This window comes from Flavobacterium commune (assembly GCF_001857965.1).
Lineage (GTDB): Bacteria > Bacteroidota > Bacteroidia > Flavobacteriales > Flavobacteriaceae > Flavobacterium > Flavobacterium commune.
In genome coordinates this window covers 2306860-2364530 of the sequence record NZ_CP017774.1, presented here as the reverse complement: position 1 = coordinate 2364530, position 57671 = coordinate 2306860, and the positions used below count along the sequence as shown (strand labels likewise).

The window sequence follows — 57671 nt, the reverse complement described above, 5'->3', positions numbered from 1 at the left end:
AGGAACTAATACTGGGTTTACCTGATAATTGAAAATCATGTCTGTTGTTTTCTTGTCGTAAACATCAACCGAAGCCGTAATTACTCCTTTTAACAATGAAAAATCAAGACCAAAGTTTGTTGTTGTAGTTTTTTCCCATTTTAAATCCGGATTAGCAGCCTGTATTGGTCCATAAGCACCTATTTGTTGTCCATTATAATAGAATGTCCCGGCACTTCCTGAAATAAATTGAGCAGTATAAGCATTAAATCCTGAAGAGTTTCCTGTTACACCATAACTGGCACGAAGTTTCAAGTCGCTGAAAATATTTTGGTTTTGCATGAAGGTTTCTTTGTCAATTCTCCAAGCTCCTCCTACAGAAGGAAAATATCCCCATCTGTTGTTAGCCCCAAATACTGAACCTCCATCTCTTCTTACTGTACCTTGTAAAAGATATTTATCATTAAAATTATAATTCAAACGTGCAAATTGAGAAATCAAACGTGTTTTTTGATATGCCTGACTATCTCCAAAATTCACCACATAACCTCCTACTGAAGTATAATTACTTAAAGCTAAGTTATTGTAACCCACATTATCTACAGGAAAGTTAGTTGTTGTAGCCTGAAAACCATCTCCTAAAGTGTTTTCCTGCCATGAATAACCTAAAACAGCTTTAATTTTATGATTACCTATTTCTTTATCCCAATTTAAGAAACTCTCTATAATATTATTAGTATTTTCATAATAGTTTCTTAATGCCGAACCATTTACACCAAAATTAACCAAAGTTTTTGTAAATGGTGGATCTGGATTATTGTAAAAGTTAGCACTGTTGTATTGAGAATAATAACTATCATAAAACTCTCCATGAGAAGTACTCAACTTTTGGTGAGCAATGTTTAGGTTATAAGTAAATCCAAATGGCAACTTAACTTCTGTTGTGAAATTTCCAATAAGGTTGTTTGTTTTAGTTTCATCTGTTCCGTGCTCAATCAAAGCAACCGGGTTAAAATATCCTGTACTAACAAAATTTTCAAAGAAACTACCATCTTCATTTCTAACCGGAGAAACAGGAAGGTGATTAATTGATTGTAAAAGTACCGAGTTACGTTGTGGAACATTTACATAGTTACTAACAGAATTAGTTACATTCAAACCAAATTTCACTTTATCATCAAAAGCATATTGTTCAACTGCCAAACGGGCAATTACACGTCCAAAATCACTTTTCAAAAGAACACCTTCTCTTTTTATAGAAGTTAAACTAGCCGAATAATTACTTTTTTCTCCCCCGCCACTTATCGATAAGTTATGGCTGCTTGAAAGTGCTCCAGATCTCAAAATAGCTTTTTGCCAATTTGTATTAGCTCCCTTATCATTTTCAGGAGTAAAATTCAAATTATTTTTAGTTGTAAAAGCTCTTAATTGAGAAGCATTCATCATATCCAATTGATTAGAAACATTCTCTATACCAAAATAACTGTTATATGAAATTTGAGTTCTTTCTTTACTTCCTTTTTTAGTTGTTACCATAATAACCCCATTTGCGGCACGGTTACCATAAATAGCAGTTGCAGCAGCATCTTTAAGAACATCAATAGTTGCAATGTCATCTGGTGAAATCATCGAGATATCAACACCCGGAACTCCATCAACCACATAAAATGGACCTTGTGAACTATTTAAAGTAGAAACCCCACGCATTACAACAGAAGCTGATCTTGTAGGATCACCACTAGATGAAATATTCAAACCGGCAACTTTACCTTGCAACAATTGTCCTACATCACTAATAGCTCCTTTATTCATATCCTCTGCTTTAACAGAAGTAACAGAAGTAGTTAAATTTTTTCGAGAACCTTTACCGTACCCTACTACCACAACTTGCTCAAGGTTTTGAGCCCCCGATACTAATTTAACAGTCAAGTTAGATCTTGAACCGCTTAGCTTAACGCTTTGATCAGCAAAACCTACATAAGAAACAATAATAACAGCATTGGGATTTGAGACTTCGAGTCTGAATTTCCCATCTAAATCTGTCTCTACACCATTTTTCGTTCCGCTTTCTAAAATATTAGCACCCGGTAATGGTAAATTTTGATCATCTACCACCTTACCTGACACCTGTGTTTTTTGTGCCCACGAATTAATTGAAAACGCTATCAAGAAAAATAACGTCAATAATTTGAATTTGGTTTTTTTCATTTTTAATTAGTATTAGTTAATAATATTATGGTAAAATTAACAGTTCGACTCCAGCTTGAAATGGATAAATCGGTCAAAAACATATAAAATTCAATCAAATTCCCTTAAAAAAAGAGACCAAAAAATACATTTATCGTTTTTAAACTGTTATTTTTTTGTATTATCACTAACACTAAACCTTAAAAAACAGGACTTTAGCCGACTCTCTATCTTTGAAACACCAAAAACCATTTAAGTTAATTTTGAATGCTCTTTTTTAACATCTTCAACAGTCAACAACAGCTATTTTTTAACTCTAAACTGTTCTTTTAGAATTTCTCTAAGCAAATTCTACCTAAAAAAGACCTTTTCCCAATTGATTTTCACAAATCAATACCACAACAAAAAGACCTATTAAATACATATAACATTATTTAATTGATAAAAAATTGACACTATGAAAAATCCATCCATGTTTTTGGACCATTTATCCATTTTAGAAAAACACTATCTGCGTAATTTTGAAATTCACAATAAACTCAATAATTGGGGTTTTAAAAAAAAAGACAAAACATTTAGCAAAACATCATAAAAAACAACACCAATGGAAAAAGCGAACAACACCGACAAATTCAATAATCCGATGCACCAAATTGATGATTGGGAAGAAAACTTAATCGAACGCTATCCTGATCCTTCATTAGAAAAAAAAGAAAAAGAAGAATTCCGCAATTATGTGGATTCTGAAAGAGTAGAAACCGTAAGAGAGTTTTACCGAATTAACCATACTTATCAAACCTATGATTTTGTATGCGAAAAAGAAAAAGAGTTCCTAAAATTTGATCGCAAAGAAATGTCACTATGGGAAGCCGTGGATTTCCTGAATACTTTAGTAGATGATAGCGACCCTGATATTGACTTAGATCAATTCCAGCATTTATTGCAAACATCAGAGGCCATTCGTGCCGATGGTCACCCGGATTGGTTTGTACTAACAGGATTTTTACATGACATTGGAAAAGTATTATGTTTATTTGGCGAACCACAATGGGCTGTTGTAGGCGATACATTCCCTGTAGGATGTAAATTCTCAGATAAAATAGTTTATCCGGAGTTTTTTGCTGCCAATCCGGATAGTACTAATGAAAAATACAACACTAAATATGGTGTTTATTCTCCTAACTGCGGATTAGACAAGGTAAAAATGAGCTGGGGACATGATGAATATTTGTACCAAATCCTGAAAGATCACTTGCCTGAACCAGCTTTATACATGATTCGTTACCATTCATTCTATTCTCAACACAGGGAAAATGCTTATACACATTTAATGACCGAGCATGATATTGAAATGTTTGAATGGGTTAAAAAATTCAATCCTTACGATTTGTACACTAAAGCACCTGTAAAACCCGATTCGAAAGCTTTACGCCCTTATTACGAAGAATTAGTTGCTAAATATTTGCCTGCAACTTTAAAATTCTAAGCGAATTTAGCACGTAACTTAAACATCCATTTGACATGTTATATACCTATTTAGGCTTTTTTGGATTCACACTCCTGGTTATCTTTTACACGAGTTACAAACTCCGAAAAGACAATCTAAACACGTCAAATGGATATTTTTTTGCCGGAAAAAGTTTATCAGCACCTGTTATTGCAGGATCTATGTTGTTAACAAACATTTCCACCGAACATCTAATTGGGATGAATGGGAGTGCTTATAAAAACGGAATTATCGTCATTGCCTGGGAAGTAACCTCGGCAATAGCCTTAGTTATAGCCGCCATTTATATCATTCCTCGCTTTCTAAAACTAGAACTTACCACCATCCCTGAATTTCTGGAAAAACGATTCGATTCGAGTGTACGCTCCGTCGTTGCTGTTTTACTGGTTAGTTCATACGTGGTTACCTTATTACCAATCATTTTATACTCAGGAGCAATTAATATCGAAAGTATTTTTGATTTTGCAACTGTTTTCTCGATAACCAAAGAAGAATCCCTGGTCTATACAGTACTGGCTATTGGAATTATTGGTTCAGCCTACGCAATTTTTGGAGGGTTAAAAGCCGTCGCTTTTTCCGATTCTCTCAACGGAATAGGATTAATGCTTGGAGGTCTGTTAGTCACAATTATTGCCTTGTATCAAATTGGAAAAGGAAATATTTTTGAAGGAGTCAGTTCCATTTATAATTTTGCTCCAAAAAAGTTTGACATCATAGGAAAAGAGGATTCTGTTTTACCTTTTTCGACACTTTTTACAGGACTGATGATTAACCAAATTTATTTTTGGGGAATGAATCAAGCCATTATCCAAAGAGCTTTGGGAGCAAAAAATTTAATAGAAGCTCAAAAAGGCTTAATCTATACCGGCATTCTAAAACTATTAATGCCGCTCATCATTGTAGTTCCCGGATTAATTGGATTTTATTATTTCCAGGAGCAATATTATGACAAACCCGATTTGATTTATCCTCTTTTGGTTAAAAAAGTTTTACCCACTTATCTCTACGGTTTTTTTGCCGCAGTGATATTAGGAGCCGTACTAAGCACTTTTAACAGCATCTTAAATTCTGCTAGTACTATTTTTTGTATGGATATTTACAAAAAAAGCTTAAACAAAGATACCACCGAAGAAAAGCTGGTCTATTATGGAAAAATTACCTCTATCATACTCGCCGTAATAGCCATTTCGGTAGCACCATTAGTAGCTCATGCACCTTCCGGATTGTATCTTCTTTTACAGGAATTAAACGGAATCTTCTTCATCCCGGTTTCATCCATATTAGTTGCCGGTTTATTTTTTAAGCAAATTAATGCCGCCGGTGCAAAAGCGGGATTATTTTTTGGATTTGTATTCTACATCCTAACTTCATTTGTATTTAAAATCAACATCCATTTTGTGCACTTATGGGGAATCGAATTTGTACTGAATTTCATTATTATGTTACTCGTTTCAAAACGATTTAATACAACCAATACAGAATACGAGGAAGAACTTTCTAAAAATCATGAAAAATCATGGCCCGGAATGAACCTGGCAGGAACTATTTTAGTTTCATTAACCATTTTAATTTATATCATACTATCTTAGTAAAGCATTTCATTCATTTTCATAAAACAAAAACAACACTATGATAAAAAGCAATATTGACAAAGCTACAGGATTTGAAAAACGTTTCGAAAATATCAATACTGTTGTTTTCGAAAATTCAAAAACTGCCTCAATAGCTGTCGCTCATGAGATTGCGGCATTAATCCGATCCAAACAGGAACTGCAGGAATCCTGTGTTCTGGGACTAGCAACCGGATCTTCTCCAAAAGGTTTGTATGCCGAATTAGTGCGTATGCACAAAGAGGAAGGTCTTAGTTTTAAAAATGTTATCACTTTCAACCTGGACGAATATTATCCAATGGAACCAGATTCTATCAATAGCTACGTGCGATTTATGAAAGAATTACTATTGGATCAGGTAGATATTTTACCCGAAAATTACAATATTCCTGACGGTACTTTATCAAAAGAACAAATTCAGGATTACTGCGCTCAATACGAAGAAAAAATAGAAGCACTTGGCGGAATCGACTTGCAAATTTTGGGTATCGGTGGTAACGGACACATTGGTTTTAACGAATCAGGCTCTTTACAAAACTCGAAAACGAGATTAGTTGCTCTGGATCATATTACAAGAGTAGCGGCGAGTAAAGATTTCTCCGGATTAAATAACACGCCCAGAACAGCCATTACTTTAGGCGTAAAAAAAATAATGGAAGCCAAAAGAGTTATTCTACTGGCTTGGGGTGAAGGAAAATCAAACATCGTCAAAGCATCTGCCGAAGGAACTGTTACCAATCTTGTCCCTGCTTCTTTCTTACAGGAACACAATAATGCTATTTTTGTACTAGATCAGGAAGCTGCTTCAAAGCTAACCAGAATCAACAAGCCCTGGCTGGTTGAAAAAATTATATGGACAGACAAATTAACCCGAAAAGCTGTTCTGGGAATGGCATTGGAGCTTAAAAAGCCAATCTTGCGACTTACCGATGCCGATTATATAGAAAACGGAATGAGCGATTTATTGGCCGATCTAGGTCCGGCTTACAACATCAACATCAATATTTTTAACAAACTACAACACACTATTACCGGGTGGCCGGGTGGAAAACCCAATGCCGATGATTCCAACAGACCAGAACGCGCCGCACCAGCCAGAAAAAGAGTGTTGATTTTTAGTCCGCATCCTGATGATGATATTATTAGTATGGGAGGTACTTTTATGCGTTTACAGGAACAGGGGCATGAAGTTCATGTAGCTTATCAAACTTCAGGAAATATTGCTGTAGCTGATAGTGAAGCCGAAAGGTTTGCGCGATTTGTATGTGATTACAACGAAAAATTTGATATTAAAAGTCCTGAAGCCAACGCAATTTACGAGAAAGCTCAGGAATTTTTAAACAACAAAAAAACAAGCCAAATAGACACGCCCGAAGTAAGGCACATAAAAGGGCTTATTAGAAAAGGAGAAGCCCGTGCAACCAGCCATTTTGTGGGACTGACTGACGATCAAATTCACTTTATGGATCTTCCTTTTTATGAAACCGGAACTATCGAAAAGAAACCTTTAGGTAAGGCTGACATTCAATTGACAATGGATCTTATTGAAAAAATAAAACCACACCAAATATTTGCAGCAGGAGACCTTGCCGATCCGCACGGAACGCACAAAGTATGTTTGGATGCCATTCTCGATGCAGTAAAAAACCTAAAATCAAAAGATTTTATAAACGACTGCTGGTTGTGGCTGTATCGCGGTGCCTGGCAGGAATGGGGCATTGACGAAATAGAAATGGCAGTACCTATGAGTCCGGATCAGGTTTTAGCTAAAAGACACGGAATATTCAAACATCAATCTCAAAAAGACGGTGTGGTATTCCAAGGCACAGATGCCAGAGAATTTTGGCAAAGAGCCGAAGACCGTAACAAAGAAACCGCTGAATTGTATGACCAATTGGGCTTATCCAATTATGCTGCAATGGAAGCCTTTGTTAGGTGGAAATATTAAAACAAACCCTATTATTTTTTTTGAAAAAAGCTGTGTGAATTCTAAGCAATTCATGCAGCTTTTGTACTAAAAGAACAAAACAAAAACCTTAAAATTAAAAAATGAATTTATTTAACATTAAAAACAAAGTTGCCGTAATTACCGGAGGAACCGGTGTTTTAGGCAGCTCTATTGCCGGGCATTTAGCCGCTTCAGGCGCAAAAATTGTCATCATAGGCAGAAATCAGGAAACAATAGACAATAGCATCAGCACACTTACAAAAAATGGCTATGATGCCTTAGGAATTGCTGCCGATATTCTCAACAAAAAATCATTAGAGGAAGCCAGAGAAAAAATCGTAAACTATTACGGGAAAGTGGATGTTTTATTGAATGCCGCCGGAGGAAATATGCCGGGAGCAACCATCAGTGAAGACCAAACAATTTTTGATTTATCGATGGATGCTTTTCAAACTGTGACCGATTTAAACTTAAATGGTACTGTACTTCCTTCGATAATTTTTGGTGAACTGATGGCGAAACAAAAAGAAGGAGTTATCATTAATTTCTCATCAATGACTGTTGAAAGAGCCGTAACCCGTGTGGTAGGTTATTCGGCATCTAAGGCTGCGATGGAAAACTTTACCCGATGGATGGCAGTAGAAATGGCTACAAAGTTCAGTGATAAAATTCGGGTAAATGCAATTGCTCCGGGATTTTTTATTGGAAACCAAAACCGAAAACTGCTAACCAATGAAGACGGAAGCTATTCTCCAAGAGGAAACAGCATTATTAACAACACACCAATGAAGAGATTTGGAGAAGCCAATGAACTAGCAGGAGCAATTCACTTTTTATGCAGCGAGGCATCTCAATTCATCACCGGAATAGTACTTCCTGTAGATGGTGGATTTAGTGCTTTTAGCGGAGTTTAAAAAGTCCGAAACAAAAAAACCTGTGAGATTATCACAGGTTTTTACAAACACTAAACTTATTATAAAACTAACTTAATAAAAAAACCAATATTCTATAAAAACAACCAAACCAAATAATTATTAATCCTCAGCTACAATAGGTCTTTTTTCCATTTCTACAGCAACATTCATTAAATAAGCCACACCACTTTCATTAACCATAGTCATATTTAGTGTATCTAACATAGCCAATTTTTTAGTTACCAGACCATTAAATTTATTATAAGAAATATTCATCTCTTTCAATCCGTTTAATTTCTCAAGAGCTAAAGGCACCTGTCCTTGAAAATTATTTTCAAACAAACTTAAATTGGTCAATTGAGTCAAATTAGCAATATCAGCACTCAAACTACCACTCATTTTGTTACTGTTCAACAATACTGTTTTTAAAGATTTCATTTGGTAGAACGAAGCAGGAATAGCTCCTTCAATTTCGTTATTAAAAACTGCTAAAGTCTCTAAATTTTGCAAATTCCCAATACTAGCCGGTAACTGGCCTGAAAGTCTATTCATGTATAATTCTAAAGTTTTCAGATTAGTTAAATTACAAATGGATTCTGGAATAGCAGACGTTAAAGCATTAAAAGACAAGTCTAAAACTTTTAATTCTTTTAAATTTCCTAAACTCGCAGGAATACTTCCGGATAATTGATTTTTGTGTAAATTTAATTCTTGTAAACTCTTCAAATTACCCAATTCAGCCGGAATTAAACCTACCAAATTATTATTTTGCAAATCTAAAGCAATTACTTTATCATTCTGAACCTTAACACCTGACCAGCTAGTCATAGGTTGAGACAAATCCCATTTTACTTTCCATTGGCTACCGCTAGTAGCTTCATACAATTTTACAAGTATTTCTTTATCAGAAAGCGTCACATTAGCCATCATTGAAAATGAAGCTAAAAGCATTAAAAATAGAGTAAATATTTTTTTCATAATCCCCGCTTATTAAATTTCGATGATTAAATGTACAACAAAACATAGTTAAAATACCAAAAAAATCGACGAAATACATCATTATTTTTAATTCACAGTATTTAATCCTACAAAAAAAATCAAAAACCACTTTGCAAATATTTTATTTATATTTGAACCAACAACCTAAAAAACCAAACCTATGGAAATTAATTTCTTGGCATTATTTGTCGCTGCATTATCAACTTTAGTAATTGGATTCATTTGGTACAGTCCAAAAGTATTTGGAACAATCTGGATGAAAGAATCCGGATTGACCGAAGAAAAGATGAAAGGTGCTAATATGCCCGTTATCTTTATTATGGCAGTATTTTTTGCTTTATTGATTGCTATGATTCTACAGTTTTTAACCATTCATCAGTGGGGAGCCTTCGGAATGATTGGTGGCGGAGGCGCAGCAGACATCAAACCTTCATATGCCGCCTTTATGAACGATTATGGAACAGCTTACAGAACTTTCAAACACGGCGCTTTACATGGATTTCTGGCGGGACTTTTCCTGGCTTTCCCAATGATTGCAACCAACGCATTATTTGAACGAAAAAGCTGGAAATACACCTTTATCAATAGCGGCTATTGGATGCTATGTTTTATGATTATGGGCGGAATTATCTGCGTCTGGCAATAAAAAAAAGCTCCTCATTTTCACTAATTGTTATGAGGAGCTTTTTCTAAAACAATTTTTCAATTGCTTTAGCTAAATCAAAATCCTTATCGGTTACTCCATTAGCATCATGAGTTGATAATCGAATGTTAACTTTGTTGTAAACATTATACAATTCAGGATGATGATTTTTAGTTTCTGCCAATAATCCTACCTGAACGATAAAAGCAAGTGCCTGATTGAAATTTTTAAACTGAAATTTCTTTTCTATACCATTATTTACAAAAGTCCAGTTAGTCAATTCTGACAACATAGACTGAGCTGTATTTTCATTATAAACTTCCATAATCTTCTTCTTTTTCTATAAAATTAGTTAATTTCTGCTTGTAAACATTGTAATAAACTTAAAATAGTAACTTCGCTAAATAATTAATTTTTCAACTATTGAACCCATCCTATTCTTTTAAAATATACAATTCAGTCCAAGACCTGCCTGTGCATTGGGATGATTTGGCAACCAATACTATTTTTCTTAATCGAAAGTATTTAAGAATTCTGGAAACTTCTGCCCCGGGCAATATGAACTGTCATTTTATTGCATTATTTTACAACGAAGAAATTGTTGGTATTGCCGTTTCTCAATTTTTAGATTTAAGCCAAATCCCTTCTTTTGGAGAAAGAGACAGTTGTTTGAGAACCAAAATCAGGAATTTTGTTTTTAAAAGATTTGGTTCAAAAGTGCTAATCATTGGCAATAATATGCTAACAGGACAAAATGCTTTTTCTCTCCACCCAAAATTCCCAATCAAAGAACTTGTCAAACTACTTAAAAAAGCTACTGACAACTTAGAAAACACATTGGAAAAACAGGGAAACAAACCACATCTTAGCATTTTTAAAGATTTTTCGGCAACGGAGATTGACATTTTCAACATTCCGGAATACGATCCTTTTTATCGATTTTCTACCCAACCCAATATGATTTTTGACATTAAGAATTCCTGGCATATTTTTGACGATTACATCGCTAATAAAAACAAAAAATACCGAGATCAATACAAAAGAGCCCGAAAAAAATCGGAAGCCTTGATAAAACAAAAAATGAATCTCGAAGACATCCAAAAACATCGAAAACGAATTTATGAATTGTATTTGAATGTTGCCCAAAAAGCCGCTTTTAACACCTTTTACCTCAATGAAGATCACTTTGAAATATTCAAGAAAAACTTAAAAGAGCAATTTTTATTTTATGGTTATTTTGACAACAATCAATTAATTGGGTTCAACACCCTAATCAAAAATGGCTCCGACATTGACACTTATTTTCTGGGCTATGATGAGCATTGCCAAAAAGAAAAAATGCTGTATTTGAATATGCTGTATGATATGATAGGCTATTCGATTAATAAAAAATACAGCCGTATTATTTTTGCCAGAACTGCATTAGAAATCAAAAGTTCAGTAGGCGCAAAGGCGGTAAATATGTTTGGGCTTATCAAACATAACAATCCTTTTTTGAATTTATTTGTATCCAGAACCTTTGGTTATTTTGAACCTAAAATGGAATGGCAGGAGCGAAACCCATTCAAGTAAAGAATTTAAACTTTAAGCATCGCCACTTTTAATTTTCTTTTGGACATAGCAATATCCAGATTGGTTTCGGTACCACAGTATTCTCCATCTATTTGAAAACTTATAGGTTTATCAATACTAATCATAGCATTGTCAGTAGAAATCACGGTAATATCGCCAGAAGAAACGGTTATTTTTCCCATTATAATCTTAAAAAAAACACTGAAATCTAATTTTTTCAAAATAATCAATTCAAATTTACCGTCACTCATAATTCCGATAGGGTTAATCACTACTCCAGTTCCGTACTTTTGAGAATTGGCAATAACAATCATACGAGCTTTAGTTTCAACCAATTGTTGATTGGTTTTCACAATTACCTGAAACGATTTTTCAGCATGTAACAAAGTATTGAAAATTTGCAAAGCATAACCTAATTTTCCCCGAATGGCACTTTTATGATAATTTTTAATCAACTCGGCATTCAATCCTAAATCACTCAAATGCAAACACATTTTACCATTAATAATAATACAATCAATGGCTACAAAATGGTTTTGAAAAGCAATGGCAATATTTTCTTCTGATGATTTCACTAAACCCAAATCGGTGGCTAAACCATTTGACGAACCAACCGGTAAAATTCCAAAAATCACATCCTCAAGTTTCAAAGCTTCAGCAACAATTTTGATGGTTCCATCTCCTCCGGCTATCAACACCCGCGCGGGATTAAACTTTTTGTAATAAGTTCTTATATTATCTAAATCATTAACACCAGTGGTTTCAAAACACATTAAATTTAGATTTAACTGTTGAGCATAATGAGACACCTGATCGACCAAATAGCCTTTATCAAGTCCACCCGAAACAGGATTTACCACCATCATTACATTATTTTTCAACATTTGATTTCATTTTTACATTAAAATTAATTAATTTAGAATACACTACAAAAGAAACCTTATAAATGAAGCCCATCATAAAACTATATCGTGGTTATGCTAATGAACAGGAGCTAATTGTAATGGGACACGTTTTTTTACCCACAAGAAAAGTAGAATACGATTTTCAGGATAAAAATTTTAAAAATGCCAGTTCGATTATTGGAATGTATCGAATGAAAACCTGGTCTAACGCTGACATTTACTTAAGTCACAACCAAAAAACAATTCATACCCGAACATTAAAAGACGGTTATTTTAAATTTTGCATTCCGCTGGGACAAGAGCATTACGGATGGATAGACTATGAGGTAAGTTTGAATTACAATGGTGAGACCATAGCCGCAAAAGAAAGTTATATCCGCCCTAAAATAGACCATCTGGGCATCATATCGGATATTGACGATACTTTTTTAGTTTCTTATACTTTAAATCCTTTAAGAAAATTGTATCATCTATTATTTAGAAATGTAAATAGACGCAAAATTTTTGAAGATGTTACAGCGCATTATCAGGCACTGAGTCAATCAGGCAGAGAAAACAAAGAAGAGCTTAATATCTTTTTTTACGTTTCCAGCAGTGAGTGGAATCTCTACCGTTTTATTGTCAAGTTTACCGAAATTCACCAGCTACCCAAAGCAGTTTTACTATTGAAAGACATTAAAACCAGTTTGCGAAATTTTTTCTGGACTGGCAGAGGCGGACACAATCATAAATTTGAAAAAATCAAACACATATTAGAATTTTATCCCAACTTGAAATATGTTCTCATAGGCGATGATTCACAGGAAGACCCTTATTTATACGAAGCTATCAGCAAAATTTTTCCCTTAACTATTCAGGCTATTTATATCAGACAAACTGCCAAACACAAAAAAACAAAAGTGCTTAAAACACTTCAAAATCTCGAAAGTCTTTCTGTAGAAGTTTGTTATTTCAAAAAAAGTAAAGAAGCTATTGCTCATTCTAAAAAAATAGGCTTGATTAATTAATCAAGCCTATTTAATATTCTACTACAAATTATCTATTTCTTCCTGAACAACTTCCCAATCTAATAACAACTGATCTAAGTCAGCTTTCTTTTTATTATACGCTTTAAAAAAGGCTGCGTCTTCGATGTGTTTGTCATAATTAGATGCCAGCATTTTATCATCGTGCTGAATGTCTTTTTCTAACTGACTGATTTGGCTTTCTATCTTACTTAAACGGTTTTGCAAAGTCTTCCCTTTTTTCTGATCTTCGTAAGAGGTTTTCTTACTTTCTTTAGGTGTTGCAGTTTTAATCACATCTTTTTTCTCTACTTCACGCATATTCTCCATATTGCGTTGCTCTAAGAAAAAGTTAATATCACCTAAATATTCTCTGATTTTTTGATCTTTGAATTCATAAACAATATTTGACATCCCTTGAAGGAAATCCCTATCGTGAGAAACCAACAGTAAGGTTCCGCCAAATTTTTGCAAAGCCGCCTTTAAAACGTTCTTAGACTTAATATCAAGGTGGTTTGTAGGCTCATCCATCAACAAAACATTGATAGGCTGTAAAAGCAATTTACACAAGGCCAGACGGTTTCTCTCGCCTCCCGAAAGAACTTTTACCTTTTTCTCCACATCATCACCACGGAACAAAAACGAACCTAACATATCACGCACTTTTGAACGATTGCTATCTAATGCAGCATCTTCCATGGTTTGCAACAACGTAATTTCACCATCCAAATATTCAGCTTGATTTTGAGCAAAATAACCTAATTGTACATTGTGTCCTAATTTGATAGTTCCTTCGTATTCAAATTCGTTAACCAAGGCTTTGATAAAAGTCGATTTTCCCTGTCCATTTTGTCCCACAAAAGCAATCTTGCTTCCACGTTCCACTAACAACGAAATATCTTTTAAAATGGTTTTGTCACCATAAGCTTTGGTCACATTTTCGGCTTCTATTACCACTTTTCCAGGCTCTTTAGAAACCGGGAACGAAATATTCATCACCGAATTATCGTCTTCATCAACCTCGATTCGCTCTACTTTATCCAGTTTTTTAATTAAAGATTGTGCCATCGAAGATTTGGTAGCACTATATCGGAATCGATCAATTAGTTTCTGTGTTTCTTCAATTTTCTTGGCTTGGTTTTTTTGAGTTGCCAATTGTTTTTCGCGAAGTTCCTCACGCAATTCTAAATATTGCGAATAAGGTTTATTGAAATCGTATGCTTTTCCAAGAGAAATTTCGATAGTTCTATTGGTTACATTATCTAAAAACATTTTATCGTGCGAAACAATTACCACAACTCCCGGATAATTACGCAAGAAATTCTCTAACCAAATAATACTCTCAATATCCAGGTGGTTGGTAGGCTCATCCAACAACAAAACATCATTGTTCTGCAATAATAATTTAGCTAACTCGATACGCATTCTCCATCCACCTGAAAAAGTTTCCGTCTGATTATCGAAAACTTCTCTTTTGAATCCTAAACCTAAAAGAATTTTCTCGGTATCACCTACATAATTATAACCACCCAACAATTCAAAACGATGGGTATAATCAGATAAATCTTCAATAATTTTAGTGTATTCATCACTCTCATAATCGGTTCTGGTAACCAATTGATGATTGATTTCTTCCAGTTTTTTCTCAACAATTTTAATCTCGGTAAAAGCTTCATAAGCTTCTTCAAGAACCGTTCTTCCTCTTTCAAAATCAATATCCTGACGCAAGAATCCCATTCGAATGTCTTTCTCCTGAGAAATCACTCCAGAATCAGGCTTGAAATCGCCAGCAAGCATTTTAAGCATGGTAGATTTACCGGCACCATTTTTCCCTACAAGACCAACTCTATCTCCGGCTCCTAATCGAAAAGTTACTTCTTCAAACAAATAAGTACCCCCAAACGAAACCGATAAATTGTGTATATTAAGCATATTTTGTGACTAATGTTACATCGGTACTTTTTCAAAAAATGTACCTTTGATAAAAATTTTTGCAAATGTTAAAAAAAGGATCCAAACTAAATAGCATTTTAACAGGAACTTGTCCGAAATGTCAAAATGAAAGCATGTATGTGGATAAAAATCCGCTTAATCTGGCTAATGTTTTAAAAATGAACGAAAAATGCTCGCATTGTGGTTTGACTTATCAGATAGAACCATCCTTTTTTTATGGTGCTATGTATGTAAGCTACGGACTTAATGTAGGTATTGGAATAGCCTCTTTTATTGTTTCTTACCTGTTATTTCACACTTCGCTAAAAACTGCCTTCATAGCCATAATAGCCACTTTAATTATCTTATTTCCATTTGTACTTAGATGGTCGCGCAACATTTATATCAATATGTTTGTGAGTTACGACCCTGATTTTAAAGTCTGAAACTAAGAGCAAATACATTAATTCCAAAAATAAAAAAGCCACGAATTCCACGAAATAAGACAAATTTAGATGCCATAATTCCACGAATCTGTCAAAGGCAGATAAAAATTTGTGTAATTCATTTAAAAAATCAATACTATTTGTGCTAATTAGTGTAATTTGTGGCAAAAATAAAATCTCTTCGTTTACCAAGGCATAAACTAACTTTTATTTTTAGGCTTAAAGCGATCAATATTAATTTCTGTATCAAGCGGAATCCCTTTTTCTATACTATCAAATAAAGATTGAGCCATTGCCGGTCCCAGCATCACTCCTCTCGTTCCTAAACCATTTAAAATATGAATGGATTGATAGTCTTTGTGTGTTCCTACCAAGGGTCTGCGATCTTTTACTGTAGGCCGAACACCGGCAAAATGAGCTACTATTTCAAATTCGCAGTTTATAATTTCTTTAATTCTATCTGTCAATTCCTGTCTTCCCTCTTCGGTAGGCAAATCGGTTTTGTCTTTCCAATTATAAGTTGCCCCTACTTTGAACAATCCATCACCAAGCGGAAGAATAAACACCGAAGTATTAACAATAACGTCCAAATTCAATCCAGGTGCTTTAATAATAAAAAGTTCGCCCTTGGTTCCATCCAAAGGTAAATTATTAAAATAAGGATTTGCATGTAAACCAAAACCTTCTGCAAAAACGATATGTTTAGCTTCAATATTTTTATAACGAATACCTTTCGACAAAACTTCTAACTTTTCATAATCAAAAGATTCCTGAAGCAAAAGTTGTTCTTGCAAAAGATACTTTTTATAATGTTCCAATAAAGAAGCGGTATCTACATAACCGGTATGCAAAACCTCTCCATAATTAAATGGTGAATCGATTCCGGAGTATTTTTTTGTAATTATCGAAGTGGATAAAAATGGTGCTAAAGCTGGTTTATCAGAAGCTGCAAACCAGTTATTCTGTTCTTCGATAGAAAAAAACTTTCGCAAAATAGGCGTTTTAAAATCTACTTTAATCTTCAGTTTCTGCTCTAAATTAACATAAAACTGATTCATCAAAATCAATTGCTCCTTAGCCTGCCAAACTTCACTGAAACGTTTTAAAATAACCGGATTATATAAACCACCTGCAATCTTAGAAGAATTCTGCGATTCATTATCTACAACTAAAATGCTTTTATTATTTGCCAAAGCGATTTCAGAAAACGAAATCCCAGCCAGTCCACAACCCACAATTAAATAATCAATCATACCATTCAAATAAAACACAAAAATACAGAAAACAAAAAACTCTTACCATCAGGTAAGAGTTTTATAAAACTTATATTCAAAATTAATAATTCCACATATCGGATTCAAAATCACGAATCTTCTCTTTCACACGTTCGGCTTCCAGCAATTGGCTCTGTGCATTATCCTTCATGTACTCTTTGATTTCTCTGTCTCCATACACGTTTTCTTCTTTGTAAATTGTACTGTTAAAACGTCTTGAATTTAAGATTTGGTCAAAAGAAACCGGCATTGCCGAATTTTTATTATTGAATGATTTTGCTTCGTGTAACACCTCTCTGGCATCGGGGAAAAAGATCCAAAACAACTCGATATAATCTTTCTCCTCATTATTCATCGTATAAACATCTGGTGTAACCGGACAAATAGCCAACAAACGATATTTTAACTCACTCTGACGTTTGTCAAAATACCAAAAGCCTTTGATTTTGTATTGGGTTACATCCTGAGCAGTCAAATCAGATCTCATAACGTATTCATCAGAAACCTTTTGTCCTGCATTGATTTGCTCTCTACCTGCATCAGTAGTATCAATACGACTCAAAGAAGCCTGAATATCTTTGTATGTTTTTTTAGTATTAAAATAACTATCCGAATACACTTCTGATATTTCCCCACTTTTTATTGCTCTTGTTAAAACATCATATAAAGAACGTCTGTTTGAACCAATATTAGCGGTATCAATAGGAAAATAAAGCGGAAAATTAATTTTCTCACTCAAATCAATAATTTCCCATACCATCCTACCCATCAATACATCTCTATCATGAACATAACCATAAGCTAACGGTTTATCATTATCTGAAATCTGTTGAGCCTTAGTTTTCAAACCAATTTCTTCAGGAATCCTAGCATTCAGCAAATTAGACTGAGCATAAGAAGCCACTCCTCCAATTAAAGAGATTGCTATTATCAAAAAATTTCTCATATTCATCATAGTATCATTAATAAGAATGGATGTATTTACCTTAATGGTAAAAATGTATTATTGAATTTCAAAAATAACAGGAGCCGTTCTTGGCAATAAATAACCACCTGCACCAACTAATCTTGTCTTAATTTCAGAAATGGTAACCTGATCACCTCTCACTGCTTTAGAAAGAACAGATTTACATTGTGCGTTTAATTTATTACCCTGAACAACCACTGTAGGCTGACCGGTAACTTTTAAATTAAACCCAACAACATCTATATTAACATCAAAATCAAAATCAACTAATTTAGCACCAATAGTAGCAATTTCAAGGTTAGACTTAGGCCCTTTAACCACACCCATTTCTCCTCTAATTGTACCTGTTGGTCCCGGAATACCTTTGATTCTAAATACTTTTCTATCAGAAGCAACTTTACCATCAGCCATTTTACCTGACACGTTAATTACTACTTCATTACCACCTTGTGGATTCATCACATATTTTCCGTTACCAACCTTAGACAAACCAGGGGCAGAAGCGTTAACATTGTTATCAGCAATACCTGCAAATGAAATTGAGATAGGATTTGAAACACCTCTATACACTACATTCATTTTATCGGCAGAAATTGTAGCCGAATTAGGTCTTGGAACTACAACATATTTTCCTGAAAATTTTAATGGTATCGTTTTTCCGTCTTCAGCAAAAGTAAATTGACCTCCAATAGTTTGTTCTCCTACACCACCTGCTGTTAAAGAGATTACTGCCTGACCGTTTACAATTTTACCAGGACCTGAAAAAGAAGTTGGCTTTGTGTTTTCATCATAACGACCTAAAACTACTTTACCAGTTACTTGTTCCCCTTGGAAATAAGCATTTTTATCTAAAACTACAATTGCCTGGTAATTACTGTATGAAGCTGCTTCAACTGCTGCTTTACCTAATGCAATACTATAAACATCCGATTCCACTTTGTTGATATCATTTTGCCAAGAGGACAACTTAGCTATTGTTGCAATAGCCGGAAAACCTTTAAAATGGTAAGACAAATATTTATCTTTTAAACCTTCTTTGTTTTTTACATCAGAAAGATCAAATTTCTCTTCAACCTCTTTTATAATACCACTATATTTTTTTTCTGTACCTAAAGTAGCTTTAATATCCGCTTTGTACTTTTCTATAGTAGCGACAATTTCTTTACCTTTTTTAGAGTAACCCTCTCCTGTAAACCAATCATCAACATTATCTCCTTTATCCATATCTTCATATGGTAATTTTCCTGTTTCCGGATTGGTCTCAAAACCTTTAGTAGCCTGCTCTTTTAAAGAATTGATATAGTTATAAAAATTATCTGTAATTGTTTTAACCTTATGAGCTGTTGCTGATGCTACAGCAAATTCTCCTTTAGCCTCAGCGGCTTTTGTATCTAAAGCTAGAAGCATTTGATCATTAGTTTGTTTAGAACTTGCATTTGAACTTTCAAATTTTTCGTTCATCAATCCAAAACCTGATATTACTTCTTTCGAAACATTCATTGCCAACATAGCGATGAAAACCAGATACATTAGGTTAATCATCTTCTGTCTAGGGGTTAGTTTTCCTCCTGCCATATTTTCTAATAATTAGTTGTGGTAATTTTTTCTCAATACTTATTTAAAGACTAATTATTATCCTTTATTACTCATAGCAGTAAGCATACCTCCATAAACCTGATTCAATGAAGAAATGTTTGCTGTCATCGATTGCATTTGCTCTTTTAGCTTAGATGCGTTTTCAGCAATTTCTTTGTTAGCTTCAGCATTTCTGGAAGCACTTTCTAATTGTACTTTGTACAAACTATTCAAAGCTTCCATTTGAGCAGCAGCCATTGATAATTCGTCGCTGTATTTTTTTGTAGCAGCAATTCCGTCAGCAGCAGGAGCAATTCCTTTTGCAGCTGATTCAAAGTTTTTAATACTGTTTCCTAAGCTAGCCATCAACTCACCATCAATTTTAGCATCTTTAAGCATAGCGTCTAATTTTTGAGACAATAAACCTTGTGCCTCAGAAGGAGATTCAGCTTTAGGTTTTCGGTTTGCATTAGGCGTTCCATTAGCTAATTCAGGATAAACTAATGTCCAGTCTAACTCATTTTCTACAGGTTCAAAGGCAGAAAGAGCAAAGATAAATGCCTCTGTTATTAATCCGATTGAAAGCATCAAAGTACCTGTCAATGGTCCAATTTCGAAGTGCGTAATTTTAAAAAGAGCTCCAACAATTACAACTGCTGCTCCCATACCGTATGCAAAATTCATTGCTTTTTTTCCTAGTAATGCCATAATTTTTAGTTTTAAAGTTTGTGTAGGTTTTATTTAATTAATTTTAGGGGTATTTTTTATCTGTTGTTTCTTGCACTTCCTGTTCCATTACCTGTGTTTTGCACACCCATATAATCCTGAACAGTTCTAAATCCAATATAACTTCTTGCCGAGTCGGCGTATTCGTAATCTCTGGTACTTACCTGCAAGAAGTAAGCAACATCTTTCCATGATCCACCACGAACTACTTTTCTTTTATTTGATGCGTCTAAAACATTTGGGTTCATTGTAGATACATACTCGTAAGCATTCGGATCATAAGAAGAGTCGGTCCATTCAGATACGTTTCCGGCCATGTTGTATAAATTATAACCATTTGGCTCATACGATTTTGCTTCTACCGTATATAAGGCCTGATCAGCTGCATAATCTCCTCTGTTTGGTTTGAAGTTGGCTAAGAAACAACCTCTGTCGTTTTTAGTATAAGGTCCTCCCCAAGGATAAGTAGCCGATTCTAAACCTCCTCTGGCAGCATATTCCCACTCAGCCTCTGTAGGCAATCGGAAGGAATTGATTAAATCACGACCACTCTTTTTAGATTTGATATAAGTATTCTTGTTTAAGGTTCTCCATGCACAAAAAGCTTTAGCCTGTGTCCATTTAACACCTACCACCGGATAATCACCATAAGCTTTATGCCAAAAATAATCATTATGCATTGGCTCATTGTACGAATAAGTAAAATCTTTAATCCAAACTGTTGTATCCGGATATACTTTTACTTCTTCATTTCTGATAAAATCTTTTCTTTTACCCACTTTAGCCTTTGCAGCAGCCTGAATATCCATCCATGAATAACGGAATTTCAACTTATCTACATCAATACTACGCAAACCATTATAAGATTCTTCAATAGGAATATACATTGAATCCATTACTTCTACATAATATTCATCAGGGTATTGTTTAGGATCTTTAATTAGCTTAATGTTTCTATTCAATTTTCTGCCGGCATAAGGATCTTCGGCAGTACCAACACTATAATAATTATCATACATGTATTTATCATAAGCGGTCATTTTCTCAGGATCGGCATCGTTGAAAGCAAAATCACCTATACTCCCGGCATTTTTACCTTTACCTTTTGAATCACCTGCCTTCACTCCAGTTTCATCAGCCAAAATAGCTAATTTCATTCTGATTGTTGAGTCTTTTACCCACTCCACAAACTGACGGTATTCACTATTGGTAATTTCAGTTTCGTCCATATAAAATGAACGTACTGTTACAGTTTTTGTTTGAGCGTCCTGAACTCCCGCTACGTCCTCATCAGATTTACCCATAATATAGGCTCCCCCTGGCACTAAAGTCATTCCGTAAGGCTTTTCCGGATGCCATTTTGCACCTTTAACACCGACTAATTCTCCTTTATCACTTGATTTACCACAGCTTATTAAAAGTGACAAAATTGCCATAAATGCAATGAACTTCTTCATATAAATTCGGGTTAGATATTCTTTATTATTTAAGTTTGTAAACCTATTTATTATTTATTAATAAAACAATATTTTTTTTCTCTAATTAAATAACTAATCAAAAGTAGCGTTAAATAAATTATAAAAAAAATATTTTATCGATAAAAAGCAAAAAAACACGATTAAAAACATGTTTTCTCGCTAAATTACGTCTTTCTTACTTTTATTGTTATTACTAAAAAGCAGTCATTACAATGTTATTTGACATCAAAAAAAACTACTTATAACACATTTTTCCTTTGCGCTTTCCACCATCGTTCTGGCAATTCCTGATTGCAGGCTCCTAAATACTCTTCATACGAACAAGGTAATAACGTATTGCGCTTTAATTTATTATTCCCATTAGAAATAAAAGGTATTTCAATCCACCAGCGATCGGTTTTATCACTTTTATAAAAAACCAGAGTTTCGTTGTCTATAGGAACACTGTATTTGATATAATTTTCCCTGCTCCCAAAAGGATATTCATTGGAACGATAATGAAACCCTTCTATAAAATACCAAATGATCTGTGTTATTAAAATGGCTTCCTGACGGGAATTATGATGATTAAAAACTCCAAATGTGGAAACCTTATCACTAATTCCGGCGTATCTTGCCAAAGCACAAATTTCCTTTCCATTAAAACCATTAGGTTCAAAAGATGTAAAATTCCCAGAATCAGCAGATTTTACAGCATTCAAATCCAAGCTCACAATATCAGCATCTCTGAATACCGGCTCGGCAATCGCAATATTATTCGAAACTTCTCCAAGACGATACCCATCAAAAAACAACTTCTCGATTAAATCTATTTCTTCCTGAGAATTATAATAGGTTTGGTAACCAATATTGCAAAAATTAAACAGATTATTCGGTTCATCAATAATCATTTGAGACAAATACGAATTGCTCGACATCAACTCATCTTCTTTTCCAAAGTCGAATTTACTATCGATAGCAACCAAATTCACCATTTGTTCCAATTCATCATAAGCACGATACATGCTGTATGTTAAATCCTGGGAACCGCCAATAATTATGGGAATTACTTTTTTTCTAATCAAGTCGGCAACTACTTTGCGCAAAGCAAAATAAGTATCTTCCTTTGAATTCCCAGGTAAAATATCACCTAAATCAGCAATGGTAGCAGCCCAGTTACCCGGAAACATACTGTACAATTCCTGTCTTAAAATCGACAAATCCCCTGAATTTTCAATAACTTCACTTCCCCGATTTTCCAAAACACCTATCAAAGCAATCTTAACCTTATCTAAATCCGGAAAATCATCTTTAGTATGAAAAACCACCTTGCTCCCTAATTGCTGAGAGCTTAATGATTTTAACCACCCTAAGACTTCATCATTTATTGGCTCGAGAAAATCAAATCCGATCATAATTAGCTATTCTCCACTTTTTACTTCCTGAGAACAAAGGAAAATGCTATGATTATTTCTTTTTAGTTGTAGTCTTTTTTGCTGCCGGTTTTTTAGCCGTCGTCACTTTCTTAGCCGGAGCTTTTTTAGTAGGCGTTTTTTGAGCTATCAATTCCTGAACTTCAGCCAAAGTCATTTTGCTTGCATCCACATCTTTACTCAATTCAATTTTGATTTTTCCTTTCAAAATCACCGAACGTCCCCATCTTGCCTTTTCAACCAAAATTCCTTCTTCTTCCCAATTATGAATTACTTTGTCAATGTTTTTTTGTAATTTATCTTCAATCAAAGCTTCAATATCTGATTGTGACAAATTATCAAAATCATATTTTTTACTCACATTGATAAAAATTCCGCCCCATTTAATAAACGGACCGAAGCGTCCTGTTCCTTTTTGAACACCTTCCCCTTTGTAAGTTGCAATTGGTGCATCGGCTTTAATTTTCTCATCAATTAATTCCTGCGCTCTTTCCTTAGTTACCGCCAACGGATCTTCTCCTTTTGGCAACGAAATAAAAACACTTCCATGACGTACATAAGGACCAAAACGACCATTACTTACCTCGACTTCTTCATCCTTATAAATCCCAAGATTTTTTGGCAACAAAAACAAATTCAAAGCTTCCTCCAGAGTGATGTTTCCAATATTTTGCTCTTTCATTAAGCTTGCAAACTTTTTATCTTCATCTTCAGCATCACCAATTTGAGCCATTGGACCAAATTTCCCTAAACGAACCGAAACCGGCTTGCCTGTTGCAGGATCTATTCCTAAAATTCGTTCTCCACTTTCCCTGTCAGCATTGGCTTCAACATCTTTAACCGTTGGATGAAACTGATCATAAAACTCCTGCATCATCTTAGCCCATTCAATATTTCCTTCGGCAATTTCGTCAAAATCCTGTTCAACTTTAGCCGTAAAATTATAATCCAGAATATTCCCGAAATTCTTAACTAAGAAATCGGTAACAATAGTTCCGATATCAGTAGGAACCAATTTCCCTTTATCCGAACCGGTGTTCTCTTTCAACAACTTCTCTCCTACTTTTCCTGATTGCAAAATAAGTTGAGTATAATTGCGTTCCTGACCTTCCAGATTTCCTTTTTCAACATAATTTCTATTGATAATGGTAGAAATAGTTGGCGCATAAGTTGACGGACGACCAATTCCTAATTCTTCTAATTTTTTAACCAAAGAAGCCTCGGTATATCTTGCTGCCGGACGTGAATAACGCTCAGTAGCTGTGATATAATTATTCTGTAATTTTTCGTTCACCTTCATTGCAGGCAACATGCCTTCTTGCTCTTCCTCGTCATCATCATTTCCTTCCAAATATACTTTTAGAAAACCTTCAAAAAGCAATACTTCTCCCGAAGCTGCGAACAACTCACTGTGATTATTAGCTGCAATTTTAACATTGGTACGCTCTAACTGCGCATCACTCATTTGCGAAGCTAAAGTTCGTTTCCAAATCAAATCATACAAACGCGCTTGATCCCTATCGATATTTACGGTATGACGTGACATATCCGTAGGTCTAATTGCCTCGTGAGCTTCTTGCGCACCCTTGCTTTTATTTGCAAATGTTCTTGGTTTAGAAAACTCCTTTCCATAAGATTTGATAATCTCAGCTTCGGCGGCATCCATTGCTTCTTTAGACAAGTTCACACTATCGGTTCTCATATATGTAATCAATCCCGCCTCATACAGACGTTGCGCTAACTGCATGGTAATTCCAACAGGCAAATACAATTTACGCGCTGCTTCCTGTTGCAAAGTAGAAGTAGTAAATGGAGCTGTTGGTGATTTTTTAGTTGGTTTGGTTTCTAAATCCGAAACTTTATAAGTAGAACCGATATTTTTATTTAAAAAATCTTCGGCTTCTTTTTTAGTATTGAAATTCTTAGGCAATTTCGCCTTGAAGGTTTTCCCAGCTTCGTTAGTAAATTCAGCCACAACCGAATAAGTTGCAACAGCTTTAAAATCCTGAATTTCGCGCTCGCGTTCTACAATCAAACGAACCGAAACTGATTGTACACGACCAGCAGAAAGTCCGCCTTTAATTTTTCTCCAAAGAACAGGTGACAATTCGTATCCCACCAATCGGTCTAATACACGACGAGCCTGCTGTGCATTGACTAAATTATAATCAATCTCACGCGGATTATCGATAGCTTTAAGAATAGCATTCTTTGTAATTTCGTGAAAAACAATTCTTTTGGTTTTCTTTTTATCTAATTTTAGTTCTTCCGCCAAGTGCCATGAAATAGCCTCTCCCTCGCGGTCCTCATCACTTGCCAACCAAACCGTTTCGGCATTTTTAGACAAAGATTTCAATTTAGTAACCAGGGCTTTTTTATCGGGAGAAACTTCATATTTAGGCTTAAATCCATTTTCTACATCTACCCCGATTTCCTTTGAAGGCAAGTCGGCAATATGCCCGTAACTTGACTCTACTTGGAAATCACTTCCTAAAAATTTCTCGATTGTTTTTGCCTTTGCAGGTGACTCAACTATTACTAAATTCTTTGCCATTGCTATGTTTTTCTGAGACAAAAGTAGAAGATTTTTTTAAATATCGAACTTTAGATTTATTTTTTGGAAGAAATAACACTTTATAAGCTTACATATATCTAGGTGTAATATTTTCGAAGAAAGAGAAAAAGCATAAAAAGACACAACTGCAATTACTTCTTTAAAATCACTCTCCAAATTCAACATCACAAATTAACCCCAATAACTATCGGGATTAATCTTCATTCTAAAATCCTTTAAATTTTGTTAATTCTTCATCTGACATCTTGTCATATCCGTTTGATTTCTCTTATCTTTGTACTTTGAAACAACTCGAATGGAAAAGATTATTGAAGAGAGCAAACAAGGCGAAAGTCTTGTACTGGAAAACAAACCAGAGAACACTAAAAAATTATATATTGAAAGCTATGGCTGTGCGATGAATTTTTCGGACAGCGAAATAGTTGCTTCTATATTATCCGGTAACGGATACAACACCACTCAAATTTTAGAAGAAGCCGATTTGGTTTTGGTAAATACTTGCTCTATTCGCGATAAAGCAGAGCAAACCATTCGCAAACGTTTAGAAAAATACAATGCGGTAAAACGCATCAATTCAAAAATGAAAGTGGGCGTTCTTGGCTGTATGGCAGAACGTTTGAAAAGTCAGTTTTTAGAAGAAGAAAAAATAGTCGACTTAGTTGTTGGCCCTGACGCTTACAAAGATTTACCAAATCTTTTAAGCGAAGTTGAAGAAGGTCGTGACGCCATCAATGTGATTTTATCAAAAGAAGAAACTTACGGCGATATTTCGCCAGTGCGATTGATGAGCAACGGAATTACAGCCCTAGTTTCAATCACCCGTGGTTGCGACAACATGTGTACTTTTTGCGTGGTTCCTTTTACCCGCGGTCGTGAACGCAGCCGTGAACCACAAAGTATCATGGCAGAAATTCAGGATTTATGGAATAAAGGCTTTAAAGAAATCACATTATTAGGTCAAAACGTGGATAGTTATTTATGGTACGGTGGCGGATTGAAAAAAGATTTTGAAAACGCAACCGAAATGCAAAAAGCAACTGCAGTAAATTTCGACCAACTATTAGAAATGGTTGCGGTTACTTTTCCTAAAATGCGTATTCGTTTTTCGACCTCAAATCCTCAGGATATGCACGAAAGCGTTTTACATATTATTGCAAAATACCCAAATATCTGTAAACACATTCACCTGCCTGTGCAATCAGGTAGTAATCGAATTTTAAAAGAAATGAATCGTTTGCATTCTCGCGAAGAATACATGACTTTGATTGATAAAATCAGAAGTATTATTCCCGAAGCAGCCATTTCACAAGATATGATTGCCGGATTCCCAACAGAGACCGAAGAAGATCATCAAGACACATTGAGTTTGATGGAATATGTAAAATATAATTTTGGTTATATGTATTCGTACTCCGAACGTCCGGGAACTTTGGCAGGAAGAAAAATGGAAGATGATGTTACCGAAGAAACCAAGGCCCGAAGATTACAGGAAATTGTCGATTTACAACAAAAACACGCTTGGTTCCGTTCAGAAGAATTCATTGGAAAAACAGTTGAAGTATTAGTTGAAAAAGTTTCAAAAAAATCTAAAGAAGAATTCTCGGGAAGAAACTCTCAAAGTATTACAGTGGTTTTCCCTAAAGAAAATTACAAAATAGGTGATTTTGTAAATGTAAAAATCACTTCTTGCACTAGCGGAACTTTGAAAGGAGAAGCGGTTGGATATTCTGAAATGAATTAGGTTTTTAATCATTGCGAGGAACGAAGCAATCACCATAAAACAAGTTCGAAGCAATTGGAATCGATATACAAGATGTGATTGCTTCGTTCCTCGCAATGACAAATAAAAAAAATAAAATGACACGAAAACAAATACTAATAGTTATAATAACTTTCATCATTGGATTTGGAACTACTTTCTATATTATTAGAACTTATTTTCTAAAGCACAAAGTAGAACAAACGAATAAAATCAAAGATACTTTGACAATTAGTAAAGAATAAATCTGCGAATTTGCGGTTAACAAAAATGAGATTGCTTTGCTTCGTGCCTCGCAACTCCTCGCAATGACAACACAATATGGAATCAGTTCAAAACATAAAACAACGATTTGAGATTATTGGGAATGACCCAAAGCTCAATCGCGCGATAGAAAAAGCCATTCAGGTAGCTCCTACTGACATTTCAGTGTTAGTTACCGGAGAAAGTGGTGTTGGTAAAGAAAATATTCCAAGAATCATCCATTCGCTATCACACCGAAAACACGGAAAATACATAGCCGTAAACTGTGGTGCCATTCCCGAAGGAACTATTGACAGTGAACTTTTTGGTCACGAAAAAGGTGCTTTTACAGGTGCAACCAGCACTCGTGAAGGTTATTTTGAAGTTGCCAATGGCGGAACCATTTTCCTTGATGAAGTAGGTGAATTACCACTTACTACCCAAGTTCGTTTGTTGAGAATTCTTGAAAACGGCGAATTCCTGAAAGTAGGTTCTTCTCAGGTTCAAAAAACCGACGTGAGAATTGTAGCAGCGACCAATGTGAATTTGTTTAATGCTATCGAAAAAGGAAAATTTCGTGAAGATTTATACTATCGATTAAGTACCGTAGATATTGCCTTGCCACCTTTGCGAGACCGTGAAGAAGACATTCATTTATTGTTTCGAAAATTTGCCGCCGATTTTGCTCATAAATACAAAATGCCTCCGTTAAAACTAGATGAAAATGCGGTGCAATTATTGCAAAAATACCGTTGGAGCGGAAATATTCGTCAGCTTAGAAACGTTGCTGAGCAAATTTCGGTTTTGGAAACCAATCGCGACATCACGGCAACAACTTTGCAATCTTATTTACCGCCAACAGAAGGCAGCAACCTTCCTTCGGTAATTAAAAGCAACAAAAGTGAAAGTGATTTCAGTACCGAAAGAGATATTCTATACAAAGTGCTTTTTGACATGAAAAGTGATTTGAATGATTTAAAAAAACTGACTCTCGAACTAATGAAAAGCGGTGCTGCAAAAGCACAGGATATTAATCCAAATTTGATTCAGAAAATATACGGTTCTAAGGAAGAAGACAGCGAAATCGAGTTTGAAGAGCAACCGGTAACCGCTGTAATGACACCAACGCATAACGAAAATTACAGAGAAACCGAAGACAATTATCTTTTTGCCGAAACCATCGAAGAAGAGGAAGTATTGCGCTTAGAGCAAAAAGAAATCGAAATGATTAAAAAATCATTGGAAAAAAACAAAGGAAAAAGAAAAGCAGCAGCAGATGAACTAGGAATTTCAGAACGAACGCTGTATCGAAAAATCAAGCAATTCGATTTATAAAATAATTAAACTACAAATTCCAATTATTATATTTGGACACAATTGGAATTTGGAATTTTATCCCGAAATTTCGGGATTGGAATTTTTCAAAAAATATTATGAAAAAAATACATTCTCTTTTTGCATTAATTAGCCTTTTCATGTTGAATGGTTGTGGAATTTACAACTTTACAGGAACAGGAAAAATTGATGCTAAAACCTTTCAGGTTAATTTCTTTCAAAACAATGCCGATTTAGTTGAACCCGGAATTGACCGAACTTTCACTCTGGCCCTACAAGATATCCTAATTAATCAAACTAATTTAAACCTGGTCAGTACTGGTGGTGACTTAGTTTATGAAGGTGAAATTACCGATTACAGAATTAGCCCTATGACGGCTACTGCCGACCAACAAGCGGCTCAAAACCGATTAAAAATAAGAGTCAATGTACGATTTACAAATAAAAACAAAGAAACAGATGATTTTGAAAAAACATTTGAGTTCTTTTATGATTTCCCTGCAACCACACAGTTACAAGGCTCTGTTTTAAACACCGCATTAAAAGAAATTTTTGAAAGAATCACTCAGGATATTTTTAATGAATCATTAGCTAAATGGTAACAAACAGTTGGTAATATTTAGTGTTCAGTTTACAAACTAATACTGAAAACTGCAAACTAAAATCTGAACATAAAAAAAATGAACGTAACCGATTATACTTATTTAATTAACAAACCCCATACAATTACCGAAAAGCAAACCCTTGCTTTAGAGAAAGTACTGGATGAGTTTCCGTATTTTCAAAGTGCCCGAGCCTTGCGCTTGAAAGGACTCTACAATGAAAATAGTTTTAAGTACAATTCGGCATTAAAAGTTACGGCAGCACATACTACTGACAGAGCTGTTTTATTTGACTTTATCAGTTCAGAAAGCTTCAATGCGATTCAAAAAGAATTATTCGAAAAGAAAACAAACGAATTACTTTCAATCCATGTAATTGACAGTATCGAAGTAATTCCAACAAAAAAAGCAGCCATCAACGAAAACAGTATTGCATTCAAAAATACAACTTCAATCAATACCACAGAAGAATTAGCTGAAATTAAAGAACCAACTCCAACTCCTGAAGAAAAACTGGAAATTGGTAAACCTTTAGAATTTTCTAAAACCGAAACCCATTCTTTCCAGGAATGGCTTCAACTTTCAAGAATACAACCTATAATTAGAGAAGCGGAAACTAACAATAGTTCAAAAAACACAGCTTCGGATGAGGATTTAAAAAAGAAAAAAGAATCCATTATCAATAAATTCATTGAAAACAATCCGAAGATTTCACCCATAAAAGCAGGAACTACGGCTAACCTTAACATAGACATCAACAAAGAAGACACCAGTTCGTTGATGACAGAGACTTTAGCCAAGGTATATTTGGAACAAAAAAAATATCAAAAAGCAATTCAAGCTTATGAAATATTAATTTTGAAATATCCAGAAAAAAGTAGTTTCTTTGCAGACCGCATATCGGATATTAAGATTTTACAACAAAACAATAATAATTAAGTAATGAGCACATTTTCAATTTTTTTAGTTTTAATAACTATAGTTTGTTTTCTACTAATTGTAGTAATTATGGTTCAAAACCCTAAAGGTGGTGGATTATCATCTTCAATAGGTGGTTCACAAATGTTAGGTGGTGTACAAAAAACAACCGACTTTTTAGACAAAAGCACCTGGACATTAGGTATCGTTTTAATAGCTTTGATTATACTATCAAGCCTAAGCTTCAACGGATCTATGAGCGACACCGAATCTAAAATCATTGACAATACTGAAGCAGCAGCACCTGCTACTCAACCAACGGCTCCTGCCACTCCGGTTGCTCCTGCTGTTCCTGCAAAATAATTACTATTCCCAATAGATATAAAAAAAATGCCAGCCTGTCAAAAGCTGGCATTTTTCATAAGAAAAAATGTCAGTCTAAGTAGGCTGGCATAATTTCTGAATACCAAATGCAAAATTTAATTAATTCATTTAAAATAAAAAATCATGACATTAAACATTAAACCACTTTCAGACAGAGTACTGATCGAACCAGTTGCAGCTGAAACTAAGACAGCGTCAGGGATTTTTATTCCAGATACTGCCAAAGAAAAACCACAAAAAGGAACTGTTGTAGCCGTAGGAAATGGCACAAAAGATCATGAAATGACCGTAAAAATTGGAGACACTGTACTTTACGGAAAATACGCCGGTACCGAACTAAAATTAGAAGGTACTGACTATTTGATTATGAGAGAAGATGATATTCTTGCAATAATTTAATCCGTATTAAGAATTAAGTACAAAGTATTAAGATTTTTAAAACAACAATAAAAGTAAAAAACAAAATGGCAAAAGACATAAAATTTGATATCGAAGCACGTGACGGACTAAAACGTGGTGTTGACGCATTAGCAAATGCAGTAAAAGTAACTTTAGGACCTAAAGGTCGTAATGTAATCATTGGAAAAACTTTTGGTGGACCAACAGTTACTAAAGACGGTGTTTCTGTTGCAAAAGAAATCGAATTAAAAGACCCATTAGAAAATATGGGAGCTCAAATGGTAAAAGAAGTAGCTTCTAAAACCAATGATTTAGCCGGAGACGGTACTACAACTGCAACAGTTTTAGCTCAGGCTATCGTAAAAGAAGGTTTGAAAAACGTTGCTGCCGGAGCTAACCCAATGGATTTAAAACGCGGTATTGACAAAGCAGTTGAAGCTATTGTTACTGACCTTGCCAAACAATCTCAGGTGGTAGGAAGTGATTCTGACAAAATCAAACAAATTGCTTCTATTTCGGCAAATAACGACGAAGTAATTGGTGAATTAATCGCTACTGCTTTTGCAAAAGTGGGTAAAGAAGGTGTTATTACTGTTGAAGAAGCTAAAGGTACTGATACTTTTGTTGACGTAGTTGAAGGAATGCAATTTGACAGAGGATATCTTTCTCCATATTTTGTTACTAATTCAGAAAAAATGGAAGTGGAATTAGACAACCCTTACATTTTATTATACGACAAAAAAGTTTCTTCTTTAAAAGAATTATTACCGGTTCTTGAGCCAGTTGCTCAATCAGGAAAGCCACTGTTGATTATTGCGGAAGATGTAGATGGTGAAGCACTTTCTACTTTAGTAGTAAACAAATTACGCGGAGCATTAAAAATTGCTGCTGTAAAAGCACCAGGTTTTGGCGACAGAAGAAAAGCAATGCTTGAAGACATTGCTATCTTAACCGGAGGTACTGTAATTTCTGAAGAAAGAGGTTACACTCTTGAAAACACCACTATCGAAATGTTAGGAACAGCAAAAAGAGTAGCTATCGATAAAGACAACACTACAATTGTAAGCGGTGCCGGTGAAGCAGAAATGATTAAAAACCGTGTGAACCAAATTAAAGGTCAAATGGAAGTTACTACTTCTGATTACGACAAAGAAAAATTGCAGGAGCGTTTGGCTAAATTAGCCGGTGGGGTTGCTGTACTTTATGTTGGTGCTGCATCTGAGGTTGAAATGAAAGAGAAAAAAGACCGTGTTGACGATGCCTTACACGCAACTCGTGCAGCGGTAGAAGAAGGAATCGTTGCCGGTGGTGGTGTAGCCTTATTGAGAGCTAAAGCTGTTTTAGCAGAACTTAAAGCTGAAAACGCTGACGAAGCAACAGGAATCCAAATCGTTTCTCGCGCTGTTGAAGCTCCATTGAGAACTATTGTTGAAAATGCTGGTCTTGAAGGTTCAGTTGTAGTTGCAAAAGTAGCTGAAGGAAATGCCGATTTTGGATACAATGCTAAAACTAACGAATATGTTGACATGCTAAAAGCAGGAATTATTGATCCTAAAAAAGTAACTCGTGTAGCATTAGAAAATGCAGCATCAGTTTCAGGAATGATTTTAACTACTGAATGTGCTTTGATTGACATCAAAGAAGAAAACGCAGCTGCTGGCCACATGGGCGGTGGAATGCCGGGAATGATGTAATATTTTAAAATTACAATCCCGAAGTTTCGGGATAAATTCCAAATTGGAAATAAAAAATCCGTCTTGATTCATTTCGAGACGGATTTTTTTTTTTCAAATTTCAATATAGATAACAAATTCCATATCTGAAGCTTCAAAGATACCGTAATCACATTGACTACGCTTTACATAATGGCATTAGCTTTCATAACGATCTTTTCTGCGTATCGTTATTTCAGGACGGGACAAAATAGAAAACAAAAAATCCGTCCAGTTATCGGGACGGATTTTTTTATACAAATAAAATGCTATTTTATTACTCTTTAGATTCCGGTAGTTTCTTTGCTAATTTAATAATTACAGGCAACAAAGTCACCATAACCAATCCGATGACAATAATCTCAATATGCTCTTTTAAATCAATTTGGTAATTTTCAAGTAGAAAACCATACAAATAATGACCTGCAAAAATCAATGTAAAAGACCATAATAAAGAACTCACAACATTAAAAAACATAAATTTCTTTTTATCCATTGTCACAATTCCTGCTACAATAGGTGCAAAAGTCCTAAAAATAGGCAAAAATCTGGCAAAGATAATGGCTCTCCCACCGTGTCTTTCAAAAAAATCTTTTGACTGAATAAGATACTTTTTCTTAAACCAGAAACTATCTTCTTTATTATACAAATAATAACCACTTTTAGCCCCAAACCAATAACCTACGGTATTTCCTAAAATACCTGCTAAAGCAATCATTGATGATAACAAAGTGACATTAACAAAATCACTTTCGATAAAAAGTATATTTTCTATTAATTCACGATTATAAATCCCAGCAAGAAAAAGCAAACTATCGCCCGGTAAAAAAAAGCCGGCAAACAAACCTGTTTCAGCAAAAACAATAAACAATACAATATAGATTCCCAGTTTTATTCCATTTACATCAAAATGAATATAAAAAAGAGGGTCTATTAAATTTTTCCAGTCAAAACTATCCATTCTTCAAGGTTTTATTCAAAATATTTTTGGGCGTGAAAGTAAGAATAAATTAGTTGAACCACAATTTATTCGTTCCTTTTTAAAGTTTTATTAACGATAAAAAAGTTTCTTGAAGAATACTACTATTTTTTGTGTATTTGCTAAAATTCAAATTCCTGCCCCATCAAAGGAACTGAACAATTAACACGATAGATTTCTTTAACTTTAAGACGTAATTCATCGGCAGCGGCTAGCTCTCCGTGAACTAAAAAAACTTTCTTTGGTTTATTTTCTAATTCAGAGAGCCAATTCAACAAGTCAGCCTGATCACCATGAGCCGAAAGCCCGTTGATAGCTACTATTTTGGCACGTACATTATAATAATTACCATATATTTTAATAGACTTTGCCCCTTCAATTAATTTTCTCCCTCTGGTTCCCTCTGCCTGATAACCCACTATAATGATGGTTGTATCAGGATTTCCGATATAATTTTCTAAATAACTCAAAACACGACCGCCCGTAATCATCCCGCTTGCAGCAATTACCACCTTAGCACCTTTGTTATTTATTGCTGCCAAGGTTTCTTCGTAATCAGAATTGATTACAAACATATTGCTCATTGTATGACAATCAGGAATACTTAATTTATGCCATTTGGGATTATTAAAAAAAACTTCAAAGGCGCCCACTCCCATTGGAGAATCAACAATATAAGGAATATCAGGAATTCGTCCTTCTTTTTTTAATTCCCATAATAAGTACATAATTCCCTGAGCCCTTTCTACTGCAAAACTCGGAATAATCACCGTTCCTCCTTTTCTGAATGCGGTATTGATATAATCTTCCAATTCTAATTTAGGATCGGTATCAGGATGCAAACGGTCTCCATAAGTACTTTCTAAAAACACTAAATCGGCTTTTTTAGGTTTAATCGGAGGATACAACAACACATCATTATCCCTGCCTAAATCTCCCGAAAACACCAAGGTTTTTCCTTCCAAAAACAAACTGATACTACAGGCTCCAATAATATGTCCGGCCGGAGTGAATACTGCTTTAATTTCCGAATCAAATCCGAATATTTTTTCCGGTTGTACAACATTAAAAAGTGGAAACACTTTTTTTGCCTGTTCAACGGTATATAAAGGCTCGGCTATTTCGTGCTTGGAATAATTCTCTTCGTTGGCTTTTTTAGCATCTTCTTCCTGAATTTTAGCACTGTCTATCAATATCAATTTGGCTATTTCCATTGTAGGACTGGTGCAAAATATTTTGCCACTAAAACCCTGATTTACCAGGATAGGCAGCCAGCCACAATGATCTAAATGCCCATGTGTTAATAATACAAAATCAATACTCGAAGCCAACACCGGTAAAGGTTCCCAATTGAGTTCCCGCAAAGATTTTATCCCCTGAAACAATCCACAATCGATTAAAACACGGACACCATTATTGCTTTCAACCAAAGTTTTAGATCCTGTTACTGTTCCTGCTGCCCCTATAAATTTGATTTTCATATTGTTTCATTTAAATTAAAAACACTTACACAATTCAGACACTTCTTTTAAAACATTTTTAATCCTGTTAGAACTAACACCGATTTCTTTTAAAATCGATCGATTATCTACTAATTCTTTAACCAGAATTACATCTAACAATAAAATTTTTTCTTTTTCAGCCCTTGACAGAGTAGTCAAACAGGTTACAGGATACAAACAATCAATATTGTTACGGGATTTTAAACTTCTTTTTTCGGGATAATCCCAACTCAGTAAATTAATACCCGAACATTCTGCAAAAGCAATAGCATCGGCTGTAAAACGGGTATTGGTAACAATCCAGCAATCGGTTATTTTTTCTTTACTTGAAAAAAGATTATAAGTCTTGTGTCTTAAGTCATTGAACCTGGAAAAAACATACATGGGTACTTTGACATCCGAAGCCGCTTGCTTTCCGCCGTGGAATTTGCATTCAACCATAGCAACCATATCGTTCTTTTTAATCAGGATATCCACTTCGTGCATGACACAATTACCCTGTAAAACAACATTGGTCTTGGTAGTATATTTTTCGGCCTCAAAAAGACGTGCAATGTATTTTTCAAAATAAAATCCTTCGGGGCCCAACATTTCTATGGCAGCTCTCAAGTTGTATCGGGCTGCATGGGAATTAGTATGCTTCTTTAACAAAGCAAATGCTTTCTTGTAAATATTCTTGGTCGAAATTCCCTCGTATATTTCAGAAGTAATTTCTTTAACAATAGCTTCGGCGGTAAATGAGTCGGCACCTGATTTCAATAAAGATTCGACCAGTTTTTCCGGATTAAAATTTACAACTGCACCTGAATGTTTTACAATTTTCATACTCCAATTGATTAAACTTATATACAACTACAATGCTTTCTTAAAGTTACAAAAAAATAAAGGCAAACGCATAAATTTTATTTTTGCCACGAATTACACTGATTTTATCTGCCTTTGCCGGATTCGTGTAATTAATGACATCTCAACTTGTGTTATTTCATGCAACCTGCCTGTTGGCAGACAGGTTCGTAGCTGATTTTTTTATTCCGGAAACTGATGCTTTCGCTCTGAAAAAAAATACTAAGAATGTTGTTTTTGAAAATAAAATGCGGGAATAAAGAGTAAAACAAATATAGGCTGGATTAAAAATCGTCGAACATTAAACAGTAAAAAATTATTTTCGGCACCATAAAAATAAATTACTGAAAAGAACAAAAACAACAGCAATACAAAAGCTATCAAATAAAGAAAAAAAGAAAACCGAATCATCGTAACATCTTTAAAAATCACATAAAGCAAGCCTAATGAAAGTAGCATATTCAAGCCATAACGAGACAATAAATTCAAAATAAGTAAGAAAGTATTAAAAACCGGTAATGGCAAATTGTTAAAATCACTTTTAAAATAAGCCAGGAAAGGATCATAAAACAAAACCTCTTCATAAAAACGAACCAGCACAAGACAAAAAACCAATACTGAAGCCAATAGCAATTGAACAGGATGAGCAACTATTTTATTTAGCATACAATGAAAATTTATTGACCCAAATTACCCATAAAACAAACACTACCCCATAAATAAACAACGGAAAAACCACATCGTGCAATAAGGATTCCTGCTCCGGAAACCAGTAAAGCCCCATACACAACAAACCAATTCGTATTATATTTAAAACATAAATAAAAGCACTCCCCCCCATTATAAACAGCAAAGTAGATTTTAATTTACCCGAAAAAGACACCACAAACGAAACAAACAAAACCATAACACTAACAGCATTACAGCCTTCAATCATTCGAGCCATATACTGACCATTATAAAGCAACATTATAAAAGGAACACCCGGAACTTCCTTAGCTAAAAAATTGACATTAAAAAAACTAAAAAGAGCTTCGGTATTTCTAGCCACTATCCTAGTTAGGGAATCAACAGAATTCTCATCAAACCAAGACAAATACCCCTGATAAATCAAACTCAAAACCAAATAAGTCAGAAAAAATTTGGTCAGAAAAACCAAAAAAGGGCGATATAGAATAAGGTATTTTTTCAAAGTTTGATTTTTTCAAATTTATGCAAATTACAGCAATGATCACTGTTAAAATAAATTCCACAAATGTAATACAATACTGTAGTACATTTCATTATATTTGAAAAAAAATTATATTAAAAATGAAAACCTACCTACTAACCACTTCATTGTTATTTGCCACTATGGCCTTGTATTCGCAAATTATTAAACCTACACGTTACAATTTAGACTCTTTACATTTCCCAACAGAAAAAAGCGATTATAAATACATGAGAGTAGTTGAAAATTATAAAAACCAACCTGATTTATTTGTTTTTACCGAATATTATCGTTCAGGCAAAGTAAGCATGAAAGCTATTTCTACAAAACACGAAGAACCTAGATTTGAAGGACCTCGCATCGATTATTATGAAAATGGAAATAAAAAAAGAGAAACACAATACAGCAAAAACCAAATAAATGGAAAACAAATTGAATGGTACGAAAACGGAAATAAAAAATTCGAGAAAATTATAAAAACAGACCTTAAAACTATGCAAACAGTTACTCAAATACTTCAATACTGGAATGAAAACAATGAACAAAAAGTAATTGACGGAAATGGTTTTTATGAAGAAACAAATGGAGGCACAACCGAAAAAGGTGAAATAAAAAACAGTAAAAAACAAGGTGTATGGACTGGAAAAAACAGCAAAACAAATTCGACTTTTACAGAGACCTATGAAAACGGAGAATTCATTTCAGGAATTAGCATTGACAATAACAACATCGAACATCCTTACCAAGTGCTTTTTAAAAAACCGGAATATAAAGACGGCATGGCAGCTTTTTACCAATTTATTGGAAAAAATTTCAGACTACCAAAAAACATTACTACCAATGGACTTAAACCAAAACTTTATGCCTTATTCAATGTTGATACTGAAGGAAAACTTGTTGACATTAAAATAGTAAAAGACCTTGGGTTTGGCACAGCAGAAGAAGCAATAAGAGTACTAACAAAATCCCCTAATTGGAATCCGGGAATATACAGAGGAATCCCCGCTAAGGCATCTTATACTTTACCAATTGCAATTCACACTCCTAACAACTAAAAATAACCGATTGACAAAAAATGAAAACCAAAGTATTAACCACCACTTTATTATTAGCCATAACAGCTTTATTCGCACAGGATAATGGAAAAAAATTATTATTGCTTGATTCTCTGCGTCTTGTTACTACAGATAAAAATTACGTTTATATAAGGACTATAGAAGATTACAACATAGAAAAAGACTTATATGCAGTTTCCGAATACAATAAATCCGGAAAAATAAACATGAAAGCTTTTACTAAAAATAAAGACATACTCCAACTAGAAGGTCTCCGTATTGATTATTACGAGAACGGAAACAAAAAACAAGAATCTAACTACACTAACAATAAGTTAAACGGAAAAAAAACAGATTGGTATGAGAATGGCACTAAAAAACTAGAAGCAGAATACATAATTGATGATAAAAAAAAGAAAACAACCAAACTTAAAATCAATCAATTTTGGGATGTCAATGGAGTACAAAAAGTTACTGATAGCAATGGTCAATATGAGGAAATTCATAAAGAACAAGATGCCTCTGAAAAAACGACACAGTATGGATTTGGAAATATCAAAAATGGTTTCAAAGATGGAATTTGGCAAGGATGGATACAAAATCCAAATATAAAATACACTGAAAACTACCAAGATGGTCAATTTATTTCAGGAAAAACCGTAGACGAAAACAATGTTGAAACAGTTTACAATGTTTTAGAAAAAAAACCTGAACCTAAAGGTGGCATGGAAAGCTTTTACAGATATATCGGAGCAAATTACAGAACTCCCAATATTGAAGGGCTAAGCGGAAAAATATTCTTATCATTTATTATCGACAAAGACGGTAAAATAGTAGAACCTAAAATTCTTAGAGACATTGGTTATGGCACAGGAGAAGAAGCTATTCGAATTTTAAAAAAATATGATGGTTTTACCCCAGGAGAACAAAAAGGGAGAAAGGTAAGAGTTAAGTATTCTTTACCAATATCTATACAAGCCCCTAGAAGAAGCAATCAAATGCAACCTTCACAACCAGGAACAAATATGATGAGAAACACAAATCCCCGATGGTAAAACAGAAATAATTGATTTCCATTGTAAATTCAAAATAATGTATTACTTTTGCTGCCGTCTTACAATAATTGTTTGACATACATAATAATCATTAAATAATATTAGCATGTACTTATCTAAAGAAGTAAAAGCAGAAATCTTCGCTAAACACGGAGGAAAAGCAGAAAACACAGGATCAGCAGAAGGACAAATCGCTTTGTTCTCATTCAGAATCAACCACTTGACTGAACACTTGAAAAAAAATCGTCACGATTACAATACTGAGCGTTCACTTGTGAAATTAGTAGGTAAAAGAAGAGCTTTACTTGACTACTTGAAAAAGACCGAAATCAACAGATATCGTGAAATTATCAAAGTATTGGGTATCAGAAAATAGTCAATATAAAAAAGAGGTGCGCAAGTACCTCTTTTTGTTTTTAACAAATTCAATTTTCTCCTGCCGGACGGCATTGAAAAAAAAATAAAAAAAAGTTTGGTTTTTCATTGGGTATTACGCATTAACTACGCGCACAACAACTACAACACAACTATCACCCATAGTATAAACTAAAACAAGGAAAAATTTATGATTCCACAAGTAAAACAAGAAATTATCGATTTAGGAGATGGAAGAAGCATCTCAATCGAAACAGGTAAATTAGCCAAACAAGCTGACGGTTCAGTGGTTGTTCGTTTAGGAAACTGTATGCTTTTAGCAACAGCAGTATCTGCAAGAACCTCTAACCCAGGTGTTGACTTTTTACCATTAACGGTAGATTACCGTGAAAAATTTGCCGCTGCAGGTCGTTTCCCTGGAGGTTTCTTTAAGAGAGAAGCTCGTCCAAGCGACAGCGAGGTATTGACAATGAGACTGGTTGACCGTGTATTGCGTCCACTTTTCCCGGACGATTACCACGCTGAGACTCAGGTAATGATTCAGTTAATGTCTCATGACGACAACGTTATGCCGGACGCATTAGCCGGTTTAGCAGCATCAGCAGCTTTAGCTGTTTCTGACATTCCATTTTACAACTTAATTTCTGAAGTTCGTGTTGCACGTGTAGACGGTAAATTAGTTATCAACCCAAGCAGAGAAGAATTAGAACAATCAGACATTGACATGATGATTGGAGCTTCTATGGATTCAGTTGCAATGGTAGAAGGTGAGATGAAAGAAATTTCAGAAGCTGAAATGATTGAAGCTATCAAATTTGCTCACGAAGCTATTAAAGTTCAAATTCAGGCTCAACAACGTTTAAGAGCGGCTGTTGGAAATCCTGAATACAGAACTTATGAAGGCGAAGTTGAAGACGAAGCTGTTTATGCAAAAGTAAAAGCGGCTGCTTATGACAAATGTTATGCAATTGCTGCAGAAGCATCAGGAAAAAGCGAAAGAGGTGAAAAATTTGCTGCTGTAAAAGAAGAAGCAAAAGCTTTGTTTACAGAAGAAGAATATGCTGAAAACGCTGACTTAGCAGGATTAGTTGGAAAATATTTCTACAAAACCAATAAAGAAGCCGTTCGTAATGTAATCCTTGAACAAGGAATTCGTTTAGACGGAAGAAAAACAACCGAAATCAGACCAATCTGGTGTGAAACTGATTACTTACCTTCTGTACACGGTTCTTCATTATTTACACGTGGAGAAACTCAAGCTTTGGCTACAGTAACCCTTGGAACTTCAAGAGAAGCTAACCAAATCGACTCTCCATCTGAACAAGGAGAAGAAAAATTCTACTTGCACTACAACTTCCCTCCTTTCTCAACTGGTGAAGCTCGTCCGTTAAGAGGAACTTCAAGAAGAGAAGTAGGTCACGGAAACTTGGCTCAAAGAGCATTAAAAAACATGATTCCCGCTGATTGCCCTTATACAATTCGTGTAGTTTCTGAGGTTTTAGAATCTAATGGTTCTTCTTCTATGGCAACGGTTTGTGCCGGAACTATGGCATTGATGGATGCAGGAGTTCAAATGGTAAAACCAGTTTCTGGTATTGCTATGGGATTAATCACTGACGGTGAAAAATTCGCTGTACTTTCAGATATCTTAGGAGACGAGGATCACTTAGGAGATATGGACTTTAAAGTAACCGGAACTGCTGAAGGAATCACTGCTTGTCAAATGGACATCAAAATTGACGGATTGCGTTATGACATCATGGAGCAGGCGTTAAGCCAGGCTCGTGACGGACGTTTACATATTTTAGGAAAATTAGTTGAAACTATCGCTACTCCTAGAGAAGATGTTAAAGCACATTCACCAAAAATCATTACCAGAACTATTCCTGGAAACTTCATTGGAGCATTAATTGGACCTGGAGGAAAAGTTATCCAAGATCTACAAAAAGCTACCGGAACTACAATTGTAATTAATGAAGTAGACGAACAAGGAGTTGTTGAAATTTTAGGTACTAATCCTGACGGAATCAAAGCGGTATTAGCTAAAATTGATTCGATTACATTCAAACCACAAATGGGTGAAGCTTATGAGGTAAAAGTAGTTAAAATGTTGGATTTTGGTGCTGTAGTTGAATATACTGCTGCTCCAGGAAACGAAGTTTTATTACACGTATCTGAACTGGCTTGGGAACGTACTGAAAACGTTGCCGATGTAGTAAAAATGGGCGATGTATTCCAAGTAAAATACTTAGGAGTTGACCCAAAAACTAAAAAAGAGAAAGTGTCTAAAAAAGCACTTATCGCCCGTCCTCCACGTGAGGCTAAACAAGAGTAATCAGATCTTAGTTTACTAAAGGTTTATTATAAAAAATCCCTTTCGTCCTGACGAAAGGGATTTTTGTTTTTTAATAACATACTGAAATATAAACGAAAGCTAGCCGGAGGATAAAATTCAAGCTAATTTATGGCTTATAAAAACTTATTTTTCTAACTATACCACTAGCATTATACTCTATTAAAAAACCAGCATCCCAGTTTAAATAATTTAATTTAAGCACAAGATTACTTCTACTCTTATAGCTATTTGGAAATTTAGTTTCCAAACTTGAAATAGTATCACCTACTTTTATATTTTTGGGACTAAACAAATAACTTTTTCCGGTTATCTCAAAAGATTCCAGAGAATTATTAGTAACATATAAAATCAATCCATTATTATAGGTATATTTTTTCCCCATAACATTATCTATTTCAAAAAAATAATCTTCTATACTATCAGGCTGTCCAAAAGTCTTAAGAATTAGTGGCACATCATTGTTACCTGAATTGATCTTAAAAATAATTCCATTTATGGTCAACCCATTTTTATTTATAGTATTGTGTTTTTGCGCAAAGCCACAACAAAAATTGATTAAAACAAATACCGTGAAAAAATTTTTTCTCATAACTTTTTAACTGTTAGATTTTTTTGATTACAAATTGAATCCTATAAACCAAATTTATCATTTAAAATCCAGTAATTACAAATTTGAAATTTGACAATTAAAAAATCCATCACGAAATAAATCAGGATGGCCTTCTTTTTTTTATAGCTTCACCAAAAAAACTTATTCTTTATCAATATAGGTTTTATTACCATTTTTATTAATGTAATACTTCCCTCCTTTTGGACCGGTATATACCTTATTTCCATTATAAGTTCCGGTAACCTTATCTTTAGTAGCCACTGCTTTTTCTTTTGTTGCTGTGGCTTTTTCTTTCACTTTAGACTCTTTTGCCAAAGCATTATCTTTAGCTATTTGCGCTTTATTGGCTGACATATTTGTTCCTGCTTCTTTCTTAGCTTTTAGCTCTTTTTTAGCTTTACTCGCCAATTCCTCTTTTTTCATATCGGCAGCTTCTTTTTTAGTCTTAGCCTCATCAGCTAATTTCTTTTTTTTATCCGCAGCAGTAGCTGTCTTTTCTTTAGCCATCTGATCCGCTTTTTTCTTATCAGCTGCAAGTTTTTCCTTTTTTTCTTTCAAAACAGCACTACCACTAGCGTCTTGCGCATAAAATTGACTTGAAAAAGTCAGAAGTAAACAAAATAAAATCAGTTTTTTCATGATATGATAATTTTAAGATTAAGTAATAAATTTACTCAACTTTGAGATACAAAATACAGTTTTTAGAAAAAAATACAATAAAAAAATAACTACAAACCACTAATTATCAACAACAAACCTTATTTTGACTTTGCCAATATTAAAATTATATAATTTTTTTACAAATTCTTGTAACTTTTCTGCAACTCCTAACGTATAACTACTTGTACACTATAAAAATTGGGACAACAAAATCATGAGACAACTTAAAATCACCAAGCAGGTTACCAATCGTGAAACTGCTTCATTAGACAAATATTTACAAGAAATTGGAAAAGTTGACCTTATTACTGCTGACGAAGAAGTAGAATTAGCACAACGCATCAAAGCTGGAGATCAAAGAGCTCTTGAGAAATTAACAAAAGCCAATTTACGTTTCGTTGTTTCGGTAGCTAAACAATACCAAAATCAAGGATTAACCCTTCCTGATTTGATCAACGAAGGAAACTTAGGTTTGATTAAAGCAGCGCAACGTTTTGATGAAACACGTGGATTTAAATTCATTTCGTATGCGGTATGGTGGATTCGTCAATCGATTCTACAAGCTTTGGCTGAACAATCCCGTATTGTACGTTTGCCTTTAAATAAAATTGGTTCTATCAATAAAATCAACAAAATGTATGCTTTATTAGAACAATCTAATGAGCGTCCACCATCTGCTGAGGAGATTGCAAAAGAATTGGATATGACTGTAAATGACGTAAAAGAGTCTATGAAAAACTCCGGCCGTCACTTATCAATGGATGCACCTCTTGTTGAAGGAGAAGATTCTAACCTTTATGACGTATTACGTTCCGGTGAATCTCCAAATCCGGACAGAGAATTAATCCACGAATCATTGCGTACTGAAATCGAGCGTTCCTTAGAAACATTAACTCCAAGAGAGGCTGATGTAGTTCGTTTGTATTTTGGTCTTGGAGATCAACACCCAATGACTCTGGAAGAAATTGGAGAAACTTTCGACCTAACTCGTGAGCGTGTTCGTCAGATTAAAGAAAAAGCCATCCGCAGATTAAAACATACTTCCAGAAGTAAAATCTTAAAAACATATTTAGGTTAATCCTCGCATTAATCTCTTAAAACTCCAGCTTAAAACTGGAGTTTTTTTTATACAATCATCTCTAAAACAAAGCTTATAAGTTGATTGCATTAAAAACATTTGATTTTGTACCTTTGCAAAAAATTAAACACACAACACAACCATAATGAAAAACACACTTATTGCTCCATCAGTATTAGCTGCTGATTTTGCTAATTTAGAACGCGATATCAAAATGATTAATACTAGTGAGGCTGACTGGTTTCACATTGACATCATGGACGGTGTTTTTGTTCCTAATATTTCTTTTGGAATGCCAGTTTTGGAAGCAATCAAAAGACATGCTACTAAAACCATCGACGTACACCTGATGATTGTTGATCCGGACAGATATATTTCTACTTTCAAAAAATTAGGTGCTGATGTACTTACAGTTCATCTTGAAGCAACAACTCATTTACACAGAACCCTACAAGCTATTAAAGCTGAAGGAATGAAAGCAGGAGTTGCTTTGAATCCACATACTAATGTTGATTTACTGGAAGACGTTATCAATGACATTGACTTGGTTTGTATTATGAGTGTGAATCCTGGTTTTGGAGGACAATCTTTCATTGAAAACACTTACGATAAAATCAGAAAGTTAAAAGCTTTAATCAACAAAAAAGGAGCCACAACCATTATCGAAATTGACGGTGGAGTAACCAATAAAAATGCCGCTCAATTAGTCGAAGCCGGAGCTGATGTTCTGGTAGCCGGAAGCTATGTTTTTGGTGCTGCTGATCCAATTGCAACCGTAGCCGATTTGAAAAAAATTACTACACTATAAAAAAGCAAATCCCATTCGCCGCGGCGAATGGGATTTTTTATAAAAACTGTCTTTTACATCTGTAGGTTCTAAGAATAAATGAGAATTGGTCAAAATGTATTCAAAAGTGGGATAATCAAGAAAAACATATCACCTTAATTAAAATAATTTCAGGCTACAGTAACTCCACACTCTTAAATTCTCTCGCACATTTAAATCAATTCTAAAACAGTTTCTTTAATCTTAATTTTTTCCGCGACTTCTAAAATATCCGTCAGCACACTTCTTGCCGTTACCTGTCTTCCTGCCCCTGCCCCCTGAATCACAATAGGCTCCGCATTGCTTTTGGTATATATCTCAACCAGATTATCTGCCCCTTTTAATTGACCAATAACCGAATCCCTGAATACCGAAACCGGTTTTACATCCAATTTCTTTTTGGCAATATCCAATTCGCCCACATAACGCAACACATTATTTTCAGCCTGAGCCAGTTTAGCCAATCGGAAAGGCTTGTCTAATAAGGATTTGTTTCTATTGTATTCAACTTTCGAAACATTCTCATTCAAATTAGGCAACAACAAAGACACTATTTTTACATCCGAAAAATCAAATTCATTTTCGATTTCGCGGGCTAAAATGAGTAATTTTCGTGCCACATCATTTCCGGCCAAATCTTCGCGGGAATCCGGTTCAGTCAAACCTAATTTCTCGGCATCCTTTAATATTGAAGAGAAATATTCCTCCTCATTAGAAAACCGATTGAAAATATAACTCAATGAGCCTGAAAAAACCCCTCTGATTTTGGTAATTTTTTCTCCTGAAAAATGCAAATCGCGAATGGTTTTAATTACCGGTAAACCTGCGCTCACCGTAGCTTCATACAAGAAACTCTTGTCGTGTTTTTTTAATACCCGACGCAATTCTTTATAAAATTCAATATGTAAGGTATTGGCTTTTTTATTGGCAGCCACAATATTAAAACCGTTTTGGATAAGCGGAATATAATTTTTAATAATTTCAGAACTTGCAGTAGCATCTACCGCAATCAGGTTGTCTAATTTCTTTTCCTTCACATAATCCAATATGTCCTGAAATTTATACGGAAATGCCAATTTTGTAAAATCGGCTTCCCATTTATTTTTAACGCCTTCTTTTTCAAAGAAAGCCAATGTAGAATTTGTAATTACAGGAAAACGCAAATCGATATTTCTTTTTTCAAGAAAAAATCGCTGGCTTTCAATGACCTGACTTAACAGTTCACTGCCTATGTTTCCAACTCCAAAAAGGACTACATTTATACGTATTGCTGACATGATTTCTCTATTACTAATTTATTGTTTTTTTTAAACTGCCCCCAACCAACCAATGAGGGCAGCTATAAAAAAAAACCAAAAACAAACTAAACTAACTTTTCAACCGGAAGCTTTGCAAAAGCCTCTTTTAAATCGGTTTTTAAATCTTCTATATCTTCTAATCCTACCGAAAGGCGAATTAAATCATTGGTAACACCCGTAGCAATTTGCTCTTCTTCCGATAATTGCTGGTGTGTTGTACTGGCAGGGTGAATAATCAGGGACTTGGTATCCCCTATATTGGCCAAAAGAGAAAATAATTTCACACTGTCGGCGAGCTTTTTAGCGGCTTCAAATCCTCCTTTTAGACCAAAGGTCAAAACACCACTTTGTCCTTTTGGCAAATATTTTTGTGCCAGAACATATTGCTTACTCACCTTCAATCCCGGATAATTTACCCAGGCCACTTCTTTTTGAAGTTCCAGCCATTGGGCAAGAGCCAATGCGTTTTCACTATGTCTTTTAACACGAACTGCCAAAGTTTCTAATCCCTGAATAATCTGAAAAGCGTTAAATGGACTCAAGGCTGCTCCGTAATCTCTAAGACCTTCAATACGAACTTTTGCAATATAAGCGGCATTTCCTAATACTTCATGGTATACTAAACCGTGATAACCCGGAGAAGGATCGGTAAATTCAGGGAATTTACCATTGCTCCAATCAAAATTTCCTGCATCGATAATTACCCCTCCAAGCGAAGTTCCATTACCCGAAATATATTTGGTCAATGAATGAATCACAATATTGGCTCCGTATTCAATTGGGTTTAATAAATAAGGTGATGCCACGGTATTGTCTACAATAAAAGGCACTTTAAATTGCTTCGCTACATCCGAAATAGCCTTTAAATCCAGCACATCTAATTTTGGATTTCCTAAACTCTCTGCAAAAAATACTCTTGTATTTTCTTTTGCAGCGTTAATAAAGTTAGATGGATCAGAGGCATCTACAAAAGTGGTCGTGATACCTAATCTAGGTAAGGTTACTTTCAGCAAATTATAAGTTCCTCCGTATAAACTATTCGAAGCAACGATGTGATCTCCTGCTTTCAATAAAACCAATAAGGCCGTAGCTATGGCCGATGTACCTGAAGCAGTAACCACTGCACCAATTCCTCCCTCGAGTTTTGCTAAGCGTTGTTCTAAAATATCATTTGTTGGATTATTTAATCGCGTGTAAATAAATCCTGCTTCGGCCAAACCAAAAAGATTGGCAGCGTGTTCCGAATTATTAAATACGTAAGAACTTGTTTGGTAAATTGGTACAGCTCTTGTTCCTGCGTTTTTTGTTACGTCGTGTCCTGCGTGTAATGCGTTTGTTTCAAATTTTTGTGTGCTCATGATTGATATGTTTTAATACTATTTTGTTTTTTAATTCTTGTTGAAAATTGCTTTATAAAAAAAGTCCTTTTGGACAGCTTACCAAAAGGACTTTTACATTTCATAGTAAACTATGATTATATCTTCCGTTTTAGGCAATAGCTTTCCGTGCTGCACATTGGCATCATACAACACAGTCTCATTGTTTTTGTTATTATTTTCATCTTTGTTCTGTTTTTAATTTTTAAAATATTTTCAAGCTAAACTACTTAATCTATAAAATTACTCTCCAACTAGTTAGTACTAATAAAATTCTAATTCATCAAAAAATGACTTTTGAAAGTGTATAAAATGAAGTCAATATAATTAACACTCCCACGGTTATCATCATCGTTTTTACAGCTAACTTTTTTGCGATGTAAGCTCCAAAAGGTGCTGCTAATGTACCTCCAAGTATTAGCCCTAAGATAATTTGCCAACTTTGAATTCCTGTGAAAAAAATTAAAATTCCTGCGGTAAAATACGTTACAAAAAATTCGGCAGTGTTTACTGTTCCTATTACCGTGCTAGGTGTATGTCCTTCTTTTATTAAATTAGAAGTTACAATTGGCCCCCAACCTCCGCCTCCAATGGCGTCTAAAAAACCTCCAAAAAGAGCATAAACAGGTGCTTTCTTCAAATCAGTTTTTTTGCCAGCATTTTTCTTAAACGCTTTAGAAATAATAATTCCTCCCAGAACTACTAAATAAAGACTAACATAGGGTTTTATATATTCCCCATCGATAACAGAACCTAATAAATAAGCTCCAACTGAAGCGCTCAAAACTCCGGGAACTATTAATTTTAAAAACAATGCTTTGTTAAAGTTACCAAACTTAATATGCGAGAGTCCTGACACACCAGTAGTAAAAACTTCTGCCGTATGTACGGCTGCAGAAGCTAATCTGGGAGAAAGTCCAAAACCTAGTAATACCGAATTTGAAGTAACACCATAGGCCATCCCTAAAGCTCCATCAACTATTTGAGCCAAGAATCCCGCTAGCAAGAACCAGAAAAATGTTTGATTAAATGTTAAATCTTCTGCGGAAGCGTTGGGTAAATACTTGATAACGACTACTGCTATTAACAACAGTTTTAATGCAACAATTACTACTGAAATATGTTTTAATTTGATTTTCTCCATTTTTTAATCTGTTCGTTTTTTTTATTGAAAAGTTTCTAATCAGATTTACAGCACTGATTACATCTTATTTTGATGCAAACCTACAAAATTATTTTACAAACTCTATAGAATTAGTAGAATTATTTTAAATAAAAAAATTAAACCATTAAAAACCAATAGCTTAACAGCTATTTTTTAGCACAATTCGTTTTCAAAAGGTTCAACATCTTGAATTTTGGGTAAAGGAGGTATCAGGATTTTCTTTTTTGTCTATGTAAAGTTAGTAACTCCTGTATTGCTTGCTAACTTTTACGGGGCACTGTCTTACAAAACCGCTATCCGTTGAACGAGATATTTAGTAGATATCCGAGCGATTAGGGGACAGTTACATTGCTTTATTATCGTTTCCTTTTAGAATAAAGGTTCTCCATTCAAATCCGTAGTAAGTAATTCACTCATATAATCGAAAAAAGGTCTCATTGCTAAAAATGTTGCCATCACTTCTTTCTGAAAATCATCAGATAAAACTTCCTGATCTGTAAATTCTCTCTTCACTACAAATTGTTTTTTCTTAATCAGATTAATTGCAGGATGATTTTTATCGAAGCCTTTTGGAGCCGTTTTTACTCCATCTTCTCCTTTAAGCTCCCCGAAGTATTTTACGAAAGTATTGTCGGAAGTAATCTTTTTGATTTCTGTTGTATCCCTTTCGAATTCTTTACGGATACGAAGTAAATCTGCACTATTTGGAGCCCAAAATCCTCCACCTACAAAACTGTTATTTTGTTCTAAATGAATATAATAACCACCTCTTAACATTGGCTTTGTACGGGAATATCCAGCTCCAAAATTAGTTTTATAAGGCGATTTATCTTTAGAAAAACGAACATCTTTGTAAATTCTAAAAATATGGATTCCTTGTAAACTATCCTGTTTTTGAAGTTCGGAATAAATCTGTTCGAAAAAAACTTTATTTTCTTTCACAATCAAATCGTATTCTGGTTTGTGCTTAGTAAACCATTCCCGATTGTTATTTTCTTTTATCTGTTTAAGAAATTCAAATCCTCTTTTCATAATACTATAAAGGTCAAAAGTCCGAATATTTTTCTCATTTGTTTCAAGTCTTAATTGTCTTTTCAGGTTGGAGCTTCTTAAAATTTCATTACTTAATCTCGTTTGTAGGCACGGTTTACTTCGTCAGTTCGAACAAAGGATAGCGCAGATTTGCAATCGTGCCCGTTCCAATAGGCAATTAAAACAAGTCTAGCAAAATCACTTCTAAATCATTATCTAAACCAGCATAATTTCTTGCTGAACTAAAATAATAATCTTCAGCGAGAGTCACTATTTTATCTTTTACAGGATTACTATGAATATAATTCATTTTTTGTTTAATAAACCAATTTGTTTCAACAATCTCTGCATGATAACCATCTTGCCAAACCTTATACTGTTGTTCTTTTTTTAAATGTTCACAAGATTTTTTAAAATAATCTAACATCCATTCTCTTCTACTTTCAGGCTCGTCTAGAATCGTTTGTATAATTTTCTTTGAAGTGAATTTTTTAAAATCTCGCATAATATCCGACAAAATAAAACCATTTGTTCCTTTACAAAGCAAATGAATATGACTCGACATAATACAATACCCATATATTTCTAATCCTTTGTTTTTTTGACAATATTGCAAAGCATTAATTATATTGTATTTCTGATTCAATCTTGTAAAAACATCTATCCAGCCTACTGCTGTTATAGTTATAAAATAAGCTTGATCTGTTGTGGTAGCTTTGTATTTTGTAGACATTTTTGTTTTAAATATACAAAAAAAGCCACAACGTTTTATTGTTGTAGCTTTTTGAAATGGTATTGCTTGCTCTCGCTTGTGGTATACTCCATCAGTCCTAACGAGGGATAGCGCAGATTTGTAATCTGTGCCCATTCCAATAGGCGACTAAAACAACTAAGGAAATTATTGCTTGCTCTCCTTTGCGGGCACGGTTTACAAAACCGCGCTATCCGTTGAACGAGATATTTACTGCATATCCGAGCCATAAGGGGGCTATCCGTTGAACGAGATATTTACTGCATATTCGAGGTCGGGGTTATCCGTTTACAGAATATACTATATATTCGAGAGATCGGGGTTAATGGTAGTTCTTATATTCAAACAGTTATTAACTCTGCTAGTTTTTTTGCTATATTCTCCATAGAATCATCTTGCGTGTCTAAACCATTTCTTGACCCCAATAATGGACTAACATCTCTTAAATCATCATATGTAGTATTGTGAACAATAGGTATAAGTTGATCTCTTGCAAGCAAAACGGATAATTCTTTATCTGCAACACCTTCATTTTGCACTCTTTTAAGAAAACTAGGGGTCACCAAAACAAGACCAATTTTTGATTTTGCTAATCCTTTATCAATTTCACGAAGAAATGAAGTTCCTAATGGTATGTCCTTTTCACTAAACCAAACACTGACACCGTTTGCAACTAGTAAATCATTTAACTCTAATGCAGATTCTTTTCTGTCGTCCCAAGCATGACAAAGAAAAACATCTCTTAAGTCAGGTTTTTCTGCTCGTTGTTCAACGACTTTTCTAATGGGTGTAAGAGTATTAATTTCAGTTTGAGTATAATAGATTGATGAACCAGAATTTGACCATCTTGCTTTTTGAGTTCTACCTTTTGAGACGTTATAATTACCCGAAGAATTCATGCTTCTACTGGAAGAATACGAATCGTTATATGATGGATAGGAATAATTCGACCTATAACTACTTCTACTACTACATGCTGGACAGTTGGCTGCGCCACTTGCTGTTCGGTGTCCATTTCTTGGAGCTGTACATTGTGCCATGAAATTTAATAAATTAAGGTTAGTATTTTATTTTAAACGTTCTTTTCTAAAGAATTAACGCTGACTCGTTTGTAGGAGCCATAAAATGGCTCCAATCTACCCAAATATAGTTTTTTGGCTTTGTGCCATTACAATAACCTTTATTTTTCCGAATATAAACATAATATTTTTTCCTAAAACCAAAAATCCTACAAACAACTAATAAATCCGATAATTTATAAGAATTACCACAAAAAAAGCCCAAGAACTAAATCCTGGGCTTTTTGCTTTTTATTTCTTTCCGGATTTTAATTTCCAGAGGGTTTCTATAAACGCATCCACATCCTGAGTGCTGTTGTAAAAACTTAAAAAATATTTCAGCTAATTTAGGCTATCAACTCTTAAATCGTACTATCTTCAAATTTGCAAATTTCCCTCCTGAATTATCACCTACAAAGAGACCAACTTTACCATCAGAATAAGGGCTTAAGCGTTTTACATGAAGTACTGGATTGAGATTTTTTTCGATAAAAACAGCTACTTCGGTTGCACTAATTTCAATTCGCGCATAAAACCATCCGTTAGGATCTGGAGCATTAGGAATTGCTTTTTCAAATTCGGCATTTCTTTCTTTCCTCAACTTTTCCCAGCCAAATTTAGGATGCGCAATATATTGCACCGCATGAATTCGTCTCACGGAATCCTGGGCATAAAAATTAAAGGGTCTAAAATAAACCGCTTCATAAATCGAATCATTTTGACCGTGAAACGCAATCCCCAGAAAACTCTTTTGAAAAACATCCTGTCCCTTCACATCTATTTCGATACTTCCTTTTGAGAAATTTTGGTTTTGAAGCCAGACTATTCCTTCGCCTTCCTTTTCGTTTAGTTCCAGTCCTTGGTATTTTTTATCATTCAAAGGACTAGCAATTCTATTTGCAATATGAAGTCTGTTTTTCTTAATTTCAGTATGTAGGTTTATTTTCTTCACCTTCTGTGCTGAACTCGTTTCGATTGCAAGTACAAGCACCAAAAACAATAATATCTTTTTTCTCATAATGTTATATATATTTTTAAATCACAAAAATTATTGAGCATCTTTCACACAGCGAAAACCCAAGTGATTACAAGCACTGGTGGTTTCCCCTTTTCCTCGGCTACCTGCCACATAGCGAATGCAATATTGGTCGCTACACAAATAGGAACCACCTCTTTGCACGTGTTTTTCAACACCCGGTTCTTCGGGATCATGACTTTCTAAAGGCCCTTGCGGATTATCCTGAGGACTCATTTTATAATAATCATCTCGGTATAAATCGTTACACCATTCCCATACATTTCCTTCCAAATCATAGATTCCAAAAGGATTTTTTGGAAAAGATTGCACTGGAGCTGCACCCACAAAACCGTCTTCGGCAATATTGTTATTCGGGAAAGTTCCCTGAAAAATATTGGCCAACCATTTGCCATTGGGCTTCAACTCCTGACCCCAATAATATTTAGTATGCTCTCTACCTGCACGAGCAGCAAACTCCCATTCGGCCTCTGTTGGCAAACGCTTCCCTGCCCAATCCGCATAAGCCTTAGCATCCGGATAACTAATTTGTACCACAGGATTATTTTCAAGTCCCACAATCGTACTTTCAGGACCAGATGGATGTTTCCAATTGGCTCCTGGCACATATTTCCACCATTGTTGAATATTTCCTAACGAAACTTTATCCGTTGGAGGAGAAAATACCGCAGAACCAGGAACTAAATTCTCAAGAGGAACTCCGGGATACTCATCGGGATTTAAAGGTCTTTCGGCAATGGTAATATAATTGGTCGCTTTTACAAATGCTTCAAATTGTGCATTGGTAACTTCGTGTTGGTCCATCCAAAATCCTTTTACACTTACGCTGTGAACAGGCTGCGCATCGGGATAATCATTGGTTCCCATTTTGAATTCGCCTCCTGCAACCCAGACCATTCCGTCAATTGATTTCGTTATATTTTCAGTAGAAATATTGGCAATTGATTGTAACAATAAGGCTTTCTTAGAGGTATTGGCTTTGCACATGGCTTCACAACTTGTTGTAGTAACTACAGCAACCGCCTTATTTTCTTGAGCAAAACTGGAATACAAACCACTAAAAACAACTCCTATTATTAAACTATATATTTTCATAACTACCTTTTTTTTGGGTTATCCCTTAAACAAACCCTATTACTTTCATTACATTAAAAATCAATAAAACAGAGTAAAAGGGACAACCGAAGCAGCCCCTTTTTACCAAACTAACACTAACAAACCAAGAGTTCCTCTCAATGCTAAAAATTGTAGTTCTTTATTGAGAGATTATTATTTCTTTGTAGCTGCACCAGGAATCAATTCATTTCCTGGCCTTATTTTGCTGTATTCTACCACGCCTGTTTTATTAGCCCAATCAAAATATTTAGCCGAAAGATCGTTCACAATTGCTGGATTTTGTTGAGCCAGATTGGTTGTTTCTCCTCTATCGGATTCTAAATCGTATAATTCCCATTGGTAAGACGGATAAATAGAAACCAACTTCCATTTCCCTTCTCTAACAGCTCTGTTTCCTGCTCTTTCCCAGAATATTGGAGCACCACGATTCACTTCGGAAGCACCGTCAAATAAAACCGGTAACAAACTTTTTCCTACTAACGGATTTGATTTTACACCGTTCAATTCTTTTGGATATTGAATTCCTGCCAATTCGTAAAAAGTAGGAGCTAAATCAATAAGATGTCCTGTTCCTTTGTCAATACGACCCGGCTTAATTTTTGACGGATACCAGGCAATAAAAGGAGAACTAAAGCCACCTTCGTGCATATTATTTTTATAATCTTGCAAAGGTGTATTAGACAAATAAGCCCAGTTTTGTTCCTGATAGTCAAATGAACCTGAAGTTCCAACTGGCCCGTCATTTTTCACCAAACCTCTTCTTAAAGGATTGTAAGTATTGAAACCACCTTGTGCTCCATTATCAGAGATGAAAACAATCAGCGTATTTTTATCTTTTTTCAAAGCTTTTAATTTCTCCAACACTTTCCCCACGTTCTGGTCCATGTTGTCTACCATTGCTGCGTAAACTTCCATTTTAGCCTTCCAGAATTGTTTTTCGTCATAAGTCAATTTATTCCATTCCGGTACTTCTGGATCTCTTGGAGCAATGGTTTGACCAGCTAACAAAATACCGTTTTCTTTTAATTTTTGAATTCTTTTCTCTCTTAAGGCGTCCCAACCTTCATCAAATTTCCCTCTGTATTTAGCAATATCAACCGCTTTTGCCTGTAATGGCCAGTGTGGCGCTGTAAAAGCCAGATATAAGAAGAACGGTTTGTTTTCTTTGTTTTGTTCGTCCAAAAATTGCACGGCATTGTTTCCAATTTCATCTGTAAAGTAATAGGAATCCGGTTTAGGATGCAGTTCTTCATTATTTCTAATTAGTGCCACCGGATAGGGTGTTTTACCAAAAGGCAATCCGTTAGTATTAAAATAATTGGCTCCGCCTTTTAAGATTCCAAAAAACTTATCAAATCCTCTTTGATTAGGCCACTGGGCTTTATCTTCGGAACCAACGTGCCATTTTCCAGACATTAAAGTGCTGTAACCCCCTGAGCGGAAAACTTCTCCTAATGTTAGCGATTCTTTGTTCAAATAGCCTTGATACGCTGGTAATCCTAAGTTCACATCAAAATAACCAACACCCGCTTTATGTTGATATTGCCCTGTTAATAACGAAGCTCTTGTAGGTGCACAAATCGAGTTGTTATAAAATTCGCGTAAGCGTGTTCCTTCTTTGGCTAATTTATCCAAATTAGGCGTGCTTATTTCGGAGCCATAATTTCCTAAGTCAGAATAGCCCATATCATCGACCATAATCAAAACAATGTTTGGTTTTGAAGTTGTATTTTGTGCCTGACTAAAAAAGCCAAATGCCAGCAAAAGGTTTAGTGTAATAAAAGTTTTTTTCATTTTATCTCAATTTAAAATAGTTGTTTAATTATAATTTCCAATCTGAGTTTTGTTTCAAATTTGGGTTTAAATCCAATTCTCTTTGTGGAATTGGAAAATGAACATGTTTAGGCTGTGCATTGTTTTTTCCTGCGGCTTTCAATCGGGCTACAAAATAATCTGGTCCTCTTCGTGCCAGATCAAACCAACGTTGGTATTCGTAAACCAATTCTTTTCTTCTCTCATTAAAAACAGCCTCTCTAAAATCATCTTTACTTAAAGCTGGTAAAATTTCAGAAAGCAACGGAATGTGGGCTCTTTCTCTAACTCTGTCAATCGCTTCATAAGCTAAAGCTGATGGTCCGTTCTGATACTCATTTGCTGCTTCGGCATAGATTAACAATACCTCAGCAAATCGAATTATCGGTGTATTTTTTGACGATTGTCCCGGCGAAGCTGGTGTGGTTGGATCAAAATATTTATTAAAATGCGGAGTTGTGGCATAGGTTTTTCCATCGGTTGGACTAACATATTTAACGGCAAAAGTCACATATTTACGAGCGTCATCTTCAGCAAAAGATTCAAAAAGTCCTCCGGCTGTGTGTAAAGCATCGGCCTGATCTCCTGCAATTCCCGGTACAGAAGTAGGTGCTGATGTAGAAGCCAACATGTTTCCATTCCAGTTAGTCAGTCCTTTAAACTGTGCCGAGAAAATATGCTCTTTACCATTTTTAGTGGCAACATTAAACACGTCTGCAAAATCTTCGAACAAATCATATACTTCACTATCAATCACTTCTTTACTTTTTTCGGCTGCTTGTTGCCATTTCTTTTGTGTCAAATACACTTTAGACAAAATACTTTTTGCTGCACCCGATGTCGGTCTTCCGTTAATTTGTTGTACTTCAGGCAATGCTTCGGCATCCAATAAATCCGTTTCAATTTGGGCATAAACAGCTGCTTCTGCTGTATTGGAAACATTCAAAGCTTCCGAAGTTAAAGTTGTGGTTTCATGTAAAACCAATGGTACATCACCAAACCATCGCACCAAATTGAAATACAAAACTGCTCTTAAAAACTTCGCTTCATTCACCAAATCCTTATCCTTTTGAGAACTTAAAGCTGGGTTATTCGAAATATTATCAATCGCGACATTGGCTCTGTTGATTCCATCATAACTTTGACGCCAAAGTTCTAACATACGGTCATTTGAGGCATCATGTGTTAAATTTGATAAGGCTCTAACATGCGCATTTCTGGCGCGTGGTCCTGCTTCATAATCATCCGTAGCCATTTCTGTCGAAATCTGAATTAAACGATTGTATAAAGTATGGGTACCACTATTCATCGCATTATGAATAGCAATTACAGCTGCCTCAGCATCTTCTGTTGTTTTATAAAAATTATTCGCTGCAATAAATGCTTTTGGATCTTCGTCCAAAGAATTACAAGCACTGATTGTAAAAAGAATCAGTAAACTTAATATGCTTATTTTTTTCATGATGTTTCTTT

The 57671-nt window shown here is 34.8% G+C and carries 52 protein-coding genes (2 of these 52 only partly in view); 22 read left to right on the top strand and 30 right to left on the bottom strand.

The window, feature by feature from the left end; genetic code table 11:
* Positions 1 to 2187: the 5' portion of a SusC/RagA family TonB-linked outer membrane protein gene (locus BIW12_RS10040; RefSeq protein ID WP_071184999.1), read on the bottom strand. It extends 828 nt beyond the left edge of the window; only the first 2187 of its 3015 coding nucleotides appear in the window; the start codon lies at positions 2185 to 2187; its stop codon lies off the left edge, out of view.
* Between the two features lie 583 nt (positions 2188 to 2770).
* On the opposite strand from BIW12_RS10040, the gene BIW12_RS10035 reads away from it, so the two are divergent.
* The 4 genes from BIW12_RS10035 (at position 2771) to BIW12_RS10020 (ending at position 8145) form a co-directional block, all read left to right on the top strand.
* Positions 2771 to 3652: an inositol oxygenase family protein gene (locus BIW12_RS10035; protein ID WP_071184998.1), complete on the top strand. Its 882-nt coding sequence runs from the start codon at positions 2771 to 2773 to the stop codon at positions 3650 to 3652.
* A 35-nt stretch (positions 3653 to 3687) separates the two neighbouring features.
* Positions 3688 to 5262 carry a solute:sodium symporter family transporter gene (locus BIW12_RS10030; protein WP_071184997.1) on the top strand — a complete coding sequence of 525 codons (1575 nt, stop codon included), beginning with the start codon at positions 3688 to 3690 and terminating at the stop codon, positions 5260 to 5262.
* Between the two features lie 40 nt (positions 5263 to 5302).
* Positions 5303 to 7231: a glucosamine-6-phosphate deaminase gene (nagB, locus tag BIW12_RS10025; RefSeq protein ID WP_071184996.1), complete on the top strand. Its 1929-nt coding sequence runs from the start codon at positions 5303 to 5305 to the stop codon at positions 7229 to 7231.
* A 101-nt stretch (positions 7232 to 7332) separates the two neighbouring features.
* Positions 7333 to 8145, top strand: a complete 813-nt coding sequence (locus tag BIW12_RS10020) for an SDR family oxidoreductase (RefSeq protein WP_071184995.1) — start codon at positions 7333 to 7335, stop codon at positions 8143 to 8145.
* Positions 8146 to 8265: 120 nt separating this feature from the next.
* Here BIW12_RS10020 and BIW12_RS10015 read toward each other — a convergent pair whose 3' ends face one another.
* Positions 8266 to 9123, bottom strand: coding sequence for a leucine-rich repeat domain-containing protein (locus BIW12_RS10015; RefSeq protein ID WP_071184994.1), 858 nt, complete (start codon positions 9121 to 9123; stop codon positions 8266 to 8268).
* A gap of 181 nt (positions 9124 to 9304) precedes the next feature.
* Between BIW12_RS10015 and BIW12_RS10010 the strand changes: the two genes are divergently transcribed.
* Positions 9305 to 9790 carry a DUF1761 domain-containing protein gene (locus BIW12_RS10010; RefSeq protein ID WP_071184993.1) on the top strand — a complete coding sequence of 162 codons (486 nt, stop codon included), beginning with the start codon at positions 9305 to 9307 and terminating at the stop codon, positions 9788 to 9790.
* 43 nt (positions 9791 to 9833) lie between these two features.
* Here the strand turns inward: BIW12_RS10010 and BIW12_RS10005 are convergent, their stop codons facing one another.
* Positions 9834 to 10112 (bottom strand): 4a-hydroxytetrahydrobiopterin dehydratase, encoded by a 279-nt coding sequence (locus BIW12_RS10005; protein WP_071184992.1) that lies wholly within the window; start codon positions 10110 to 10112, stop codon positions 9834 to 9836.
* Positions 10113 to 10210: 98 nt separating this feature from the next.
* On the opposite strand from BIW12_RS10005, the gene BIW12_RS10000 reads away from it, so the two are divergent.
* Complete coding sequence (locus BIW12_RS10000; RefSeq protein WP_071184991.1) at positions 10211 to 11359, top strand: 8-amino-7-oxononanoate synthase; 1149 nt, start codon at positions 10211 to 10213, stop codon at positions 11357 to 11359.
* Positions 11360 to 11364: 5 nt separating this feature from the next.
* On the opposite strand, the gene BIW12_RS09995 is transcribed toward BIW12_RS10000, so the two are convergent.
* On the bottom strand, positions 11365 to 12243 hold the full coding sequence (locus BIW12_RS09995; protein ID WP_071184990.1) for a diacylglycerol/lipid kinase family protein: 879 nt from the start codon (positions 12241 to 12243) through the stop codon (positions 11365 to 11367).
* Between the two features lie 62 nt (positions 12244 to 12305).
* Here BIW12_RS09995 and BIW12_RS09990 point away from each other — a divergent pair, with 62 nt between their 5' ends.
* Complete coding sequence (locus BIW12_RS09990; RefSeq protein ID WP_071184989.1) at positions 12306 to 13271, top strand: App1 family protein; 966 nt, start codon at positions 12306 to 12308, stop codon at positions 13269 to 13271.
* A 21-nt stretch (positions 13272 to 13292) separates the two neighbouring features.
* On the opposite strand, the gene BIW12_RS09985 is transcribed toward BIW12_RS09990, so the two are convergent.
* Positions 13293 to 15200, bottom strand: a complete 1908-nt coding sequence (locus BIW12_RS09985; protein ID WP_071184988.1) for an ABC-F family ATP-binding cassette domain-containing protein — start codon at positions 15198 to 15200, stop codon at positions 13293 to 13295.
* Between the two features lie 65 nt (positions 15201 to 15265).
* Between BIW12_RS09985 and BIW12_RS09980 the strand changes: the two genes are divergently transcribed.
* Positions 15266 to 15646, top strand: coding sequence for a DUF983 domain-containing protein (locus tag BIW12_RS09980; protein ID WP_071184987.1), 381 nt, complete (start codon positions 15266 to 15268; stop codon positions 15644 to 15646).
* Between the two features lie 200 nt (positions 15647 to 15846).
* Here BIW12_RS09980 and BIW12_RS09975 read toward each other — a convergent pair whose 3' ends face one another.
* From BIW12_RS09975 to topA, 7 genes are all read right to left on the bottom strand, one after another.
* Complete coding sequence (locus tag BIW12_RS09975; RefSeq protein ID WP_071184986.1) at positions 15847 to 16899, bottom strand: NAD(P)/FAD-dependent oxidoreductase; 1053 nt, start codon at positions 16897 to 16899, stop codon at positions 15847 to 15849.
* Between the two features lie 82 nt (positions 16900 to 16981).
* Complete coding sequence (gene porN, locus BIW12_RS09970) at positions 16982 to 17872, bottom strand: type IX secretion system ring subunit PorN/GldN (protein ID WP_071184985.1); 891 nt, start codon at positions 17870 to 17872, stop codon at positions 16982 to 16984.
* Between the two features lie 51 nt (positions 17873 to 17923).
* Entirely contained in the window at positions 17924 to 19462 is a 1539-nt protein-coding gene (porM, locus tag BIW12_RS09965; RefSeq protein WP_071184984.1) for a type IX secretion system motor protein PorM/GldM, read from the bottom strand.
* A gap of 57 nt (positions 19463 to 19519) precedes the next feature.
* On the bottom strand, positions 19520 to 20170 hold the full coding sequence (gene porL / locus BIW12_RS09960) for a type IX secretion system motor protein PorL/GldL (protein ID WP_071184983.1): 651 nt from the start codon (positions 20168 to 20170) through the stop codon (positions 19520 to 19522).
* 56 nt (positions 20171 to 20226) lie between these two features.
* A complete protein-coding gene (porK, locus tag BIW12_RS09955; RefSeq protein WP_071184982.1) occupies positions 20227 to 21645 on the bottom strand; it encodes a T9SS ring complex lipoprotein PorK/GldK in 1419 nt (472 codons plus the stop codon).
* Positions 21646 to 21905: 260 nt separating this feature from the next.
* Positions 21906 to 23057: a formimidoylglutamase gene (locus tag BIW12_RS09950; RefSeq protein WP_071186296.1), complete on the bottom strand. Its 1152-nt coding sequence runs from the start codon at positions 23055 to 23057 to the stop codon at positions 21906 to 21908.
* 55 nt (positions 23058 to 23112) lie between these two features.
* A complete protein-coding gene (gene topA, locus BIW12_RS09945) occupies positions 23113 to 25632 on the bottom strand; it encodes a type I DNA topoisomerase (RefSeq protein WP_071184981.1) in 2520 nt (839 codons plus the stop codon).
* A 316-nt stretch (positions 25633 to 25948) separates the two neighbouring features.
* Between topA and miaB the strand changes: the two genes are divergently transcribed.
* From miaB to groL, 8 genes are all read left to right on the top strand, one after another.
* Positions 25949 to 27394 carry a tRNA (N6-isopentenyl adenosine(37)-C2)-methylthiotransferase MiaB gene (miaB, locus tag BIW12_RS09940; protein WP_071184980.1) on the top strand — a complete coding sequence of 482 codons (1446 nt, stop codon included), beginning with the start codon at positions 25949 to 25951 and terminating at the stop codon, positions 27392 to 27394.
* A 116-nt stretch (positions 27395 to 27510) separates the two neighbouring features.
* Positions 27511 to 27657, top strand: coding sequence for a hypothetical protein (locus tag BIW12_RS16340; RefSeq protein ID WP_157499539.1), 147 nt, complete (start codon positions 27511 to 27513; stop codon positions 27655 to 27657).
* 76 nt (positions 27658 to 27733) lie between these two features.
* Entirely contained in the window at positions 27734 to 28990 is a 1257-nt protein-coding gene (locus BIW12_RS09935; protein WP_071184979.1) for a sigma-54 interaction domain-containing protein, read from the top strand.
* 98 nt (positions 28991 to 29088) lie between these two features.
* Positions 29089 to 29592 (top strand): LptE family protein, encoded by a 504-nt coding sequence (locus BIW12_RS09930; protein WP_083382171.1) that lies wholly within the window; start codon positions 29089 to 29091, stop codon positions 29590 to 29592.
* 78 nt (positions 29593 to 29670) lie between these two features.
* Positions 29671 to 30531 (top strand): tetratricopeptide repeat protein, encoded by an 861-nt coding sequence (locus BIW12_RS09925; RefSeq protein ID WP_071184977.1) that lies wholly within the window; start codon positions 29671 to 29673, stop codon positions 30529 to 30531.
* 3 nt (positions 30532 to 30534) lie between these two features.
* Positions 30535 to 30873: a preprotein translocase subunit SecG gene (gene secG / locus BIW12_RS09920; RefSeq protein ID WP_071184976.1), complete on the top strand. Its 339-nt coding sequence runs from the start codon at positions 30535 to 30537 to the stop codon at positions 30871 to 30873.
* Positions 30874 to 31017: 144 nt separating this feature from the next.
* The gene (locus tag BIW12_RS09915; protein ID WP_071184975.1) at positions 31018 to 31293 is read left to right on the top strand and encodes a co-chaperone GroES; all 276 of its coding nucleotides are present in this window, start codon (positions 31018 to 31020) and stop codon (positions 31291 to 31293) included.
* A gap of 65 nt (positions 31294 to 31358) precedes the next feature.
* A complete protein-coding gene (gene groL, locus BIW12_RS09910; protein ID WP_071184974.1) occupies positions 31359 to 32987 on the top strand; it encodes a chaperonin GroEL in 1629 nt (542 codons plus the stop codon).
* A 295-nt stretch (positions 32988 to 33282) separates the two neighbouring features.
* On the opposite strand, the gene BIW12_RS09905 is transcribed toward groL, so the two are convergent.
* The 5 genes from BIW12_RS09905 to xrtF all read right to left on the bottom strand — a co-directional run bounded on the left by BIW12_RS09905 (position 33283) and on the right by xrtF (position 37521).
* The gene (locus BIW12_RS09905; protein WP_071184973.1) at positions 33283 to 33966 is read right to left on the bottom strand and encodes a DedA family protein; all 684 of its coding nucleotides are present in this window, start codon (positions 33964 to 33966) and stop codon (positions 33283 to 33285) included.
* Between the two features lie 140 nt (positions 33967 to 34106).
* Positions 34107 to 35465 (bottom strand): MBL fold metallo-hydrolase, encoded by a 1359-nt coding sequence (locus BIW12_RS09900; RefSeq protein ID WP_071184972.1) that lies wholly within the window; start codon positions 35463 to 35465, stop codon positions 34107 to 34109.
* 15 nt (positions 35466 to 35480) lie between these two features.
* On the bottom strand, positions 35481 to 36311 hold the full coding sequence (locus tag BIW12_RS09895) for a restriction endonuclease (protein ID WP_071184971.1): 831 nt from the start codon (positions 36309 to 36311) through the stop codon (positions 35481 to 35483).
* A 240-nt stretch (positions 36312 to 36551) separates the two neighbouring features.
* Positions 36552 to 36995, bottom strand: a complete 444-nt coding sequence (locus BIW12_RS09890; protein ID WP_071184970.1) for an exosortase F system-associated membrane protein — start codon at positions 36993 to 36995, stop codon at positions 36552 to 36554.
* On the bottom strand, positions 36985 to 37521 hold the full coding sequence (xrtF, locus tag BIW12_RS09885) for an exosortase family protein XrtF (protein WP_071184969.1): 537 nt from the start codon (positions 37519 to 37521) through the stop codon (positions 36985 to 36987). The genes BIW12_RS09890 and xrtF overlap by 11 nt, the downstream gene beginning before the upstream one ends.
* A 119-nt stretch (positions 37522 to 37640) precedes the next feature.
* Here xrtF and BIW12_RS09880 point away from each other — a divergent pair, with 119 nt between their 5' ends.
* The 4 genes from BIW12_RS09880 to BIW12_RS09865 all read left to right on the top strand — a co-directional run bounded on the left by BIW12_RS09880 (position 37641) and on the right by BIW12_RS09865 (position 42359).
* The gene (locus BIW12_RS09880) at positions 37641 to 38594 is read left to right on the top strand and encodes a hypothetical protein (protein WP_071184968.1); all 954 of its coding nucleotides are present in this window, start codon (positions 37641 to 37643) and stop codon (positions 38592 to 38594) included.
* Positions 38595 to 38614: 20 nt separating this feature from the next.
* The gene (locus BIW12_RS09875; RefSeq protein WP_071184967.1) at positions 38615 to 39649 is read left to right on the top strand and encodes an energy transducer TonB; all 1035 of its coding nucleotides are present in this window, start codon (positions 38615 to 38617) and stop codon (positions 39647 to 39649) included.
* Positions 39650 to 39755: 106 nt separating this feature from the next.
* On the top strand, positions 39756 to 40025 hold the full coding sequence (gene rpsO, locus BIW12_RS09870) for a 30S ribosomal protein S15 (protein ID WP_071184966.1): 270 nt from the start codon (positions 39756 to 39758) through the stop codon (positions 40023 to 40025).
* Between the two features lie 189 nt (positions 40026 to 40214).
* The gene (locus BIW12_RS09865) at positions 40215 to 42359 is read left to right on the top strand and encodes a polyribonucleotide nucleotidyltransferase (protein WP_071184965.1); all 2145 of its coding nucleotides are present in this window, start codon (positions 40215 to 40217) and stop codon (positions 42357 to 42359) included.
* Positions 42360 to 42486: 127 nt separating this feature from the next.
* On the opposite strand, the gene BIW12_RS09860 is transcribed toward BIW12_RS09865, so the two are convergent.
* Entirely contained in the window at positions 42487 to 42969 is a 483-nt protein-coding gene (locus BIW12_RS09860) for a hypothetical protein (protein WP_071184964.1), read from the bottom strand.
* 162 nt (positions 42970 to 43131) lie between these two features.
* Entirely contained in the window at positions 43132 to 43629 is a 498-nt protein-coding gene (locus tag BIW12_RS09855; protein WP_071184963.1) for a hypothetical protein, read from the bottom strand.
* 235 nt (positions 43630 to 43864) lie between these two features.
* On the opposite strand from BIW12_RS09855, the gene BIW12_RS09850 reads away from it, so the two are divergent.
* Both BIW12_RS09850 and rpe read left to right on the top strand, forming a co-directional pair.
* A complete protein-coding gene (locus BIW12_RS09850) occupies positions 43865 to 44728 on the top strand; it encodes a sigma-70 family RNA polymerase sigma factor (RefSeq protein ID WP_007804760.1) in 864 nt (287 codons plus the stop codon).
* 145 nt (positions 44729 to 44873) lie between these two features.
* Positions 44874 to 45536, top strand: a complete 663-nt coding sequence (rpe, locus tag BIW12_RS09845; RefSeq protein WP_071184962.1) for a ribulose-phosphate 3-epimerase — start codon at positions 44874 to 44876, stop codon at positions 45534 to 45536.
* 191 nt (positions 45537 to 45727) lie between these two features.
* Here rpe and BIW12_RS09840 read toward each other — a convergent pair whose 3' ends face one another.
* The 11 genes from BIW12_RS09840 to BIW12_RS09790 all read right to left on the bottom strand — a co-directional run.
* Complete coding sequence (locus tag BIW12_RS09840) at positions 45728 to 46831, bottom strand: homoserine dehydrogenase family protein (protein WP_071184961.1); 1104 nt, start codon at positions 46829 to 46831, stop codon at positions 45728 to 45730.
* A gap of 86 nt (positions 46832 to 46917) precedes the next feature.
* Positions 46918 to 48210 (bottom strand): O-acetylhomoserine aminocarboxypropyltransferase/cysteine synthase family protein, encoded by a 1293-nt coding sequence (locus BIW12_RS09835; RefSeq protein ID WP_071184960.1) that lies wholly within the window; start codon positions 48208 to 48210, stop codon positions 46918 to 46920.
* A 301-nt stretch (positions 48211 to 48511) separates the two neighbouring features.
* A complete protein-coding gene (locus BIW12_RS09830; RefSeq protein WP_071184959.1) occupies positions 48512 to 49372 on the bottom strand; it encodes a sulfite exporter TauE/SafE family protein in 861 nt (286 codons plus the stop codon).
* A gap of 390 nt (positions 49373 to 49762) precedes the next feature.
* Positions 49763 to 50425: a DUF2461 domain-containing protein gene (locus tag BIW12_RS09825; protein WP_071184958.1), complete on the bottom strand. Its 663-nt coding sequence runs from the start codon at positions 50423 to 50425 to the stop codon at positions 49763 to 49765.
* A gap of 178 nt (positions 50426 to 50603) precedes the next feature.
* Complete coding sequence (locus BIW12_RS09820) at positions 50604 to 51158, bottom strand: REP-associated tyrosine transposase (protein WP_071186294.1); 555 nt, start codon at positions 51156 to 51158, stop codon at positions 50604 to 50606.
* Between the two features lie 359 nt (positions 51159 to 51517).
* Positions 51518 to 52075 carry a toll/interleukin-1 receptor domain-containing protein gene (locus BIW12_RS09815; protein ID WP_232227071.1) on the bottom strand — a complete coding sequence of 186 codons (558 nt, stop codon included), beginning with the start codon at positions 52073 to 52075 and terminating at the stop codon, positions 51518 to 51520.
* Between the two features lie 514 nt (positions 52076 to 52589).
* Positions 52590 to 53252: a hypothetical protein gene (locus BIW12_RS09810; RefSeq protein ID WP_071184956.1), complete on the bottom strand. Its 663-nt coding sequence runs from the start codon at positions 53250 to 53252 to the stop codon at positions 52590 to 52592.
* Positions 53253 to 53282: 30 nt separating this feature from the next.
* Positions 53283 to 54365 (bottom strand): formylglycine-generating enzyme family protein, encoded by a 1083-nt coding sequence (locus tag BIW12_RS09805; protein WP_071184955.1) that lies wholly within the window; start codon positions 54363 to 54365, stop codon positions 53283 to 53285.
* Between the two features lie 174 nt (positions 54366 to 54539).
* A complete protein-coding gene (locus BIW12_RS09800; protein WP_071184954.1) occupies positions 54540 to 56180 on the bottom strand; it encodes an arylsulfatase in 1641 nt (546 codons plus the stop codon).
* A 28-nt stretch (positions 56181 to 56208) separates the two neighbouring features.
* Positions 56209 to 57660 (bottom strand): RagB/SusD family nutrient uptake outer membrane protein, encoded by a 1452-nt coding sequence (locus tag BIW12_RS09795; RefSeq protein WP_071184953.1) that lies wholly within the window; start codon positions 57658 to 57660, stop codon positions 56209 to 56211.
* 10 nt (positions 57661 to 57670) lie between these two features.
* Position 57671 carries a 1-nt sliver of a SusC/RagA family TonB-linked outer membrane protein gene (locus tag BIW12_RS09790; RefSeq protein ID WP_071184952.1) on the bottom strand. 3047 nt of this gene lie beyond the right edge of the window, so just 1 of its 3048 coding nucleotides falls inside the window; its start codon lies off the right edge, out of view; the stop codon is cut by the window's right edge — 1 of its three bases falls inside, at position 57671.

Coding starts and splice junctions, on each gene's coding strand:
- BIW12_RS10035 (WP_071184998.1), top strand. CDS start 2,771: ATGGAAAAAGCGAACAACACCGACAAATTCAATAATCCGATGCACCAA.
- BIW12_RS10030 (WP_071184997.1), top strand. CDS start 3,688: ATGTTATATACCTATTTAGGCTTTTTTGGATTCACACTCCTGGTTATC.
- nagB (WP_071184996.1), top strand. CDS start 5,303: ATGATAAAAAGCAATATTGACAAAGCTACAGGATTTGAAAAACGTTTC.
- BIW12_RS10020 (WP_071184995.1), top strand. CDS start 7,333: ATGAATTTATTTAACATTAAAAACAAAGTTGCCGTAATTACCGGAGGA.
- BIW12_RS10015 (WP_071184994.1), bottom strand. CDS start 9,123: ATGAAAAAAATATTTACTCTATTTTTAATGCTTTTAGCTTCATTTTCA.
- BIW12_RS10010 (WP_071184993.1), top strand. CDS start 9,305: ATGGAAATTAATTTCTTGGCATTATTTGTCGCTGCATTATCAACTTTA.
- BIW12_RS10005 (WP_071184992.1), bottom strand. CDS start 10,112: ATGGAAGTTTATAATGAAAATACAGCTCAGTCTATGTTGTCAGAATTG.
- BIW12_RS09995 (WP_071184990.1), bottom strand. CDS start 12,243: ATGTTGAAAAATAATGTAATGATGGTGGTAAATCCTGTTTCGGGTGGA.
- BIW12_RS09990 (WP_071184989.1), top strand. CDS start 12,306: ATGAAGCCCATCATAAAACTATATCGTGGTTATGCTAATGAACAGGAG.
- BIW12_RS09985 (WP_071184988.1), bottom strand. CDS start 15,200: ATGCTTAATATACACAATTTATCGGTTTCGTTTGGGGGTACTTATTTG.
- BIW12_RS09980 (WP_071184987.1), top strand. CDS start 15,266: ATGTTAAAAAAAGGATCCAAACTAAATAGCATTTTAACAGGAACTTGT.
- BIW12_RS09975 (WP_071184986.1), bottom strand. CDS start 16,899: ATGATTGATTATTTAATTGTGGGTTGTGGACTGGCTGGGATTTCGTTT.
- porN (WP_071184985.1), bottom strand. CDS start 17,872: ATGAATATGAGAAATTTTTTGATAATAGCAATCTCTTTAATTGGAGGA.
- porM (WP_071184984.1), bottom strand. CDS start 19,462: ATGGCAGGAGGAAAACTAACCCCTAGACAGAAGATGATTAACCTAATG.
- porL (WP_071184983.1), bottom strand. CDS start 20,170: ATGGCATTACTAGGAAAAAAAGCAATGAATTTTGCATACGGTATGGGA.
- porK (WP_071184982.1), bottom strand. CDS start 21,645: ATGAAGAAGTTCATTGCATTTATGGCAATTTTGTCACTTTTAATAAGC.
- topA (WP_071184981.1), bottom strand. CDS start 25,632: ATGGCAAAGAATTTAGTAATAGTTGAGTCACCTGCAAAGGCAAAAACA.
- miaB (WP_071184980.1), top strand. CDS start 25,949: ATGGAAAAGATTATTGAAGAGAGCAAACAAGGCGAAAGTCTTGTACTG.
- BIW12_RS16340 (WP_157499539.1), top strand. CDS start 27,511: ATGACACGAAAACAAATACTAATAGTTATAATAACTTTCATCATTGGA.
- BIW12_RS09935 (WP_071184979.1), top strand. CDS start 27,734: ATGGAATCAGTTCAAAACATAAAACAACGATTTGAGATTATTGGGAAT.
- BIW12_RS09930 (WP_083382171.1), top strand. CDS start 29,089: ATGAAAAAAATACATTCTCTTTTTGCATTAATTAGCCTTTTCATGTTG.
- BIW12_RS09925 (WP_071184977.1), top strand. CDS start 29,671: ATGAACGTAACCGATTATACTTATTTAATTAACAAACCCCATACAATT.
- secG (WP_071184976.1), top strand. CDS start 30,535: ATGAGCACATTTTCAATTTTTTTAGTTTTAATAACTATAGTTTGTTTT.
- BIW12_RS09915 (WP_071184975.1), top strand. CDS start 31,018: ATGACATTAAACATTAAACCACTTTCAGACAGAGTACTGATCGAACCA.
- groL (WP_071184974.1), top strand. CDS start 31,359: ATGGCAAAAGACATAAAATTTGATATCGAAGCACGTGACGGACTAAAA.
- BIW12_RS09905 (WP_071184973.1), bottom strand. CDS start 33,966: ATGGATAGTTTTGACTGGAAAAATTTAATAGACCCTCTTTTTTATATT.
- BIW12_RS09900 (WP_071184972.1), bottom strand. CDS start 35,465: ATGAAAATCAAATTTATAGGGGCAGCAGGAACAGTAACAGGATCTAAA.
- BIW12_RS09895 (WP_071184971.1), bottom strand. CDS start 36,311: ATGAAAATTGTAAAACATTCAGGTGCAGTTGTAAATTTTAATCCGGAA.
- BIW12_RS09890 (WP_071184970.1), bottom strand. CDS start 36,995: ATGCTAAATAAAATAGTTGCTCATCCTGTTCAATTGCTATTGGCTTCA.
- BIW12_RS09880 (WP_071184968.1), top strand. CDS start 37,641: ATGAAAACCTACCTACTAACCACTTCATTGTTATTTGCCACTATGGCC.
- BIW12_RS09875 (WP_071184967.1), top strand. CDS start 38,615: ATGAAAACCAAAGTATTAACCACCACTTTATTATTAGCCATAACAGCT.
- rpsO (WP_071184966.1), top strand. CDS start 39,756: ATGTACTTATCTAAAGAAGTAAAAGCAGAAATCTTCGCTAAACACGGA.
- BIW12_RS09865 (WP_071184965.1), top strand. CDS start 40,215: ATGATTCCACAAGTAAAACAAGAAATTATCGATTTAGGAGATGGAAGA.
- BIW12_RS09860 (WP_071184964.1), bottom strand. CDS start 42,969: ATGAGAAAAAATTTTTTCACGGTATTTGTTTTAATCAATTTTTGTTGT.
- BIW12_RS09855 (WP_071184963.1), bottom strand. CDS start 43,629: ATGAAAAAACTGATTTTATTTTGTTTACTTCTGACTTTTTCAAGTCAA.
- BIW12_RS09850 (WP_007804760.1), top strand. CDS start 43,865: ATGAGACAACTTAAAATCACCAAGCAGGTTACCAATCGTGAAACTGCT.
- rpe (WP_071184962.1), top strand. CDS start 44,874: ATGAAAAACACACTTATTGCTCCATCAGTATTAGCTGCTGATTTTGCT.
- BIW12_RS09840 (WP_071184961.1), bottom strand. CDS start 46,831: ATGTCAGCAATACGTATAAATGTAGTCCTTTTTGGAGTTGGAAACATA.
- BIW12_RS09835 (WP_071184960.1), bottom strand. CDS start 48,210: ATGAGCACACAAAAATTTGAAACAAACGCATTACACGCAGGACACGAC.
- BIW12_RS09830 (WP_071184959.1), bottom strand. CDS start 49,372: ATGGAGAAAATCAAATTAAAACATATTTCAGTAGTAATTGTTGCATTA.
- BIW12_RS09825 (WP_071184958.1), bottom strand. CDS start 50,425: ATGAAAAGAGGATTTGAATTTCTTAAACAGATAAAAGAAAATAACAAT.
- BIW12_RS09820 (WP_071186294.1), bottom strand. CDS start 51,158: ATGTCTACAAAATACAAAGCTACCACAACAGATCAAGCTTATTTTATA.
- BIW12_RS09815 (WP_232227071.1), bottom strand. CDS start 52,075: ATGAATTCTTCGGGTAATTATAACGTCTCAAAAGGTAGAACTCAAAAA.
- BIW12_RS09810 (WP_071184956.1), bottom strand. CDS start 53,252: ATGAGAAAAAAGATATTATTGTTTTTGGTGCTTGTACTTGCAATCGAA.
- BIW12_RS09805 (WP_071184955.1), bottom strand. CDS start 54,365: ATGAAAATATATAGTTTAATAATAGGAGTTGTTTTTAGTGGTTTGTAT.
- BIW12_RS09800 (WP_071184954.1), bottom strand. CDS start 56,180: ATGAAAAAAACTTTTATTACACTAAACCTTTTGCTGGCATTTGGCTTT.
- BIW12_RS09795 (WP_071184953.1), bottom strand. CDS start 57,660: ATGAAAAAAATAAGCATATTAAGTTTACTGATTCTTTTTACAATCAGT.